This window comes from Achromobacter sp. 1014246743 (genome assembly GCF_059760725.1).
In genome coordinates this window covers 1-56,507 of the sequence record NZ_JCBANA010000020.1, presented here as the reverse complement: position 1 = coordinate 56,507, position 56,507 = coordinate 1, and the positions used below count along the sequence as shown (strand labels likewise).

General features: G+C 66.4%; 55 protein-coding genes and 1 tRNA gene (1 of these 56 running past the window's edge). 27 read left to right on the top strand and 29 right to left on the bottom strand.

Annotated features, from left to right (window positions below):
* On the top strand, positions 1-229 hold the 3' portion of the coding sequence (locus tag AC6LJ2_RS10795) for a hypothetical protein (RefSeq protein ID WP_445656796.1). Its footprint begins 287 nt before the window's first position; only the last 229 of its 516 coding nucleotides appear in the window; its start codon lies beyond the left edge, outside the window; the stop codon is at positions 227-229.
* Between the two features lie 99 nt (positions 230-328).
* Entirely contained in the window at positions 329-634 is a 306-nt protein-coding gene (locus tag AC6LJ2_RS10790; protein WP_263910882.1) for a hypothetical protein, read from the top strand.
* A 33-nt stretch (positions 635-667) separates the two neighbouring features.
* Here AC6LJ2_RS10790 and AC6LJ2_RS10785 read toward each other — a convergent pair whose 3' ends face one another.
* The 4 genes from AC6LJ2_RS10785 to kdsA all read right to left on the bottom strand — a co-directional run bounded on the left by AC6LJ2_RS10785 (position 668) and on the right by kdsA (position 4,096).
* Positions 668-925 carry a hypothetical protein gene (locus AC6LJ2_RS10785; protein ID WP_263910883.1) on the bottom strand — a complete coding sequence of 86 codons (258 nt, stop codon included), beginning with the start codon at positions 923-925 and terminating at the stop codon, positions 668-670.
* A gap of 212 nt (positions 926-1,137) precedes the next feature.
* The gene (locus tag AC6LJ2_RS10780) at positions 1,138-2,772 is read right to left on the bottom strand and encodes a PqiB family protein (RefSeq protein WP_263910884.1); all 1,635 of its coding nucleotides are present in this window, start codon (positions 2,770-2,772) and stop codon (positions 1,138-1,140) included.
* Between the two features lie 89 nt (positions 2,773-2,861).
* Positions 2,862-3,170: a DUF3892 domain-containing protein gene (locus tag AC6LJ2_RS10775; RefSeq protein ID WP_263910885.1), complete on the bottom strand. Its 309-nt coding sequence runs from the start codon at positions 3,168-3,170 to the stop codon at positions 2,862-2,864.
* Positions 3,171-3,238: 68 nt separating this feature from the next.
* Positions 3,239-4,096: a 3-deoxy-8-phosphooctulonate synthase gene (gene kdsA / locus AC6LJ2_RS10770; protein WP_445656798.1), complete on the bottom strand. Its 858-nt coding sequence runs from the start codon at positions 4,094-4,096 to the stop codon at positions 3,239-3,241.
* A gap of 186 nt (positions 4,097-4,282) precedes the next feature.
* On the opposite strand from kdsA, the gene AC6LJ2_RS10765 reads away from it, so the two are divergent.
* Together AC6LJ2_RS10765 and AC6LJ2_RS10760 are read left to right on the top strand one after the other, a co-directional pair.
* A complete protein-coding gene (locus tag AC6LJ2_RS10765) occupies positions 4,283-4,906 on the top strand; it encodes an HD domain-containing protein (RefSeq protein ID WP_498151355.1) in 624 nt (207 codons plus the stop codon).
* 49 nt (positions 4,907-4,955) lie between these two features.
* On the top strand, positions 4,956-6,173 hold the full coding sequence (locus tag AC6LJ2_RS10760) for a DUF1444 domain-containing protein (RefSeq protein ID WP_498151354.1): 1,218 nt from the start codon (positions 4,956-4,958) through the stop codon (positions 6,171-6,173).
* A gap of 58 nt (positions 6,174-6,231) precedes the next feature.
* Here AC6LJ2_RS10760 and aqpZ read toward each other — a convergent pair whose 3' ends face one another.
* The gene (gene aqpZ / locus AC6LJ2_RS10755; protein WP_263910890.1) at positions 6,232-6,942 is read right to left on the bottom strand and encodes an aquaporin Z; all 711 of its coding nucleotides are present in this window, start codon (positions 6,940-6,942) and stop codon (positions 6,232-6,234) included.
* A 129-nt stretch (positions 6,943-7,071) separates the two neighbouring features.
* On the opposite strand from aqpZ, the gene AC6LJ2_RS10750 reads away from it, so the two are divergent.
* Together AC6LJ2_RS10750 and AC6LJ2_RS10745 are read left to right on the top strand one after the other, a co-directional pair.
* Positions 7,072-7,287, top strand: coding sequence for a hypothetical protein (locus tag AC6LJ2_RS10750; protein WP_263910892.1), 216 nt, complete (start codon positions 7,072-7,074; stop codon positions 7,285-7,287).
* 107 nt (positions 7,288-7,394) lie between these two features.
* Positions 7,395-8,402, top strand: a complete 1,008-nt coding sequence (locus AC6LJ2_RS10745) for a Bug family tripartite tricarboxylate transporter substrate binding protein (protein WP_498151353.1) — start codon at positions 7,395-7,397, stop codon at positions 8,400-8,402.
* A gap of 33 nt (positions 8,403-8,435) precedes the next feature.
* Here AC6LJ2_RS10745 and AC6LJ2_RS10740 read toward each other — a convergent pair whose 3' ends face one another.
* The 5 genes from AC6LJ2_RS10740 to AC6LJ2_RS10720 are packed head-to-tail and all read right to left on the bottom strand — an operon-like array spanning position 8,436 to position 15,258.
* Complete coding sequence (locus AC6LJ2_RS10740) at positions 8,436-9,017, bottom strand: glycerol-3-phosphate responsive antiterminator (protein ID WP_263910895.1); 582 nt, start codon at positions 9,015-9,017, stop codon at positions 8,436-8,438.
* A gap of 1 nt (position 9,018) precedes the next feature.
* Positions 9,019-10,575, bottom strand: coding sequence for an FAD-binding oxidoreductase (locus AC6LJ2_RS10735; protein ID WP_498151352.1), 1,557 nt, complete (start codon positions 10,573-10,575; stop codon positions 9,019-9,021).
* On the bottom strand, positions 10,572-12,251 hold the full coding sequence (locus AC6LJ2_RS10730) for a glycerol-3-phosphate dehydrogenase/oxidase (RefSeq protein WP_498151351.1): 1,680 nt from the start codon (positions 12,249-12,251) through the stop codon (positions 10,572-10,574). Before AC6LJ2_RS10730 ends, AC6LJ2_RS10735 begins: the two co-directional genes overlap by 4 nt.
* Positions 12,248-13,786 carry an FGGY family carbohydrate kinase gene (locus tag AC6LJ2_RS10725; protein WP_445656804.1) on the bottom strand — a complete coding sequence of 513 codons (1,539 nt, stop codon included), beginning with the start codon at positions 13,784-13,786 and terminating at the stop codon, positions 12,248-12,250. The genes AC6LJ2_RS10730 and AC6LJ2_RS10725 overlap by 4 nt, the downstream gene beginning before the upstream one ends.
* 14 nt (positions 13,787-13,800) lie before the next feature.
* Positions 13,801-15,258: an MFS transporter gene (locus AC6LJ2_RS10720; RefSeq protein ID WP_445656805.1), complete on the bottom strand. Its 1,458-nt coding sequence runs from the start codon at positions 15,256-15,258 to the stop codon at positions 13,801-13,803.
* A 212-nt stretch (positions 15,259-15,470) separates the two neighbouring features.
* Between AC6LJ2_RS10720 and AC6LJ2_RS10715 the strand changes: the two genes are divergently transcribed.
* The 4 genes from AC6LJ2_RS10715 (at position 15,471) to AC6LJ2_RS10700 (ending at position 17,526) form a co-directional block, all read left to right on the top strand.
* Entirely contained in the window at positions 15,471-15,878 is a 408-nt protein-coding gene (locus AC6LJ2_RS10715; protein WP_498151350.1) for a lysozyme inhibitor LprI family protein, read from the top strand.
* A 72-nt stretch (positions 15,879-15,950) separates the two neighbouring features.
* Entirely contained in the window at positions 15,951-16,310 is a 360-nt protein-coding gene (locus AC6LJ2_RS10710; protein WP_263910902.1) for a hypothetical protein, read from the top strand.
* 12 nt (positions 16,311-16,322) lie between these two features.
* Complete coding sequence (locus AC6LJ2_RS10705) at positions 16,323-16,853, top strand: hypothetical protein (RefSeq protein ID WP_498151349.1); 531 nt, start codon at positions 16,323-16,325, stop codon at positions 16,851-16,853.
* 82 nt (positions 16,854-16,935) lie between these two features.
* On the top strand, positions 16,936-17,526 hold the full coding sequence (locus tag AC6LJ2_RS10700; protein ID WP_498151348.1) for a hypothetical protein: 591 nt from the start codon (positions 16,936-16,938) through the stop codon (positions 17,524-17,526).
* A 28-nt stretch (positions 17,527-17,554) separates the two neighbouring features.
* On the opposite strand, the gene AC6LJ2_RS10695 is transcribed toward AC6LJ2_RS10700, so the two are convergent.
* From AC6LJ2_RS10695 to AC6LJ2_RS10660, 8 genes are all read right to left on the bottom strand, one after another.
* Positions 17,555-17,833 carry a hypothetical protein gene (locus AC6LJ2_RS10695; protein ID WP_263910905.1) on the bottom strand — a complete coding sequence of 93 codons (279 nt, stop codon included), beginning with the start codon at positions 17,831-17,833 and terminating at the stop codon, positions 17,555-17,557.
* 97 nt (positions 17,834-17,930) lie between these two features.
* The gene (locus AC6LJ2_RS10690; protein ID WP_263911215.1) at positions 17,931-18,554 is read right to left on the bottom strand and encodes a ferritin-like domain-containing protein; all 624 of its coding nucleotides are present in this window, start codon (positions 18,552-18,554) and stop codon (positions 17,931-17,933) included.
* A 234-nt stretch (positions 18,555-18,788) separates the two neighbouring features.
* Positions 18,789-19,154, bottom strand: a complete 366-nt coding sequence (locus AC6LJ2_RS10685) for a hypothetical protein (protein WP_498151347.1) — start codon at positions 19,152-19,154, stop codon at positions 18,789-18,791.
* Between the two features lie 107 nt (positions 19,155-19,261).
* Entirely contained in the window at positions 19,262-20,620 is a 1,359-nt protein-coding gene (locus AC6LJ2_RS10680; RefSeq protein ID WP_498151359.1) for an autotransporter family protein, read from the bottom strand.
* 2 nt (positions 20,621-20,622) lie between these two features.
* A complete protein-coding gene (locus AC6LJ2_RS10675) occupies positions 20,623-21,339 on the bottom strand; it encodes a hypothetical protein (protein WP_498151346.1) in 717 nt (238 codons plus the stop codon).
* A gap of 115 nt (positions 21,340-21,454) precedes the next feature.
* Complete coding sequence (locus tag AC6LJ2_RS10670; protein ID WP_498151345.1) at positions 21,455-21,979, bottom strand: hypothetical protein; 525 nt, start codon at positions 21,977-21,979, stop codon at positions 21,455-21,457.
* A gap of 118 nt (positions 21,980-22,097) precedes the next feature.
* On the bottom strand, positions 22,098-23,252 hold the full coding sequence (locus AC6LJ2_RS10665; RefSeq protein ID WP_498151344.1) for an acyltransferase family protein: 1,155 nt from the start codon (positions 23,250-23,252) through the stop codon (positions 22,098-22,100).
* 255 nt (positions 23,253-23,507) lie between these two features.
* Positions 23,508-23,594 (bottom strand) — tRNA-Leu (locus AC6LJ2_RS10660).
* Positions 23,595-23,639: 45 nt separating this feature from the next.
* On the opposite strand from AC6LJ2_RS10660, the gene dapC reads away from it, so the two are divergent.
* The 9 genes from dapC (at position 23,640) to AC6LJ2_RS10615 (ending at position 35,161) form a co-directional block, all read left to right on the top strand.
* Entirely contained in the window at positions 23,640-24,836 is a 1,197-nt protein-coding gene (dapC, locus tag AC6LJ2_RS10655; RefSeq protein ID WP_263910909.1) for a succinyldiaminopimelate transaminase, read from the top strand.
* Positions 24,837-24,862: 26 nt separating this feature from the next.
* The gene (dapD, locus tag AC6LJ2_RS10650) at positions 24,863-25,684 is read left to right on the top strand and encodes a 2,3,4,5-tetrahydropyridine-2,6-dicarboxylate N-succinyltransferase (RefSeq protein ID WP_263910910.1); all 822 of its coding nucleotides are present in this window, start codon (positions 24,863-24,865) and stop codon (positions 25,682-25,684) included.
* Between the two features lie 5 nt (positions 25,685-25,689).
* Positions 25,690-26,829, top strand: a complete 1,140-nt coding sequence (dapE, locus tag AC6LJ2_RS10645) for a succinyl-diaminopimelate desuccinylase (protein ID WP_263910911.1) — start codon at positions 25,690-25,692, stop codon at positions 26,827-26,829.
* A gap of 10 nt (positions 26,830-26,839) precedes the next feature.
* Positions 26,840-27,736 (top strand): 50S ribosomal protein L3 N(5)-glutamine methyltransferase, encoded by an 897-nt coding sequence (gene prmB / locus AC6LJ2_RS10640; protein WP_263910912.1) that lies wholly within the window; start codon positions 26,840-26,842, stop codon positions 27,734-27,736.
* Positions 27,733-29,667 (top strand): ATP-binding cassette domain-containing protein, encoded by a 1,935-nt coding sequence (locus AC6LJ2_RS10635; RefSeq protein WP_263910913.1) that lies wholly within the window; start codon positions 27,733-27,735, stop codon positions 29,665-29,667. Before prmB ends, AC6LJ2_RS10635 begins: the two co-directional genes overlap by 4 nt.
* Positions 29,668-29,789: 122 nt before the next feature.
* Positions 29,790-30,275, top strand: a complete 486-nt coding sequence (locus AC6LJ2_RS10630; protein ID WP_263910915.1) for an RNA polymerase sigma factor — start codon at positions 29,790-29,792, stop codon at positions 30,273-30,275.
* A gap of 2 nt (positions 30,276-30,277) precedes the next feature.
* Entirely contained in the window at positions 30,278-31,207 is a 930-nt protein-coding gene (locus tag AC6LJ2_RS10625) for a FecR family protein (RefSeq protein WP_498151343.1), read from the top strand.
* Positions 31,208-31,325: 118 nt separating this feature from the next.
* A complete protein-coding gene (locus AC6LJ2_RS10620; RefSeq protein WP_498151342.1) occupies positions 31,326-33,962 on the top strand; it encodes a TonB-dependent receptor plug domain-containing protein in 2,637 nt (878 codons plus the stop codon).
* Complete coding sequence (locus AC6LJ2_RS10615; protein ID WP_498151341.1) at positions 33,935-35,161, top strand: cytochrome-c peroxidase; 1,227 nt, start codon at positions 33,935-33,937, stop codon at positions 35,159-35,161. Before AC6LJ2_RS10620 ends, AC6LJ2_RS10615 begins: the two co-directional genes overlap by 28 nt.
* A gap of 154 nt (positions 35,162-35,315) precedes the next feature.
* Here the strand turns inward: AC6LJ2_RS10615 and AC6LJ2_RS10610 are convergent, their stop codons facing one another.
* The 3 genes from AC6LJ2_RS10610 to AC6LJ2_RS10600 are packed head-to-tail and all read right to left on the bottom strand — an operon-like array spanning position 35,316 to position 39,125.
* Entirely contained in the window at positions 35,316-35,621 is a 306-nt protein-coding gene (locus AC6LJ2_RS10610) for a chorismate mutase (protein ID WP_025135882.1), read from the bottom strand.
* A 7-nt stretch (positions 35,622-35,628) separates the two neighbouring features.
* On the bottom strand, positions 35,629-37,920 hold the full coding sequence (locus AC6LJ2_RS10605; protein ID WP_263910919.1) for a UvrD-helicase domain-containing protein: 2,292 nt from the start codon (positions 37,918-37,920) through the stop codon (positions 35,629-35,631).
* A complete protein-coding gene (locus tag AC6LJ2_RS10600) occupies positions 37,917-39,125 on the bottom strand; it encodes a DesA family fatty acid desaturase (RefSeq protein WP_263910920.1) in 1,209 nt (402 codons plus the stop codon). Before AC6LJ2_RS10600 ends, AC6LJ2_RS10605 begins: the two co-directional genes overlap by 4 nt.
* A gap of 351 nt (positions 39,126-39,476) precedes the next feature.
* On the opposite strand from AC6LJ2_RS10600, the gene AC6LJ2_RS10595 reads away from it, so the two are divergent.
* The gene (locus tag AC6LJ2_RS10595; protein WP_263910921.1) at positions 39,477-39,872 is read left to right on the top strand and encodes a hypothetical protein; all 396 of its coding nucleotides are present in this window, start codon (positions 39,477-39,479) and stop codon (positions 39,870-39,872) included.
* A 21-nt stretch (positions 39,873-39,893) separates the two neighbouring features.
* Here AC6LJ2_RS10595 and AC6LJ2_RS10590 read toward each other — a convergent pair whose 3' ends face one another.
* Positions 39,894-41,381, bottom strand: coding sequence for an RsmB/NOP family class I SAM-dependent RNA methyltransferase (locus AC6LJ2_RS10590; protein ID WP_498151358.1), 1,488 nt, complete (start codon positions 41,379-41,381; stop codon positions 39,894-39,896).
* Positions 41,382-42,505: 1,124 nt separating this feature from the next.
* On the bottom strand, positions 42,506-43,171 hold the full coding sequence (gene purN / locus AC6LJ2_RS10585; protein ID WP_263910924.1) for a phosphoribosylglycinamide formyltransferase: 666 nt from the start codon (positions 43,169-43,171) through the stop codon (positions 42,506-42,508).
* A 63-nt stretch (positions 43,172-43,234) separates the two neighbouring features.
* On the opposite strand from purN, the gene AC6LJ2_RS10580 reads away from it, so the two are divergent.
* The 4 genes from AC6LJ2_RS10580 (at position 43,235) to coaBC (ending at position 48,938) form a co-directional block, all read left to right on the top strand.
* Positions 43,235-44,200, top strand: a complete 966-nt coding sequence (locus AC6LJ2_RS10580; protein WP_263910925.1) for a bifunctional riboflavin kinase/FAD synthetase — start codon at positions 43,235-43,237, stop codon at positions 44,198-44,200.
* The gene (ileS, locus tag AC6LJ2_RS10575) at positions 44,190-47,051 is read left to right on the top strand and encodes an isoleucine--tRNA ligase (RefSeq protein WP_498151340.1); all 2,862 of its coding nucleotides are present in this window, start codon (positions 44,190-44,192) and stop codon (positions 47,049-47,051) included. The genes AC6LJ2_RS10580 and ileS overlap by 11 nt, the downstream gene beginning before the upstream one ends.
* Before the next feature lie 2 nt (positions 47,052-47,053).
* Positions 47,054-47,584: a signal peptidase II gene (gene lspA, locus AC6LJ2_RS10570; RefSeq protein WP_263910927.1), complete on the top strand. Its 531-nt coding sequence runs from the start codon at positions 47,054-47,056 to the stop codon at positions 47,582-47,584.
* 157 nt (positions 47,585-47,741) lie between these two features.
* Positions 47,742-48,938, top strand: a complete 1,197-nt coding sequence (coaBC, locus tag AC6LJ2_RS10565; RefSeq protein ID WP_263910929.1) for a bifunctional phosphopantothenoylcysteine decarboxylase/phosphopantothenate--cysteine ligase CoaBC — start codon at positions 47,742-47,744, stop codon at positions 48,936-48,938.
* Positions 48,939-49,004: 66 nt separating this feature from the next.
* On the opposite strand, the gene AC6LJ2_RS10560 is transcribed toward coaBC, so the two are convergent.
* From AC6LJ2_RS10560 to AC6LJ2_RS10535, 6 genes are all read right to left on the bottom strand, one after another.
* Positions 49,005-49,994, bottom strand: a complete 990-nt coding sequence (locus tag AC6LJ2_RS10560; RefSeq protein WP_498151339.1) for a Bug family tripartite tricarboxylate transporter substrate binding protein — start codon at positions 49,992-49,994, stop codon at positions 49,005-49,007.
* A 14-nt stretch (positions 49,995-50,008) separates the two neighbouring features.
* Positions 50,009-50,698 (bottom strand): AroM family protein, encoded by a 690-nt coding sequence (locus AC6LJ2_RS10555; protein ID WP_498151338.1) that lies wholly within the window; start codon positions 50,696-50,698, stop codon positions 50,009-50,011.
* Positions 50,695-51,624 (bottom strand): DUF1177 domain-containing protein, encoded by a 930-nt coding sequence (locus tag AC6LJ2_RS10550; RefSeq protein ID WP_498151337.1) that lies wholly within the window; start codon positions 51,622-51,624, stop codon positions 50,695-50,697. Before AC6LJ2_RS10550 ends, AC6LJ2_RS10555 begins: the two co-directional genes overlap by 4 nt.
* Positions 51,621-52,325 carry a dipeptidase PepE gene (gene pepE, locus AC6LJ2_RS10545; protein WP_498151336.1) on the bottom strand — a complete coding sequence of 235 codons (705 nt, stop codon included), beginning with the start codon at positions 52,323-52,325 and terminating at the stop codon, positions 51,621-51,623. Before pepE ends, AC6LJ2_RS10550 begins: the two co-directional genes overlap by 4 nt.
* An 88-nt stretch (positions 52,326-52,413) precedes the next feature.
* Complete coding sequence (locus tag AC6LJ2_RS10540) at positions 52,414-53,181, bottom strand: IclR family transcriptional regulator domain-containing protein (protein ID WP_263910936.1); 768 nt, start codon at positions 53,179-53,181, stop codon at positions 52,414-52,416.
* Between the two features lie 129 nt (positions 53,182-53,310).
* Positions 53,311-54,351 carry a metal-dependent hydrolase gene (locus tag AC6LJ2_RS10535; protein ID WP_263910937.1) on the bottom strand — a complete coding sequence of 347 codons (1,041 nt, stop codon included), beginning with the start codon at positions 54,349-54,351 and terminating at the stop codon, positions 53,311-53,313.
* A 105-nt stretch (positions 54,352-54,456) separates the two neighbouring features.
* Here AC6LJ2_RS10535 and AC6LJ2_RS10530 point away from each other — a divergent pair, with 105 nt between their 5' ends.
* From AC6LJ2_RS10530 to AC6LJ2_RS10520, 3 genes are all read left to right on the top strand, one after another.
* Positions 54,457-55,095 (top strand): DedA family protein, encoded by a 639-nt coding sequence (locus AC6LJ2_RS10530; protein ID WP_263910938.1) that lies wholly within the window; start codon positions 54,457-54,459, stop codon positions 55,093-55,095.
* A 39-nt stretch (positions 55,096-55,134) separates the two neighbouring features.
* Positions 55,135-55,674, top strand: a complete 540-nt coding sequence (locus AC6LJ2_RS10525; protein ID WP_498151335.1) for a hypothetical protein — start codon at positions 55,135-55,137, stop codon at positions 55,672-55,674.
* Between the two features lie 67 nt (positions 55,675-55,741).
* Positions 55,742-56,428, top strand: a complete 687-nt coding sequence (locus AC6LJ2_RS10520; protein ID WP_263910940.1) for a dUTP diphosphatase — start codon at positions 55,742-55,744, stop codon at positions 56,426-56,428.
* Positions 56,429-56,507 lie beyond the last annotated feature (79 nt).

Genomic DNA, 56,507 nt, shown 5'->3' with positions numbered 1-56,507 from the left:
CTGGCTGGACGGCAAGCGCATCGAACAGACGCTGGAACAATCCACGAACAAGTACGAGCTGGGCGTCGCGTCGATCCGCTACGTCAAGATACAGGGCGATCACCTGACCCTCACCCGTATCCAGGACCGCAAGGAAATGGACAAGCTCATGCCTGCGCCGGCCCCGAACACCCGGCGCCCGGACGAAATGATCGTCACCAACGTGTTCACCCGGTTGACCGAGGAATAGCGTCGACGCTGCCGCCCAGCCGCCGCCTCGGCCGAACGCGGTATGGAAGGAGGCAACCTTCTTTGCTAGGCTGGGTCACACACCTGGAGGCCACCGTCCATGAAGCAGAAGATCCGCGTGCTTTGCGTCCAGCCGTCGTGCGTCTCGGCACGCTTCGCTTTCCTGGCCATCGCGCTGCGCTGGTCGCTCGGCGCCACGCCCCGGCCTGAGCGATTGCGGATCGGCCCCCACGACCTGGCGCCAGTCGGTTCCGAAGCGGCCTTCTGGATGTTCGCGCTGCGCCACGCGTTCTCGTCGCAGTCGGTCCTGGTCACCCGAGGCGATCACTGGGATGTCGCGGCATCCGTCGATGGCGACGAAATCCGGGCCTTCGGCCGGAAATTCGCCTTGCGTCAATGCCTATAGCGGCACGGCTTGCCGCCTGCGACCCGCAGGCTTTCAACCAGTGACCGGCGGTTTGCGGTGATAGGCGGCCAACTGTTCGGCTGTCCAGCGCTGCCGGGCCTCTTCCTGGCAGCAACTGCGGAACACTCGGGCGCCCACATCCAGAAACCCCCTCACATCTTCGTCCGTCAATTTGCCCTGCACTTTCATCAGGCAATCCGCGTACGCGGACAATATGCCGTCCCAGCCCTCGGGTTTGCCAGGGGCGACGGGCTTGCTGATCATGCGAGCCATCATTTCGTTATGGTCCATGCTGAGTCCCCACTGATGCCGGGCCGCGGCCCCGAGGACCGCAGCGATCAGACAACCGGATCAGCAGCAAGCGCCATGCCTGCCGGGCGCCCGGGTGGGGCCGGCGCAACGCCCGCCGGACAAGGCATCGGCGCATCGGCCCGCCTGGCCATAATGAAAAAACTACCCTTGCCGCCATCGGGCCTGCACGACGGCGGCGGCACGGCCTGGCGCTAAGGGGCGGGCTTGACCGGGTCCGCCCCGCGCCCCCGCAGCAAGGCATCGGGACGCGTTTGCAGGTAGTCCGACAGCTGCCGCAGCGAGCGGGCCGCCCGGCCCAGCTCACGCACGGCCACATCGGTGCCCACCGACAACGACCCATCCGGCTGCAACATGTTGCCCACCGCGGCCAGAGAGCGGCCGGCTTCGCGCAACAAAGCCTGCGCCGCCGGCGCCACCTGGGAGTCGAGCTTGCGCGCCAGGCTCGCGGTGGCCCGCAGCACGCTGCTCAACTCCATGCCTATATGGTCGAAAGGCACTTTGTCCAGGCGGGTCATGATGCGATTGATCTGTTGCTGCAATTGATCCAGGTTGTTGGGCACGGTAGGCAGGAAGGGAACGTCTTCCATCGTGAACGTTACCGGCCGGGCATCCGGGAATACGGCCAGCGACACGTAGAGTTGCCCGGTCAACAGATTGCCGATGCGCAGTTGCGCGCGCAGGCCGCGCTCGATCAGCGCCGTCAGCAGGCGCCCGGTGGGACGGGACAGGTCGGGGCCGGTGTAGTCCCTGACTTCGCCCAGCACCTGGGCACCCAACCGCTGGGGATAGACGGTGGCCGACACCACCGCGTAGAACAGGTTGGTGGACTTGTCGAATTCCAGGCCGATCGCGTCCACCTGGCCAAGCGTCGCGCCGAAGGCGTCGACCGGCGCGCCGACCACCAGCCCACGCACCGACTGGTCAAAGCGCATGCGTATCCGCAAGGGCTCGCCGTCGGGTTGGGCGCGGGCGGCCTCTTCGTTCGGGAACAAAGCGAACGCGGCATCCGCCTGCGCCGGCGGCCGCTCACGCGCGTCGAAGGTCTCGAAAGCCACCCCGCCGATCGCGACCGACAGCAACGATTGCGAACGGACCTTCAGGCCGCGGGCGTCCACGGTGAAATCGATGCCGCCGGCATTCCAGAAACGCGTGCCGGCGTTGATGTAGGCGTCGTAGGGCGTATCGACAAAGACCTCGACGGCGACACCCGAGCCCCCGGGCTCCAGGCGGTAGCCGATGACTTCCCCCACCGCGACCCGGCGGTAATAGACGGGGGACCCGACTTCAAGAGACCCCAGATCGCGGGCATGCAAGGCGTAGCGCTTGCCGCCCCGATCCTGCGACACCTGCGGGGGGACCTCCAGGCCGGTGAACGCGGATTTGGATGCCGCCCGGGCACCCTCCTTGCGTGGCTTGGCGGGATCCACGCCGATGTAAGCGCCGGAAAGGAGCGTGCCAAGGCCGGACACGCCGCTCAAGGTCAGGCGGGGCCGCACAACCCAGAAGGCCGTACCCTCGCGCAGCAGATCCGCGGCGTCCTGGTTCAGGCGGATCGTGGCGACGACGCCGGTCCGGTCATCGTTGAGCGCGACACGCTCGACCACGCCCACCACCACTTCCTTGAAGCGCACCTGCGTCTTGCCGGCCTCCAGGCTTTCGGCGGTGCGAAAGGCGATGGTGGCAGTGGGACCGGCGGCCAGCCAGGCATGCAGAACCAGCAGCAGGCCACCCACGGCGGCCACGACGGGCACGAGCCAGATCCAGGAAATGCGCCGTCTGCGGGCACGCGGGGCCGCGGTGGCGCTGGCAGGTTCCGGCTCGGACATGCAGACCCCCTTCTGGCGGTGACTCCAGCAGGGTCGCGCCGCGGCCGATGCCGCGCAAGCAGGGTATTCCCGATGCCGACAGCCGGGGCCTAGAACTCCGGCAGATCGAACACCGTGTGCAGGGTGGAGCTGGGCACCGGCACCGAGGCCAGGTGCTCACGCCCGTCGTCGTCGACCAGCACCCGCACCGGGCGCGAGGCAACCGACAGACCGTCGACGCTGATCACCGTTTCGACGTCGGCGCCGGCCTTGATGGCCTCGATGACCTCGGACGCCGCCGCCGTCACGGGGTCGCTGACCCAACCGGGCACGCCGCGTTCGGCCAGCCCCCAGCGCACATAGGCGACATGGCCGCTGACGGGTTCTTTACGAACGGCGACGATCGCGTAAAAAGACATCCAGGCCTCCCTAAAGTATTTGGCCCGGATCGTATAACAACTTGGCTGACCTGCGATGACAACCCGGGTCAGGGCTCGATGTCGATGGGCGCAAAGGATTTCACCAGGTCATCCAGCTGCTTGAGCTGGGTCAGGAACGGCTCGAGCTTGTCGAGCGGCAAGGCGCTGGGGCCGTCGCACTTGGCGTTCTTGGGGTCAGGGTGGGCTTCCAGGAACAGGCCGGCCAGCCCCACGCCCATACCCGCCCGCGCCAGGTCGGCCACCTGCTCGCGACGCCCGCCGGACGCGGCGTCCAGGGCCGAGCGCTGTTGCAGCGCGTGGGTGACGTCGAAAATCACCGGGCGGTTGCCCGACACCTTCTTCATCACGCCAAAGCCCAGCATGTCGACCACCAGATTGTCGTAGCCGAAGCTGGTGCCCCGGTCGCACAGGATCAGTTGTTCATTGCCGGCCTCGGTGAATTTTTCGACGATGTTCAGCACCTGCGTGGGGCTGAGGAACTGGGGCTTCTTGATGTTGATGACACGGCCGGTCTTGGCCAGCGCCACCACCAGGTCGGTCTGCCGGGCCAGGAAGGCTGGCAGTTGCAGAATATCGGCCACTTCGGCGACCGGCGCGGCCTGCCACGGCTCGTGCACGTCGGTAATGACCGGCACGCCGAATTCCTTCTTGACCGCCTCGAAGATCTTCATGCCCTCTTCCAGCCCCGGGCCGCGGTAGGAATGGATCGAGGAACGGTTGGCCTTGTCGAACGAGGCCTTGAACACGTACGGGATGCCCAGCTTGGTGGTCACGCGCTGGTACTCCTCGCAGGAACGCAGGGCGAGATCCAGGGATTCCAGCACGTTGATCCCGCCGAACAGCACGAAGGGCTGGTCGTTGGCGCAGGCGATCGAGGGCGAGATGACGACTTCCGGGGCGGTCATGATGAGGCGATCCTGTAAAGGTGAAGCAGGTAATAGTGCGTAATGTACAACCTGCCCACCCCCGATCCGGCGGCCAGAGGGTCGGGATGGCGCAAGCCGTCACAAGATACACTCGTTGGCTATGCGCCTGTCTGGCCAGGCAAGGCCCGCCAGAATAGGAATATCAGACTTACGACGACCTGATTCATGGACACCGACACGCTCCAGGGCCGGCTGGAATTTCTCCGCCAGGCCGAAAAACTGAAAGACGTACTGCGCAGCGCCCGCAGTTCGGGCGGCCGCCAGGAAAGCACCGCGGAGCACACCTGGCGCCTGTGCCTGATGGCGATGATGCTCGAAGATGGCCTGACGGGCCTGGACTTCGTCCGCGTCCTCAAGCTGTGCATCATCCACGACCTGGGCGAGGCCATCCACGGCGACGTGCCCGCGATCGAGCAGGCGCCCGGCGCGAACAAGGGCGCCCAGGAACGCCAGGACCTGCTGACCCTGGCCGGCTCGCTGGACGCCCCTGCCCGCACGCAACTGCTGGCCTTGTGGGACGACTATGAAAACGCCTCATCGCCCGAAGCGCGGGCGGTGAAAGCCATGGACAAGCTGGAAACCCTGCTGCAACATAACCAAGGCGCCAACGGCCCCGATTTCGACTACGCCTTCAACCTGGACTACGGCCGCAAGTACACCGACGCCCTGCCGCTGTTGCGCGAGCTGCGCCGGCTGGTGGACGTCGACACCCTCGCTCGCCTGCGCGAGCAAGCCGCTGCCCGATCCGCCCCCCCACCCCGTCCGCTGCCTGACGGCGACGTAACGTAGTCGAACGCTGCCGCGTCCTGCGACGCCCCCTCAACCACCCGAGAAAAGCATGGGATTCCTAGATTCGCTGTTACGGCGCAAGCCGACACAGGACCAGTTCGCCGCGCTTTTCATCGCCGCCGTGCGTCAGCGTGGTTATGCCGGCGACCTGGCCTACAAGGCCGACGAATTCCGCCTGTTGCAGGGCGAAGGCTCGTACTTCAACCTGCACAACGCTTATCACGCCTACTGCAACGCCCCCGGCGGGCAGCGCCAGGGCGCCCTGCAAGGCTTCGTCTCGACGCTGCTCAGCAGCGGCCAGGCCGTGCCGCAATCGCTGGCCGAGGCCCGCCCGCTGCTTCGGCCCGTGATCCGCAACCTGGGCGCCATCGAAGATGTGCGCATGCATCACGTACGCACCGACGGCAACGACGCCGATTTCCATCCGGCGCTGCGGCCTTTCGGCGACGATTGCGTGGTGCTGCTTGCGCTGGACCACCCCGAATCCATCTCGACCTTGACCAACGGCCCGGAGGCGGCCTGGGGCATTTCGTTCGACCAGGCCCTGGCGATTGCCATCGACAACCTGCGCGATTCGGCCGACGACTTCATGGAAGTGGCGCCCGGCGTCTACAGCGGCGGCTGGGAAGATGGCTACGACACCAGCCGCGCCCTGCTTCCCGACATGCTCGAACGCGTGCCGGTGCGCGGCCGGCCGGTATTCATGATGCCCACCCGCGACCTGCTATTGGTCAGCGGCGACAACGACGCTGCGGGCCTGATGAAAATGGCCGAGCTGTGCCAACAGGTCGTATCACATGGCCGGCCGGTGTCGCCGCACATGTACCACTATGCCGACGCCGGCGTCGAACGCTACCTGCCGCCGCAAGACACGACGCGCCGCCAGCTGAACCACCTGGCGCGCCTGCTGGCCAAGGGTGATTATGACGCCCAGAAGGAAACCCTGGACCGCATCCACGAAGAACAGGGCATCGACCTCTTCGTCGCCAATTACAACCTGTTCACGCAGCACAACGACGCGACCGCCTCGTTCTCGGTGGCCTCCTGGACTCGCGGCGTGGACACCTCGCTGCCCCAGGTCGACCGCCTGGCGCTGGTGCGCCCGGAAGCCGACGACGAGATCGGCGAAGTCCGCGTGGTCGACTGGGAACAGGCGCTGGCGGTGCTCTCGCCGTTGCTGGAACGGGAAGAGGTGTATCCGGTGCGCTACCGCACGCGGGGGTTCCCGAGCGATGCGCAGGTGATGCAGTTGCAGGCACTGGACTGACACCCACGCAGGCGCCCGTCGCCGCGTCCACGCGGGCGATGCCGGCGCAAGCCCGCCCCTAAGCCTGCGTGGCCGGTTCGCTCACCAAGCGGTACGCCAGCGCCCCGATGATCGCCCCGACGATCGGCGCCACCCAGAACAGCCACAGTTGCTCGATCGCCCAGCCGCCCACGAACAGCGCGGGACCGGTGGAACGCGCGGGGTTCACCGAGGTATTGGTGACGGGAATGCTGACCAGGTGGATCAGCGTCAGCGCCAGGCCGATCGGGATGGCGGCAAAGCCGGCCGGGGCGCGCTTGGCGGTGGCGCCCAGGATCACGAATAAAAAGCCCGCCGTCATCACCACTTCGGTCACCAGCGCGGCGCCCATCGCGTACTTGCCCGGCGAATACGCGCCATAGCCGTTCGCGGCGAAATGGCTGCCCTTCAAGTCGAACCCCAGCTTGCCGTCGGCGATAACCGCCAGCACCGCCGCCGCCGCGATCGCCCCCAGCACCTGGGCCGCCACGTAGGGCAGGATTTCCCGCGCGGGGAAACGCCCGCCAGCCACCAGCCCGACCGTGACCGCCGGATTGAAATGCCCCCCGGAAATATGGCCGACGGCAAATGCCATGGTCAGCACCGTCAGGCCGAACGCCAGCGCCACGCCCGCAAAGCCGATGCCCAATTGCGGAAAGCCCGCCGCCAGCACCGCGGCCCCGCAGCCGCCCAGCACCAGCCAGAACGTGCCGAAGCATTCCGCGCCGCAGCGCTTTGATAGTGGGTACATGATTCGCCCTCCAAGCTGAAAATTCGATGGTCGGCCAATGCGGCGCCGGCAACTTCAAAGCAATGTAAATTCCTTTCGATTGTTGACATTGCTATGCTTGGCGCGGTTTTCCTACCCCCACCATGACCGATGGACGCCACCCCTCTATTGCTATACGTCGTCACCGTGAGCGCCGTCATGGTCAGCCCCGGCCCATCCATGCTGCTGGCGCTGAACAACGGCGCTTGCCACGGCATGCGCGTCGCCGGCTTTGGCATTGCCGGCGCTGGGCTTGAGCCTGTATCGGCGCAGCGAATTACGTTGAATTACCGACGTCAAAGGCCATTTGACATGCTGTCAACCTGACCTCGCATTGTCAAAAACACGTCGCAAGACAAGAATCCTGGAACGAGCGCGACAGCGGCGTGGCGACCCGCCTCGCGGCCACAACGCGCCGATCCGGAGACTTGCGCATGACCCAGGGAAACACCGTACGATCCCGCCGCCGCTGGCTGGCGGGCAGCGCACTGGCCGTGCTGGGGCTGGCGCTGGCCGGCCCGCTGCACGCCGAGGCCGCGTGGCCATCAAAACCGATTCGCATCATCGTGCCGTACAACGCGGGCGGCGCCACCGACATCGTGGCGCGCATGGTGGCCGAACGCCTGTCGAACCGTCTTGGGCAGCCGGTGCTGGTGGAGAACCGCGGCGGCGCCTCGGGCATCATGGGCACCGATGCAGCGGCCAAGGCCGCGCCTGACGGCTATACGCTGACGGTATCGCTCAGTTCGTCGCTGATGCAGAACCAGTTCCTGTACCAGCACCTGCCCTACCAGACGCTGCGCGACTTTGTCCTCATTTCGCAAATTGCCATCGCACCCGTGACGCTGGTGGCGCATCCCGGCGTGCCGGCCCAGGATGGCCCGCAACTGCTGGCCTACGTCCGCGCCAATCCGGGCAAGGTCGCCTATGGCTCGTGGGGCGTTGGCTCGTATGGGCACCTGGGCCTGGCCTATCTCGATGCCTCGCAGCACGGCGACATGACCCACGTGGCCTACAAGGGCGAATCGGCCATGCTGCAGGACCTGATCGGCGGCCGCATCCAGCTGGCCTTTGCCAGCGCGCTGGGCACCAAGCCCTATATCGACAACGGTCGGCTCAAGCTCATCGGCGTCACCGGCGACAAGCGCATGGACGTGCTGCCCGACGCCCCCACGCTGGCCGAACAGGGCCTGCGCGAGGACGCCTACCGCCTGGTCGGCTGGGTGGCGCTGGCCGCGCCCAGGGAAACGCCCGCGCCGATCGTCGCGCGTCTGGCCAGCGAAATGCACGACATGGTGCGCACGCCGCAGGTGCAGGCCCGGCTGATCGACATGGGCTTCATCCCCACGGGCAACTCACCGACGCAATTCGCGGCGAACTACCGGCAGGAATTGCCGGTATGGAAGACGTTGGTGGAACAATCCGGCGCGCGGCTGGACTGACGCCCACCGCGGCCGGCCGAAAGCGCCGCGGCGCTACCGCAGCACTTTCGGGTCCACGCTCCAGAGCACCGCATCGCTGGTCGATACCGCCACCGCGCCTTGTTTCAGCGCAGCGGCCACGTCCGCCTGATTGCAGACGAAGCCCGACGCCACGATGGGCGGCAGCGCCTTCAGGTCCTGTGGCGCCATGTGGGCCAGCATCGGCGCCGGCATGATCTGCACCAGGTTGGGGTCGCTCTGCTCCAGCGCCTTGACGCTGCGCGGCCAGGTGGATCGATCGGTCACGAACACCTTCTGCATCGTCACCATGCCGGCGCGATTGGCGCGCTGGATGGTGGCCACGCGAGTGGACACCAGGCTGGCCACGCCGATGTCCGCCAGGTAGTCGACGCCGCCCTTGTCCTGCGACAGGCCTTCGCAGCTGTCGATGTTGACGATGACGTACTTGCCCGCCCGGTTCAGGGCGGCGATCACCGGCGCAAGCTTGCGCAGCTCGACGTTGGCCACGATACCGATCTCGGCCGCGCTGCCGACAAAGGCATTGATCTGTTCCGGCCCATACAACGTGGCAATGACCGGATGCCGCGAAAGGCATGCCCCGAGTGACCTGTCCATGTTATCGCTTGCCTTGATCGTAGAAGAGTTCGTCCGTCAGGCCGAGCTTTCCGGGGTTGAGGATGTTTTTGGGATCCAGCGCCTGCTTCACCGCAAGCAGCACGGCGAAGGCTGGTCCCAGCGATTCGCGCATGTACGGCGCGCGCAGCAGTCCCACGCCGTGATGATGGCTGAGCGCGGCATTGTATTTAATCAACACGGCGTTGGCCGCGTCCCAGGCCTGCCGATACCACGTGGCCCGATCCTCGACCGCGACCTCGCCACGCAGCGAAAAATACAGGCACGCGCCGTCCACATAGGCATGAGACTGGTGCGCCGACCCGGCCAGCGTGCCAGGCACCGCATTGATGGCGGCCACGACCTCGTCGTAGATGGCGGGCAGGTCGCTCCAGCGCCCCGCCATCTCCAGCGTATCGGCCACGAAGCCCGGGCTGCGCTTGAAGCCTTCCGCGCTCTTGCCGGTGAGGTAGCGGGTATCGAGCCAGCGCTCGAACATCGTCTCGCCATCCAGCTTGTCGCCCGTCTCGCGGCACGCGTCTTCGCTGATCTGCATGACCGCATCGACGATCGGCTGCGGACCTTCGTCGGCGATCAGCAGCACATTCAGATCGGGCTGGCTGAACTGCACGCCGCTTTCCAGCGCGTCGTACAGCCGCAATGCGGCGGGGTTGGCGCCGCGTTGCATGATCTGGCGGCAGGCTTGCAGGCCCGCGGTGAACGTCTTGAAGCCGTAGGCGATGGCACGCCCATAGTCGGGCAGCCGATGCAGCTTGAGCCGCACGCGCACCACCACGCCCAGCGTGCCTTCCGAGCCGATGAACATCTGCTGCAGGTCCGGCCCCACCGCCGCACGCGAATAGCCGCCCACGGTGATCAGGCTGCCGTCGGCCAAGACTACGTCCATGCCGAAGACCATGTCTTCGATCTTGCCGTAGCGCGTGGACAGCTGCCCTGCCCCGCGGCACGCCACCCACCCGCCGACCGTGCTGATGCCGAACGACGACGGCCAGTGGCCCATGGTCATGCCGAAGTCACGTTGAATGGTCTGCTCGAACACATCGCCGAACATGCCGGCCTCGACCTCGACGAGCTGGCTGTCGCGATCAAAGCCGACCAGCCGGTTCAGCTGGCACACGTCCAGCACGATGCCGCCGCGCAGCGGCAATGCCGCCCCTGTCACGTTGCTGCGCCCGGCCGACACGGTGACGGGAATGGCGGCGGCGTGGGCGATGCGCATCACGGCCTGGATCTGCGCCACGGTCGACACCTTGACGATCACGGCCCGCGGCGTGGCGGGCCGGCCCGCCGTTTCGGTCATCATCGATCCAGCCCACCAGTCGCGCGTCCAGGCCACGGCGTCGGCAGTGGCGGTCAGCACGTCGTCGGCCGCGGCGCGCAGCGCCTGGAGGTGTTCCGGCGCCACGGCCACCGGGTCGCGCTGCAGCCCGGGTTCGGTGCCGGTTTCTTTCAGGCCGGCCGCATAGCCCGGCGGCGTGTGCGCGCCCACCACGTAGTTGCCACGGTTGTAGCCGCGCTTGATTGCCTCTTTGCTGATCACGAGTCGTCTCCCAGTAGTACGGACTTTTCATGTTGGATCGCGGCGCGGTAGCCGTTCACTTGCCGCGCCACGTCGGTATCGGACAGGCCCAGTTCGGCCTGCAGTATCTGGCCCACGCGCGCCGCGGCCAAGGCCGAGGCATCGCGCGCCATCAGCCGCGCCCGCATGCGGCGTGACAGCACGTCTTCGACCGTGGCCGCCAGTTCGTGGCGCACGGCGTAGAGCGCTTCGGCTTCGGTGTAGGGCAGCCCCGGCACCAGCGGCGTCGCCAGCGCCGGGTCCCGCTGCATCAGGTCGCTGACAAAGCGCGCCTCGGTGCCGTAGCGTTCGCCCAGATGCGCCGCCAGGCCGCCCGAGGCCATGATGGCCTGCGGGTCGTAGCCCGCCGCGCCCAGCAGGAAAGCGCTGGCGGTGACGCAGCGCGCCTTTTTGCCCAGCACTTTCTGCGCGGCGTCGATGGTCTGCTCGGCCATATGGCGCGAGGTGGTCAATTTGCCGCCGACGATGGTCACCAGGCCGTCCGCCGCCACGCGGATTTCGTGGTTGCGCTTGATTTCCAGCGTCTTGCCGCCGGGCGGCGCCACCAGCGGCCGGCAGCCGGCGATGCTGCCCACCACGTCTTCGGCGCACAGATCGGTCTTGAGCGCCGAGCGGGCGCCTTCCAGCAGGAAGTCCAACTCGCGCCGGGTGCAATGCACGTCGTCCAGGTCGCCTTCGTAGTCTTCGTCCGTCGTGCCCAGGTAGGACACGTTGCCCCAGCGCGTGATGGTGGCGCGGCGATTGCGTCCCGGCACGGGAATCGTCACCGTGCAGTCGTTGCGCACCTTCAGCCACGGCAACGCCACGTGCACGCCTTTGGCAGGACGGATGTGCAACGCTTGCGGATCACCCTGGCGGCTGCCGTTCCAGTCGCGCAGCCACACGCCGGTGGCCATGACGACCGCGCCGGCGCGCACCCGGATTTCAGCCTGGCCCGCCTGCACGATGGCGCCGTCGACCCGGCCGTGGGCATTGCGCGTGATCTCGACCGCCTTCGCGTGATTCAGCACGACCGCACCGTGGAACGCCGCGGTGCGTGCGACCGCCAGCGTGAGCCGAGCGTCGTCCACCCGCGCGTCGAAATACAGGAAGCCGCCCAGCAGGCTGTCCTGCTTGAAGGTCGGGCAATGCGACAGCACCTCGGCGGGCGTCAGTTTCTGGTGCAGGATGCCTTCGCGCCAGCCGCCGGCCAGGTCGTAGGTCCACAGCAGGCTTTCGAACGCCTTGGCCAGCCGCTTGTCGAACACCCCGTCGCGCTCCAGGATGGGAAACAGGAACGGCAGGCGCTGCACCAGGTGCCGCGCATTGCGGCGCAGGCGCTGACGCTCGTGCAGCGAATGGCGCACCAGGCCCAGGTTGCCCTGTTCGATGTAGCGCAGCCCGCCGTGCACCATCTTCGAAGACTTCGATGACGTGCCGGAGGCGAAATCGTCTTTTTCCACCAGCGCCACGCGATAGCCGCGCAGGCTGGCATCCAGCGCGGCATACGCGCCCGTGATGCCGCCGCCGATGATCAACATGTCGAACTGCTCGCTGCCCAACCGGTCCGACTGCTCCTTTCGGACCAGCCGCAACGGTTCGCTGCGGGTCATGCCGGCCCGGTCCTTCCTGGGCTGTCTTGATGGCCACCCGATCATGTGCGCAATGCCTCCTGCTTGTCGTGGGGGTACAGGCCCGCGTGGGCCAATTCGGATTCCACGCGCGAATGCCACAGCGCGCGGCGCCGGGCGCGCGCGTCGGCGGCCAGGGACGGAAGGAACACCGCATCGGTCGCGGCGGTATCGCGCGCCGCCTGCAGCGATGGCCAGAGCAGGCCGGACGCGCCCGCCAGGAACGCCACGCCGCGCAGGCTGGCGCGGTCCGCTTCCTGCATGCGGCGTATCGGAATGCCCAGCAGGTCCGCCTGGATGCGCAGCAGCGGATCGCTGCACGACAGGCCGCCGCCCACCACCAGTTCGGACACCTGCACGCCCGACACCTCCTCGTCCGCCTCGATGCAGCTGGCGACCGAATGGGCGATGCCTTCCAGAATGGCGTAGGCCACCTCGGCCTGCGTGGTGGCCATGGAGATGCCGGTCAGCGAGGCCCTTGCCCCCGCTTCCATGCGCGGCACGCGCAGCCCGGTCAACGCCGGAATGAACGTCACCCCCCCGGCGGACTCGGCCGTGGCGGCCAAGGCGCTGATCTCCTGGGCATTCTGGAACCACTTCAGCTTGTCGCAGACCCAGTTCAACGCCGACCCGGTGGTGGCGACAAACGTCTCGACCGCGAAGTGCGAGACCTGGTCCTGGCGCCGCGCCGTCATCGTCAACGAGCCTTCGTAGCGGCCGCTGTTCACCGGCGGCTGCGGCCCGATGATCAGGTCGACGAAGCTGCCGGTGCCGTGCACGCACATCGCCTGTCCGCGGTCCAGGCACCCCAGGCCGACGGCGCCGGCGTGCTGGTCGCCGGCCGATGCGCGGATCGGCACCGCGATGCCCAGCAGGTCTGCCCGGGTGTGGCCGAAGTCATCGGCTTCCTGGCGCAAGGCAGGCAGCAGTTCGCGCGGGAATTCCAGCGCGTCGATCCAGTCCAGGTAATAGCAGTGGTCCGCCAGCACATAGGCGCCGGCGGACGTGGCGTTGGTGGGCGTCGTGACGCATTCGCGGCGGTCCGACAGATGCCACAGCAGCCAGGTATCGACGGTGCCGAACGCCAGCCGGCGTTCGCGCCAGGCCTGCGCCACGGCGGGCGTATCGCGCAGGTGGCGCGCGGCCCAAAGATACGGCGAGCGCACCCCGGCCGGTCGCCCCACGTGGGCCAGCAGGCGCGCGTTCCACTGGGGCGCCAGGCGATCGAGTGCGTCGACATAACGCGTGTCCTGCCACACCATGGCCGGCACCAGGGCGTGGCCGGTCGTGGTGTCCCACAGCACCGCCGTCGCACGTTGCGTGGCCAGCGCCAACGCCGCGATGTCGCGGCCATCCTGGCGTGCCTGGGCGACGACCTGGCGGCACACCTGCACCGTCCGCGCCAGGATGGCATCGGCGTCCTGCTCGACCACGCCGGGCCGCGGCGCATCGACCTGCAAGGACAGGTACTGCTGTCCCGATACGTGGCCGTCGCCCGACACCAGGGCCGCGCGCGTCCCCGAGGTGCCGGCATCGATAGCCAGGATCACGTCTTTGTGCATGCTATCTCCGTCCGTCATCGCGCCGATTTCCCCAAGGCGGGGCCCAGCGCGGGCAGGGTCTCGTCGCCCTTGAATTGCGGGGCCCCGGCCTCGTTGTCGGGATTGATCCCGCTACGGGTGGGGTCCCACTTGATGGCAAAGCAGATGATGCTGGCAATCAGCGGCACCACCGACAGGATCAGGAAGGTCTTCTCCAGCCCGTAGCTTTCGCGGAACAACGGGAACACCAGCAGCCCGACCGCCGCGCCAATGGAGCCCAGCGCGCCGATGACGCCATTGGCGCCGGCCCGCAGTTCGCCGCGGAACGACAGGGACGACAGGCTCTTGCCGTTGGCGCCCGGCCCGCCGGAATGGAACAGGATGAAGAGCGAGGGCACCACCACCGCCAGCCACAGCGGCATCTTGCCGTGGAAGGTGCCCAGGATGAGCAGCATCAGGAACACGGCGGCAAAGCCGAAAGCCGACGCGCGCCGCAGGCCCAGCTTGCGGCCGATGTACGGCGACATGAAGCCGCCGAAGATGCCGAACACGTTGAACACCAGCGCGCCCACCGTGGCATAGACGAAGTCCTTGCCGAACAGCGCCGCGCTGATCAGCGGCAGGTACCAGCCCACCGCGAAATACTGGATCGACTGCCCGATCTGCACCGTGGCCGCCAGGATGGTGCGCGGCAGATACACGCCGCGAAAGATCAGCAGCACATTGGCCAGCCCGCGCCGGGCCTGGTTGGCCACGGGCACGCGCTCGGCCAACGGCGCGGCCGAGAACGGCTGCGCGTAGATGCGCGTCATCGCCACGGCGGCCTCGTCGACCCGCTCCTTGCGCGCCAGCCAGATCGGGCTTTCGATCATGAAGCGCAACTGCAGCAGCAGGATGGTCACGGCAAACACCGCGGTAGCCGCTACCGAATAGCGCCAGATCGCGTCGCCCACGTCCCACGAATGGAACAGCAGCGCCAGCAACAGGTTGCTGCAGACCGCCGTGTACCACATGCCCTGCCAGGTGTTCAGCCGGCTCTTGAACTTGACCGGCGTGAATTCCGCCAACACGGCCATCGCGATCGCGAAGTCGATGCCATAGGCCGCGCCCACGAAGAACCGGCCCGCCAGGATCACTTCGAACGACGGCGCAAACACCACCAGCAATGCGCCGATCAACGCCAGCAGCTTGGCCGCGATCAACGGCCGCATGCGCCCCCAGCGGTCCGCCATCCAGCCGCCGATGGGATTGAAGGCAATCGCCACCCATGAAGCGAACGAGGTCATCAGCGCCACCTGCCCGGCGGTCAGGCCAAGGTTGCGCGTCATGGGCCCCAGGCCGGCGCTGAGCGCGGAATTGGCGAAAGCGTCCAGGAACAATCCACCCAGGGCGAGCCACCAGATGAGGCCGGCTCGGCCCACGATGCCCGGGCGCGAATCGATATAGGCGATGACATCGTCGATGCCACGCAGCTTGACGGATGTTGATTGCACGACTGTCTCCTCTTTGAATTATTTCTGTAAGAGGTCGACGCAACGTGCACGCGATAAAAGACCACCTTACAGATGGTCTTTTATCTAAATCTGTGCGGTGACTTTATGGACTAACCCGAGGAGTGTCAAGCAGGAGAAACGCTAATCGGCGACTGGCGGTATGCTTGGCCTGCACGTCGATCCGGGCGTGCGTCCATCCTTCTCGAAACACCTTGACCGCACCTCGCGCCGCCATGATCCGACACGCCTTTGCGCTCTCTTTGCTGTTGTCTCCCGCCGCGGCTCTGGCCGCCCCGCCAGACTACATGGACCAATACGACCGCTGCCTGAAAGACGCGGGCGCCGTCAACAACGGCACCGTCGAAGCCTGCTCCAACGCGGTATCGTCCGCCGCCAAGCGCGAGATCAACGCGCAGTACGCCAAGATCCACGCACGCCTGGCGACCGAGTTCCCGGAAGACGCCGTCAAGCTCGAAGAAGCCCAGAAGGCCTGGCTGGTCTACCGCAACGGCCACTGCTCGCTGGCCGGCGCGCACGTCGGGTCGCCGATGTACGGCTACTGCCCGATGCTGCTCAACGCCAACCGCGCCAGCGAACTGCGCGAACTGGCCGGCGACTAGGGCCTGCTTGCCGGAACACCACGACATTGGTACCGTTGCTGCGTCCCCTCTTCCTCACAGGACTGAGCCATCATGACCATCGTCGTCTACGCCGCCAATGCCCGCGCCCTGTGGGACACCATCCAGGCAGACATCGCCGCCATCGGCACCAAAGCCGACGCCAGCGGCAATACCTGGCGCAAGGACGACGGCACCCGCGCGACCAAGATCTACCGCGCCACCCCCACCGGCCAGCACGACGAACGCGCCTACTTCGTCGGCACGGTGCGCACCGGCCAATTGCTGCTGCTGGACCTGCTGCCCGGCAGCGAACCGCTGAACTGGCAATTGTTCGGCACGCTGCATGGCCATATGTCCGGCATGCTGCTGGCCACCTACCCCGACGCCATCCTGTCGCTGAACCTGTTCCCCAACAAGCCGGCGTCTGAATAAGGACACCTCGTTTTGCTGCTGTTTTCCGTTTGCGTGCTGACGGCGCTGTCACTGGCCGCGTTGCTTTGGCGAATCTGGCGGCGCCCCGCCGACAAGACCCCGGGCGACATTCTGCGTCGCGCAGCCGGCGGCGCCGGCCTGTTCGTTGCCTTGGGGCCGCCTGTCGGGGTCGGGGCCTTTGCGCTGCTGGTGACCGTCGCGGCCCTTGATCTGGAAGCCCTCAAGAACCTGCCGATGATGTTCTTCCTGGTGCCCTATTCCTACATTTTTGGCGGGGTGCCCGCCTTGCTGTGCGGCGTCGTGGCCGGCGCCTTTCTGCCGGTTCGCGTGTCGTGGCGCTCGTATTGCTGGCCCGGCCTGCTGGGCGGGTTGTACGCCATGCTGTTCCAGCTGGGATTCGGGTCACGCGACTATTCCTGGTCGGACCTGTCGGCGCTGTCGCTCATGGGAGCCTTGCCAGGCGCGGTCGGCGGCGTGGTGTGCGCCCGCGTGCTGTATGGCAAAGCGCCTGAAACGGCCGCGGAACCTGCCTCACCCCCCTGACGCGGGCACCCCATCGCGCTGATCCCGGCGCCCCCATTCCCGCCGATTGCATCGCACTCGGATCTCTTCTCAGGAAGCCCCCATGAAAACGACCCTGCCCCGCCTGCTGGCTACCCTGGTCACCGGCCTGTACGCCACCGCTGCCTTGGCCGCCTCGGCTTCCGATGGCGCCGTCGCCGCCGCCCAGGCCCAACTCACCCGCATGACGCCCGCCTCTAAGATCGAGTGCCGCGCCGACGGCTACGGCGGCGCGATCTGCACCGCAGATGGCTTTTCCGTGAACTTCGGCAACTGCGGCGAAGGCGCCGCGTTCGGCTCGATCGCGGCCGATGGCGGCCTGGACCTGAACGACCGCATCGACGGCGAAGGCAAGCCGGTGGCCCATGTGCAGGACCGCCAGTTCGTCTGCATCCCCGCCATGGCGCGCAAGGGCGAGACCCAGCGCCATTACGTCATCGTCGTGCCGACCGCCAGCGTGCCGGAATGCCGCGACAACGACCTGTGCAAGGACGCCGACCTGCCGGTGCAATGGAAGTCAGCCAAAAGCGGCCAGGCATGCCACCGAGGCAAGGACGGCGACTATGCCGGCGACTGCGCCTCGGGCTGGGTCGACGTGGGGCAGATCGATCAATATGACACGCTGGCGCGCGTGCGCTCACAGTCGGGCAAATAAACACCGCCGGCCGCGCCAGCGGGTCGGATCAGTTTCCGGCCGCGCGGCGCAGCCGCTCCATTTCAGCGCGGTTCAGGCGCTTGGCTTCCGCTTCGGCGTAGTCACGCTCGCCGGGCTCATATTTGCCGTTGTACAGGCAGCTGGTGACACGGCATTCGAGTGACACGCGAGACGAAGGCGAACCGGAGGTCACCGAGCCCGAATTGGGGGAAGACCAGGGAGAAGGGGTTGATGAAGAAGAGCATCCGGACATCAATGCGGCGCACAGCAGCAGGAAGCCGCCGCGGCATAGCGTTTGAATCGACATGTACCCTCGCTCGAAAAAACAGGCTTGACCCGTCTTTATAGCAAGCCTGGGTGGCGGATCAAAACGCAATCGGCATCGCGCAAACCCGCCCCCCTTTTCACTGCGGGTGCTTGAGCATGTCATCGCGGCTGTGTTCCGCCCTGGACGCCCCAATCGCGGTTTCCACCTTCTTCACCTCTTCAGGCGGGGGCAGCACCGCAGGAAACCCCAGCGCTTCGATCCATAGCTCCCGTGTCCAGCCCTGGGTGTGATACAGATGGTGGTCTTCGTCCTTTTCCACCGCCTCGTACGCCTTTTTCAAGATGGCAGCTTCGGACCCCGAGAGCTTGTCGGCGACCAGGCCGATCAATTCCCAATTCTGGTGGTCCTTGGTTTCGGCCAACACCACGCATTCCCCCGCCACGATTTGGGCTGCGGACGGATCGCCCGCTTTTTTCGCCATCTCGATGGCGGCGACCAGGCTGTCGCCATGGTGCTTGACGATTTTTCTGCTGGGAGCGGGCGTGGCGGGGTCCAGCCCCAGTTCTTCGAATACGGTCAATAGCACCTGCCTGTGCGTCTTGGTTTCGTCCAGATAGCCCTGCCACTCCTTGCGCAGGTCGTCGTTCACTGCACACGAAAGCGCAGCGGTATAGACGCTGATGCCCCCGATTTCCGTCTCCAGCGCCTGGAACAACAGGTCGTGGATTTGCTTGATATTGCCTTTCTTTGATGCAGCCATGATGGACTTCTCCTCGATGAATCGAAACATGCGCCTGACGACGCCATCAGAGAAGCCCAGCAAGCGCCGATCCCGCCAACCCGCCGGATCGCCCACACACCCCCACACGGGTTGTATCTGGTCAGGGTCATCCGGAATCGCATTGACAATCGCGGGCAAAACGCGTCGCCAAAGATGCGCTGCATTGCCACAGATTCCAGATTCCTCTCGCGCTCGGCATCCTGGAGGCGCGATTCATCGTGCGGTACGGGCGCCGCCACGGATTTGCGCGGCCTTTCCGCGCTTCTTTCCGTGGCGACGTGAAAACAGGAACGAGAAGATCCCCGCCACGATCACGGCCGGTAGTATTGCCGAGCAGATTTCCCCGGCAAGCCCGCCTCGGCCGTATGCAAGCTCCAGGTCTTCGCTGGGTTGGAACAGCTCGAAATATCCCAGCAGGCCGACCGGGATCACGACCATGGCAATCAGCAATGTCCAGAATGCGACTAGCGCGCCGTTCATCTGCGGCGCTCGCGCGGCTGAATTGACCGCTTTGCCGATCATCATCAGGGCGGCCAGCGTGAGGAAACTGCACAGGACGAAAACGGATGCGGCGCTCATGCGGTGAAACCTCGATAAAGTGGGGATCAATGTGCCGACGGCGGCGCATCGGTCCGCTGGCCAGCCTCCACCTTATCCGATACTGCAAATAAAGCCAGTTTGGCTATCTAGAACGCGATCCTTAAACCCGCCGTTGCGGTCACGACGTAACTGCCCGAGAAATCGGCGTCGGCGCCCACCTCGCCAAAGAGCGCGTAGCGTTCGTTCCCACCGAAGTTGGCCCCCACCTCCATGCCGCCCCAGGTACGACCCATCCGGCTGCTGACCGGCACGCTCGATACCTGCACCCGGGTTCCGTCCAGGAATTCACGTTTCACGTTGATAACGCCGTAGACATTCGCTTGCCGCGCCTTTCCGCTGGCGTCATGCCAGTTGCGCTGGTAGTCCAGCGCCACGCCCAGGCGACCCTGCAGGCTATCGCCCTTGTCGCTTTCAACCCGTGCATCGAATCTGTCGTTGAAGCGGCTGAAGTGGGTGGACACGTAACTCAGCTGGGCCTGCGGGATGAGCGCGAGCTCTTCCTTCAGTGCGAACGGCTTGCCCGCTTCGACGCTGAGCCCATAGCTACGCGCGTTCTGACCGTCACGCAGCTTGCCCGCCAGACGGGAATTCAGGTCGCTGTTGAACCACGTCGCCTGGGCCTGGGTGTCGACGTACGTGCCGTCGTTGCCGTACCAGGTCAAGGTCGGACCCAGACCGTAGGCCGTGGTGTCGATGCTGCTATCGCCATAGCGCGACGACACGTGGGTCTTGGCCGTGCCATAGTGCACATTGAACCCGCCGACCAACCGCGAACCGCCTTGCTCGCCGGCCAGTATCCGGTCAACGCCGAACTGCGCCTTCCAGCTGTCGGTATTCTGGTGCTGGCCCGTGCTGGACACCGAGGGATTGGCGCGGCTGGTCGTGCTTTCCACCCTGCCCCACACACCATTGCGGCCCGTGTCCGCCACATCGTAGAGGCGGTTTCCGACGCGCTGACGCAGGGTGGGCAACTGGCTCAACGACAGCAATGTGTTGGCGTAGGCTTCGTACACCGGCACACCGGGCTGGTACATGGAGGGACCCGGCGCGCCGGAGGGGCCATTGCCGCCTTCCGGAGCGCCGACGCCCGGCACGCCGGCTTCGGGTGCGCCGACTTGCGTCAATGACGAACGCAGATACCAATTGCCGTTGGCCGGGTCCTTCTGCAACACATAGCCGTAAGCCCCGGCCACCAACGCCGGCTGGCCGGCAATGACGTAGTCGCCATTGGCCAGGTTGAACTGCCCGGCCGACAGGCCATTGACCTGCACCACCTGTATGCCGCGCTGGGTCAGCGCGCCCTCGCCTCCGACGTTGGTTACGGTCACGGGGGTCGTACCGAACGTACCCCCCGTGATGACCAATCGATCCGTCGGCGAGTTGTCATCGCCCAGCTTCGTCCTGATTTCAAGGTTGCCGCCCTGGGCGCCATAGTCGCCGGCAATCGTCAGCGTGCCGAAGCCGCTGCGCGGCCCGGCGCGATCGTGCCACGGTTGCCCGTGGCGCCGACCTGCCCCGTACCGGTAAGCCGAGCGCCAGCCAGAACGTTCATCGAGCCGCCCAGTACGCCGTCGACTTGCAGCGTTCCGGCACGGACCTCGGTGTTGCCCGTCAGCGTCAACGTGCCCGCGCCCAGCTTCGTCAAGCGGGACGAGCCGGAAAAGGCGGTGCCTACGCCGACCTCATGCGTATTCGTATCGAACCAGGCGCCACCGGCGCCCACGGCCTGCGTGGCAAAGCCGCTCAGAAAATCGGATTCGTCGCGATTCGCACGCAGGATGCCGCCGTTCAGATTCAGGGTGACGTTGCCCAACCCTTTGACGACGGCGCCCGTTTCCAGCACGCCGCGGCCGCTGGCATCGCCGTTCAGGTTCAGCGTGCCCGTGGCGGTGGGCGTGCGAGCTATCCAGGTGTCGAAGCTCGTCCGCACCCAGCCGCTCTTCTCAATGTTCAGTGTGCCGTCGCCGCTCAGACCGACATCGATGCCGTCGCTTGCGCTAAGCGTGGACGTATCGGCGGTCGCACTGGATACCGTCACCGTGCCGACGCTGCCGCCGCTCAAGCCGATATAAATGCTTGCGGCAGACGTGGGACCCGTCGGGCCGACGGTGCTGACCGCGGCGCCATCCTGAACCCGCAGTTCACCGGTGCCGCCCAGGCCCACATAGACATTGCCGACCGGTCCCAGACCGTTCGCGCACCAGCAACCGTGACATGCCCTTCGCCGCCGCCCAGGCCGATGCTGGCCTGTCCGCTGTGCACGACGGCCCCATCGTTGATCAGGAGCGTCCCGCGACCCTCGCGGCCGATCTGGAACGCGTAGCGGTGGAAAGCGTCAGTGTCGACCCCGTCCCCGAGAGCGTCACGACGCCCACGCCACCGGTCTCGTCGCCGATGATGGCCGAGTCACCTTTGACCACCCCACCGCCCAGCACATTGAGCGCGCCGTTGCTGCCCGATTCCACCCCGATGCGCATCGTGCCGGCGTTCGTCCAGGTCGAGGCCTGGCCGCTGCCATCGCTGCCCGACACGGTCACCGTGCCCGCGCTACCCGTCTGGTTGCCGATGTAGGTGTCGCTGTTGTCGACCGTAGCGCCTGCGTCAATGGTGAGTGCGCCAGCCGCGGTGTTTCCCACGATCAGGTCCGCGCCGACCGACCAGTTGGGCGTCTGGACCGGGCCTGGCGTGATTTGGCCGGTGCCTGTCACGGATTGGGCTTTCGCCAGAGTCATACTGTCGATAGCACAGGCCAGCACGATGACTGCAATTGAATGACGTGCCAGATCGGAGTGATTGCGTACCATGAGGTGCCCTTGAAGCCAAGCGTGAAATGCAGTGCTTTCTATAAGTACGGCTTGAAGGGCGGATTCTTAAATAGGAGTTCGAGCAAAGAAAAAACCGCCCGAAGGCGGTGTGGCATTACTACGCTGCGCTACTGACGACTTGAGGAGTGCTGGAACCGATGCGCTTATAAAGTCTGATGAATGGAAACTCGACACAAAGCGAGACCAGATAGGACAACATCAATGTCGCGACATATATTGCACCTAGACGAAGTATCTCGCCGCCATATGAATGCAGCAGCTTCAAAACCCCTACTTCGCGGTAGCCCCATACCTGGTCAAGAAACAACAAATGCACGAGATAGAGCGGGTATGAGAGCCGAGCCAAGATAACGACACCCACGCCACCGCTAGCCCGCCAAAACCAGCCAAGCAGAACAGCGCAGAAAGAGGCTCCCAGCACTGTCGGAGCCCAAATAGTGGCTCCCGTCATGAGGTAGGGGCGCAACCAATAAGCATCATTGCTATAGACAAACATCGCAAATGAAGCAAAACCAACACCGCCAAGGACAACAAAAGCCCACGAAAACTTGCGTATCTGCGGCCAGACGCGCACAACGACCGCCGCCAAGACACCCCAGACCAACTCGTCATACCTGGAATGGAACTGGATAAAGCTGGCGAAATACCAGTTGGAATCATCGGGAGCATACGCGCTTGTCATCCACAGGCGCGTAGCAACACCAGAAAAGGCGATAGCCAACAGCCACCAAAACACAGGTACCAATCTATTCCGGTAAATGTTGATCAGGCAGATCAGCAATAGCGGAGCGACCAGATAGAACATCTCTTCTATAACCAGGCTCCACGAACCATCCGGGATAAATCTGGAATCCACCTGGACAAGTCCCGGCGCAAAGAACGTGCCTGTAGTCTGCAAAAACAGCATACCTGCAAGTATGCTTTTCCAGGCGATGGCATCGAGTGGCAACTCTCTGGCCTTGGTCACTACGCACATGAAAATCATGAAGTAGTACACCGGAAGAATTCTTAGCGCTCGATGCCCATAGAAACTGGAGAACGAAAAGCGGTGCGCCATCCCCTTATCCAGAATCGCCCCGCCAATTAAGAATCCACTCAACACGAAGAAAATATCGACACCCACCCAACCAATAGGCATAACGAAGGAGTGATAGAGCACCACAAAACACACAGCAAGGGCGCGCAAAAGGTCCACCCCAGGGTAAGCCCCTGCAGATGTCAAATACTGCCAGTGTTGACGGACCAGACTCACCACATTCCCCATCCAAAAACAGCCGGGATCTTAGCCTATTCTTCACCCCGATAATGCGTTGCAGTCCCTACGTCAGACACCGCTGGAACAGCTCGAAGAAAAGAAGCACCCACCCAAAGCAAAAACCCCCAAGGCATTCCTGCCAAGGGGGGGGGGTTCCGCGCTGCAACCCGGCCTGAAGGCCAGTTGCAACAGTCTTGCAGACACTGCCTGCCCAGGGTGCCACCCGGGCCAAAACAGCATCTAATAGGGGTTTGGTGCGAAGGAGGGGACTCGAACCCCTACACCTGTTACGGCGTCAGGACCTAAACCTGGTGCGTCTACCAATTTCGCCACCTTCGCAAAGCCAAGCCCGCTATTGTAGCTTGCTTGTTAAAATCTTGCGTCATGAATCCGCGCCTCGATGCTTTACACCCCTACCCGTTCGAAAAATTGCGGGCTTTGCTGGCCTCGGCCAGCTCGCAACCGGACGGCCTGACGCCTATCAATCTGTCGATCGGCGAGCCCAAGCACGCCGCGCCGGAGCGCGTCGGGCAGGCCATCCGCGACCACCTGGGCGGGCTGTCGGTGTACCCGTCGACCAAGGGCGACCCGGCCCTGCGGCGGGCGATTTCCGAGTGGCTGGCGCGGCGCTACAGCATCCCGGCGCCCGACGCCGAGACCCAGGTGCTGCCGGCGCTGGGCTCGCGCGAGGCGCTGTTCGCCTTTACGCAGACGGTGATCGATCCGTCGGCCGGGTCGGTGGTGATCTGCCCCAACCCGTTCTACCAGATCTACGAGGGCGCGACGCTGCTGGCCGGCGCCACGCCCTACTACGTCAATGCAGACGCGCTGCGCAATTTCGCCTGCGACTGGAACCAGGTGCCGGACGAGGTCTGGAAAAAGACGCGGCTGGTGTTCGTGTGCTCGCCGGGCAACCCGGCCGGCAATGTGATGACGCTGGACGAATGGGAAGACCTGTTCGCCCTGTCGGACCGCTACGGCTTCGTGATCGCGTCGGACGAGTGCTATTCCGAGATCTACCTGGACGAGGGCAACCCGCCGCTGGGCGGGCTGCAGGCGGCGCGCCGCCTGGGCCGTAACGACTACCGCAACCTGGTGGCGTTCTCCAGCCTGTCCAAGCGGTCCAATGTGCCGGGGTTGCGGTCGGGTTTCGTGGCGGGCGACGCCGCGCTGATCGGCCGCTTCCTGCTGTATCGCACGTATCATGGCAGCGCCATGAGCCCGATCGTGTCGGCGGCCAGTATCGCGGCGTGGACGGACGAGGCCCACGTCAAGGACAACCGGCGCCTGTATCGGGAAAAATTCGAGGCCGTGCTGCCCATCCTGCAGAACGTGCTGGATGTGTCACGGCCGCAGGCGTCTTTTTATCTGTGGGCGGCCACACCGGGGTCTGATACGGCGTTTGCCCGCGACCTTTATGGCCGCACCGGTGTTACCGTGCTGCCGGGCAGCTATCTGGCCCGCGACGCGCACGGCGTGAATCCGGGCCAGGGCCGCATCCGGCTGGCCCTGGTGGCGCCGCTGGCCGATTGCGTGCAGGCGGCCGAACGCATTGCCCATTTTGTACATACTTCTGTTTGATCAACCTTTGAAAAGCTGACCCCGTTATGACTCTCGACCTGCAGACCACCATCGAAAAAGCCTGGGACGACCGGGCCAACCTGTCGTTCGGCGATGCCTGCGCCGAAGTGCGCGAAGCCGTCGAGCACACCATCGACGGTCTGGACCTGGGCCGCCTGCGCGTGGCCGAAAAAATCAACGACGACTGGGTCGTGCACCAGTGGATCAAGAAGGCCGTGCTGCTGTCGTTCCGCCTGTACGACAACGCCATCATGGGCCAGGCCCCGCTGCAGTTCTACGACAAGGTGCCGCTCAAGTTCTCGGAATACGGCGACAACGCGTTCAAGCAAGGCGGCTACCGCGTGGTGCCGCCCGCCGTGGCCCGCCGCGGCGCGTTCCTGGGCCGCAACGTGGTGCTGATGCCGTCCTACGTCAACATCGGCGCCTACGTCGACGAAGGCACGATGGTCGACACCTGGGCCACCGTGGGTTCGTGCGCCCAGATCGGCAAGAACGTCCACCTGTCCGGCGGCGTCGGCATCGGCGGCGTGCTCGAGCCGCTGCAGGCCAACCCCACCATCATCGAAGACAACTGCTTCATCGGCGCCCGCTCGGAAGTCGTGGAAGGCGTGATCGTCGAAGAGAACTCGGTGCTGGCCATGGGCGTGTATCTGTCGCAAAGCACCAAGATCTATGACCGCGCCACGGGCAAGATCACCTACGGCCGCGTGCCGTCGGGTTCGGTGGTGGTGCCGGGTTCGCTGCCGTCGGCCGACGGTTCGCACAGCCTGGCCTGCGCCGTGATCGTCAAGCGGGTCGACGCGCAGACCCGCGCCAAGACCAGCATCAATGATCTGCTGAGGGCTTAAGCCAAATGTCGGGCTCCGTTGTTCTTGATCTGGTCAAGGACCTGATCTCGCGCCCGTCGGTCACGCCGGCGGACGCAGACTGCCAGGCGACGCTGGCTGCGCGCCTGGCGCGCATCGGCTTCACCTGCGAAACCATCGCCCAGGGCGGTGTCACCAATCTGTGGGCGCGCCGCGGCACGGCCGCGCCGCTGGCCGTCTTTGCCGGCCACACTGACGTGGTGCCGCCGGGTCCGCGCGAAAAGTGGGAAAGCGATCCGTTCGTGCCCACCGAGCGCGACGGCTACCTGTACGGCCGCGGCGCGGCCGACATGAAAAGCTCGATTGCTGCCTTCGTGGTGGCGGCCGAGGAATTCGTGGCGGCCAACCCGCAGCACGGCGGCTCGATCGCCCTGCTGATCACGTCCGACGAAGAAGGCCCGTCGATCGATGGCACCGCCATCGTCTGCGATGCACTGAAAGCGCGTGGCGAGCAGATGGACTACTGCATCGTCGGCGAACCCACCTCGGGCGACGTGCTGGGTGATACCTGCAAGAACGGCCGCCGCGGCTCGCTGTCGGGCAAGCTGACGGTCAAGGGCATCCAGGGCCACGTGGCCTACCCGCACCTGGCCCGCAACCCGGTGCACCAGTTGGCGCCGGCGCTGGCCGACATCGTCAAGATCGAATGGGACCAGGGCAACGAGTATTTCCCGCCGACCACGTTCCAGGTGTCGAACCTGAACTCGGGCACGGGCGCCACCAACGTGGTGCCGGGCGATGCCGTGGCGCTCTTCAACTTCCGCTTCTCCACCGCCAGCACGCCCGAAAGCCTGCGGGCGCGGGTGCATGAAGTGCTGGACCGCCACGGCCTGGAATACACGCTGGACTGGGAACTGGGCGGCGAGCCCTTCCTGACCCCGCGCGGTTCGCTGACCGATGCGCTGGTCAAGGCCATCCGCGAAGAAACCGGGGTGACGGCCGAGCTGTCCACCACGGGCGGCACGTCCGACGGCCGCTTCATCGCCAAGATCTGTCCGCAGGTGATCGAGTTCGGCCCGTGCAACGCCACGATCCACAAGGTCAACGAGCGTATCGAGCTGGCCTCGCTGGACCCGCTTAAAAACATCTATCGGCGCACGCTGGAAAACCTCCTGCCCGCCAAGTAAAAAGCCACTCATGTATCAATCCGCCCGCCAAGAACTGCTGACCCTGCGCGACCTGATCCGCTACGGCGTATCGCGCCTGAACGCCGCCGAGGTGGCGCTGGGTCACGGTAGCGACAACGCCTGGGACGAGGCGGTCTACCTGGTCCTGCACGCCCTGCACCTGCCGCTGGACACGCTGGAGCCCTTCCTGGACGCCCGCGTGCTGACCGAAGAGCGCAGCCGCGTGCTGGACCTGATCGACCGCCGCGTGACCGAGCGCGTGCCGGCTGCCTACCTCACCAACGAGGCCTGGCTGCGCGGGCATCGCTTCTACGTGGACAAGCGCGTCATCGTGCCGCGCTCGCCCATCGCGGAGCTGCTGGACGAAGGCCTGTCGCCCTGGGTCCAGGATGCGCAGGCCGTCGACAACGTGCTGGACATGTGCACGGGATCGGGCTGCCTGGCAATTCTGTCGGCCATGGCCTTTCCGTATGCCCACGTCGATGCCGTCGACGTGTCGTCGGATGCCCTCGAAGTCGCCCGCCGCAATGTGGACGACTACGGCCTGGCCGACCGCCTGGAACTGCATCAAAGCAATCTGTTCGACAGCCTGCCCGAGCGCCAGTACGACGTGATCGTGTGCAATCCGCCCTACGTGAACAGCGGCTCGATGGACGTGCTGCCGCAGGAATACCGCCACGAGCCCCACCTGGCGCTGGCCGGCGGCACCGACGGCATGGACCTGGTGCGGCGCATTCTGGAAGCCGCCCCGCGCTTTATGTCGGCGGACGGCGTGCTGGTGCTGGAAATCGGCCATGAGCGCGACTTCTTCGAAGCCGCCTTCCCCGAACTGTCGCCGGTGTGGCTGGATACGGCAGAGGCATCCGACCAGCTTCTGCTCTTGACCCGCGAGCAGTTGACGACGTGATACGTGCTACTGGATTGACCTTGCGCCGCGGCACGAAGGTGCTGCTGGACGACGCTGAATTCGTGGTGCATCCCGGCGAACGCGTCGGCATCGTGGGCAAGAACGGCGCCGGCAAGTCGTCGCTGTTCGCGCTCTTGACCGGCGCGCTGGACCTGGATGCCGGCAGCCTGGCCGTGCCCGCCGGCTGGCGCATTGCCAGCGTCGAACAGGAGCTGCACGCCGACGACCGTCCCGCCCGCGAATTCGTCATCGACGGGGACACGGGGCTGCGCGCGCTGCAAGCGCGCCGCGCCGAACTGACCGACGACCAGGGCACGCAGATCGCCGAGGTCGAGGCAGCCCTGGTCGAGGCCGGCGCCTGGAGCGCCGCCTCTCGCGCCGAACAGCTCCTGGCCGGCCTGGGCTTCAAGCCGGCCGAATGGACCCAGCCGGTGGCGAGCTTTTCCGGCGGCTGGCGCATGCGCCTGGCGCTGGCGCGCGCGCTGATGGCGCCGTCCGAATTGCTGCTGCTGGACGAACCCACCAACCACTTGGATCTGGACGCGATGCTGTGGCTGGAGAAATGGCTGGGTGCCTATCCGGGCACCGTCATGCTGATCTCCCACGACACCGAGTTCCTGGACGCGGTGGCCAAGTCCATCCTGCATTTCGACCATGCCAAGCTGGTGCGCTATCGCGGCGGCTACGGTGATTTCCTGACGCAACGCGCCGAGCGCCTGCGCCAGACCAATATCGCGTACGAACGCCAGACCCGCGAAACCGCCCGCCTGCAAGGCTTCATCGACCGCTTCAAGGCCAAGGCGTCCAAGGCCAAGCAGGCGCAAAGCCGCGTCAAGGCGCTGGCCCGCATGCAGGTGCTGGCGCCGCTGCAGGCCGAAGCGGGCATCGACATCCGCATCCCCTCGCCCGACCAGGTGCCCGACCCGCTCTTGACGCTGGAACACCTGTCCGCCGGCTATACCGATGCGGCGGGCAACGCCGTGCCGATCCTGCGCGACGTCACGCTGATGGTGCGCGCGGGCAGCCGCGTGGGCGTGCTGGGCGCCAACGGCGCCGGCAAGAGCACGCTGATCAAGACGCTGGCCGAAGAACTGCCGGTGCAGGCCGGAGAACGCCGCGCCTCGCGCGGCCTGGCCATCGGCTACTTCCACCAGCACCAGCTCGACATGCTGGACCTGGACAGCACGCCGCTGGCGCACCTGGCGCGCCTGGCGCCGGAAACGCGCGAGCAGGAACTGCGCAATTACCTGGGCGGCTTCGGCTTCTCGGGCGATACGGTGAACAGCAAGGTCGGCCCGATGTCAGGCGGCGAAAAAGCGCGCCTGGCGCTGTCCTTGATCGTCTGGCAAAAGCCCAACCTGCTGCTGCTGGACGAACCCAGCAACCACTTGGACGTCGAAACGCGCGAGGCCCTGGCCGCCGCGCTGGCCGAATTCGGCGGCAGCATGCTGCTGGTCTCGCACGACCGGCACCTGCTGCGCACGACGGTAGACAGCTTCTGGATCGTCGCCGACGGCGCCGTGCGCGAGTTCGACGGCGACCTGGAAGACTATCGGGACTGGCTCGCAGCCCGCAATGCCGGCGAACGCGCCGAAGCGGCCCGCGAAAACGCCGAAAACGGCGAACCCGTGGTCGACCGCAAGGCGCAACGCCGCGCCGAAGCCGAACAGCGCCAACGCCTGTCGGCCCTGCGCAAGCCGCTGGAAGCCAAGCTGGCCAAGGTGGAATCCGAAATGGAAAAACTGCGCGCCAAGCTGCAGGCGCTGGACGGCGTCATTGCCGACCCCGACCTGTATTCCGACGCGCGCCGCAGCGAACGCCAGAAGGTCATGGCCGAGCACGGCGAATACGGCAAGCGCATGGAAACGCTGGAAGAACAGTGGCTTGAACTGCAGGGTTCGCTGGAAGACATCGACCAGAGCGAAGCCTGAGGGCGGCGGGTGGCTCGCCGCTCGCCCCTTCCCGCCACCGCGGGGGCCATCTATTAATAATAATAGTTATCATTTATAATTGGTTGCGAATTTGACTCTATCTGGCGCCGGGCGTCAGCGACATGTCTTCGCTTACCGATGTATTTCTCCGCCACTACCGCGAGGTGCTGGGTTTTCTTTCGCTACGCACCGGATCCCGCGATGTGGCCCAGGACTGCGCCCAGGACACCTGGATCAAGCTGGCCGAGTTCAAGGACAGGACCCGCCCGGACAATGACCGTGCCTATGTCTTCCGGGTCGCTGCCAACATTGCCACCGACTGGCACCGCCGCCGCGGCCGCGAACTGACCGCCGTCGCCGACTACGCCGCCGCACAGCCCCCTGCCTTCGAAGCCGACACGCTGGATGTGGCCGCAGCGAATCAACTGCTGCGCCGGCTGGAAACCGCCCTGCTCGCCCAGCCCCGCCGCAGCCTGGACGTATTCGTGCTGCATCGCCATGATGGCCTGACCTATCGCGCCATCGCCGAACGTTTCGCGATCTCGGTCAGCGCCGTGGAAAAGCACATGATGCGGATCCTGCTGGCCTGCGACCAGGCGTTGGCGTGAGCATGACGCCGTCCGTTCGCGGGCCGCGGGCCGCCAATGACGAGGCCTCGCGCTGGATCGTGCGAGCCAGCGGACAGGCGCTGGACGCCCAGGCACAGGCCGAGTTCGAGGCGTGGTACCACGCCGACCCCAGCCATGCCGCGGCGTACGACCGGCTGGCGCGGGTGTGGCGCCGCATGGGTGAGATCGACCGCGGCAAGCTGGCCGCCGCACGGCCGGCCCGCAAGCGGCGCACGGCCCTGGCACTGGCGCTGCTGGCAGGCACCGGCATCGCCTGGCACACGCTGCGGGATTTTCATCCGGGGGCCGACTACGCCAGCGGCGCCGAGGTGCTGCGTGTCGCCTTGCCCGACGGCTCCGCCGCGGTGCTGGACGCGCATTCCGCCATTGCGGTGGACTTCAGTCCTGGCAAGCGCGAAGTGCGCTTGCTGGCTGGCCGGGCGCTGTTCAATGCCGCCCCGCGCATTGCCGAGGGTCCGGCGTTCACCGTGGCCACGCCCGACGCCTCGGCGACCGCCCTGGGCACCCGCTACACGGTGGCGCGCGAGGCGGACGGCACGCGGGTCACCGTGTACCAGCATCGCGTCGCGGTGCAGTGCCTGGCCTGCGACGGCGGCCCGTCGCTGATCCTGGGCCCCGGCCAGGACGCCGCCGTATCGGCCGCGGGCATCACCCGCGGCGAGGCCCCCAAGGAGACCGCGCCGGGTTGGAGCCAGGGCCTGCTGGCGTTCAACAACGCGCTGCTGCCGGACGCCGCCACGCAATTGGCGCGCTACACCGGCAAGCACATCGTGGTCATGGGGGACGCCGCGCGGCACACCCGCGTGTCCGGCACGGCCAACATCGCCAATCCCAAGCGGGCGCTGGACTTGCTGTTGGCCCACACCCCGGTGCGCATCACGGACCTGCCCGGGCTGCTGATCCTGCGTTGAAGCGCGGGCACCAATCGGTAAATGAGAATCGATATAAATTATTCATCGATCCTGCACTGAGGTAACGGCAGCGTCACCACGTCCTACGGCTGACATCAACACCGCTTGGGACGTATTCATGGCTTTTCCCTTTGACGGCACCGCCCGGCGCCGAGCAGGCGCTTCGGCCGCCATTCTCTGCGCCGCGCTGGCCCTGGCGACACCCGTCGTCGCCCAACCGCCGACTCGTGCGACCACATACGACCTTCCCGCCCAGCCGCTGGGCGACGCGTTGCTGGCGCTGGGTCGCCAGGCCGGGCTGGAGATCTCGTTCCCGCCCGCCGCCGTGGCCGGCAAGATCGCGCCCGCCCTGCAAGGCGAGTATTCGGCGCTGCTGGCGCTGGACAAGCTGCTGGCAGGGTCCGGCCTGGCGCTGCGCGCCGACGGCCCGGGCCGCTACATCGTCTTCGCGGACAAGACCAGCCAGTTCTCGGCGCTGCGGCTGGAGGCCGTGCGGGTCTATGGCGAACAGGTCGGCGAACGCATCTACGGCCGCGAAGAAATCGCCGACACGCCGTCGTCGAACCGCGACCTGAGCACCTTGCTGGCCACCCACCCCGCAGTGCGCACCAATCCCGGCGTGGCCGGCTCGCAGAACCGCGGCTCGCTGAACGTGGAAGACATTTCCTTCCATGGTTCCAGCCCTTATCAGAACCTGTTCCAGATCGACGGCATGGACGCGACCAATCGCGTCGACCCTGCCAGCAAGAACCTGAACCTGCAGGTCGGCAACATCCCCAGCAATCCGCAGTCGTACTTCGTGGACACCAGCCTGCTGGACGAAGTCCGCGTGCACGACAGCTTCGTGCCGGTGGAGTACGGGCGTTTCACTGGCGGTGTGGTCGATGCACGACTGCGGCGTTTTTCCGGCGAGAACCACCTGAACCTGGACTACCGCTGGAACACGTCGAAGATGACGCGGCAACAGGTGTCGGAAGGCGACGAGAACAGCTGGGCGCAAGGCAAGCCCGGCTACTCGCCAGAATGGAAGAAGCGCTTCTATTCGGCGGTGGGCGACATCGCGTTCAACGAGAAAACCGGCGCCGTGCTGGCGATGTCGCGCCGCGAATCGGACATCACCCGCTGGAACATGGGCGTGGACGACAAGGGCCAGCCCCTGCCCGGACAAGACCGATACCGGGATCGCATCGACAATTTCCTGGGCAAGTTCAGCGTGCGGGCCAGCGCCGACACCGTCGCCGACCTGACGCTGAAATACAGCGACCGCCGCGAAACCCTGGCCAGCGACTTGTTTCGCAACACCCGCTGGGACAACAACCACGGTGCGCGCGGCGTCAGCGGCAACGTCGACCACCTGTTCCAGGGAGGTCGCTTCACGCTGCAGGCGGGCTGGGACCGTTCGATGAGCAATCGCCAATCGGTGGGCAGTGAACTGGTCACGTACCAGCCGTACAAGCTGCCGCAATATACCGCCGGCGGTTTCGGACGCGAACAGACGCAGCAGGACACCTGGACGCTCAAGGGCCGCATCGACCTGGATCCGGTGCGTACAGGGGTGTTCACGCACAGCCTGTACGCGGGCGCGGACATCCAGCACGTCGAGGCGGGCTTCAAGCGCTACCAGGAATCGTATTCCTACCGCCGCGCCTACAGCGCCAATGGCAAGTACCAGGATTTCAGCAAGGTCCGCTACCTGCCGGGCACCGTGAACGTGAACTACGACATGGCCGGCCTGTACCTGTCCGACCGCATCGAATGGCAGCGCCTGGCGCTGGACGCCGGCGTGCGCTATGACCGCGAGACCTTCCTGGGCAACACCAACCTCTCGCCGCGCACCCGCCTGGACTGGGACCTGTTCGGCTCGGGCGACACGCTGCTCAGCGCCGGCTGGTCACGCTACTACGGTGCAGAAGTGCTGGAGACCGCGCTGGAAGCCGAGCGCAGCCGCCTGCGCAAACAGGTGCTGGACGCCAAGGGCAAGCCGGTCGCCGACGGCAGCAAGGAATACTTCGTCGAATACCAAGGCCTGCGCCTGCCCTACGATGACGAATGGGCCGTGTCGCTGCGCCAACGCTTGGCGGGGCTGGAAGGCACCTTGAGCTACGTGCACCGAAACGGCCGCGATCAATGGACCAAGACCGGCAACGAACGCGAGGGCTATCGATACACCAACGACGGCCTGTCCACCACCGACGGCGTGAGCCTGACGCTACGCATGCTGGAACCCTGGCGTCTGGGCGAGACGCGCTGGAACATGCAGGCGTCCTGGAGCTGGCAAAAACGCAAGACCAACGCGGACCTGGTCCAAGGCTACACCGCGGATGCCCGCGCACCGGACGATTACGTGATCTACAACGGCTCGCAGATCCGCGCCATCGACCTGCCCCCCAGCAGCTTCTACCAGCCCCAGGTCGCCACGATGACGCTGATCGGCGCGTGGCCCCGCGCCGGGCTCACCTGGAGCAACATGGTCAATTGGCGCAGCAAGCGTGATGCCACGATCTATGTCGGCGTGGGCCCCAAACCCTATTACCTGGACCGCTACGAATCTGGCGAACTGCCTTCGTACTGGACCTGGGACACCAAGCTGGCCTGGCAACCCACGTTCGCCCGCAACCTGGAATTCACGGTCGAAGTGCTGAACGTGCTGAACCGCATGCCCGCCGTGACGGCCAGCAACCCCAACCTGAAGACCAACCGCAGCACCTACCAATCGGGACGCGAGCTATGGCTGCAAGTCGGCTATCGCTTCTGATGGCGGGCGCGGCGCTGGCCGTGGCCAGCGCCGTGCAGGGCGCCGAAGGGCCAGGGGCTGCCCCCTGGGCCGTCTCCCCCGCCTGCCGCAACGCAACAGGCGAAGACGCCGCCTGCCTGCGGTTCCGCTACGCCGGACCCGCCGCTACGTGGCCGGCGCCCACCATCGACCCGGGCGTGCGCTGGACGGAATGGGCGGCGGTACCGGCAGCCGCCGATCCGCCGTTGACCTGGACAGCCGCGAACCCAGGCCAGGCGGAACTGGCGGCCGACGTGGCGCGTGCGCCGGTCGTGATGCTGGGCCAGATGCTGTTCTTCGACACCCGCCTGTCGCGCAAGGGGCAGGTGTCCTGTGCGTCCTGCCACCTGCCGCAGCGCGCCTACACGGACGGCCTGGCGCTGGCGGTGGGCGAAGACAGACTGATGGGCCGGCGTCGTTCCATCCCGCTCCTGGCCGCGCCGTTCGCCCCGCGCCTGTTCTGGGATGGGCGCGCGGCCAGCCTGAAGGAACAGGTCATGGGGCCGCTGCACGATCCGCGTGAAATGAACCACGACGCGGCCGGCGCGGTGGCGCGGCTGCGGCAGACGGACGCCTATCCGCCGCTGTTCCTGGCGGCATTCGGCGCGGCGCCTGAAGCGGCATCTGCTGAGGCGCCTGGCGCCACCCCCACGCCGCCGTCACCCGTGGATGCGGACCGCATGGCGCGCGCGCTGGCGGCGTTCGTTGCGTCGCTACGGCCCGAGCCCACGCGGTTCGACGAATTCCTGGCCGGCAAGCCCGACGCGCTGGACGACACCGAACTGCGCGGCCTGCATCTGTTTCGCACACGGGCCCGCTGCATGAATTGCCATAGCGGCCCGCTGCTGACCGACCACCAGTTCCACAACATCGGCCTGTCGTTCTACGGCCGCCGCAACCAGGACCTGGGCCGCTTCGAAGCCACGCGCGAGCTCGACGACCTGGGCAAGTTCCGCACGCCCAGCCTGCGCAACGTCTCGCGCGCCGGACCCTGGATGCACAACGGCCTGTTTCCGGACCTGAAGGGGCTGCTGCGCATGTACAACGCCGGGATGGGCCGCGATCCGGCGCCGGACAATCCGCCCGATCCGTATGCACCGCGCAAGTCGGCACACATCAAGCCGCTGGACCTGAGCCCGGACGAGATCGATGCGTTGCTGGCGTTCTTGAAGGCGCTGTAAAAAAAGCTGCGTCCGACATGGACGCAGCTTTTTTGAGCAAGCACGCGGATTGCGATACCGCCACCCGGCGTGTGAGGCAGGGACAAAGCGGCAACACGATGCAGCGACCGCCCTTGGGGACGGTCATCTCGCGAACCGTGTCAACCGCCCCGCATCAAGAGTAAGGGCGCTCGCGCAGACGCGTGTGGTGGTCGACGACGGTATCGATCACTTCGCGCAGGATGGTTTCGGCCAGCGCTGGGGGCACGCCGGCCTCTTCGGCCAGACGGCGGATGCGCTGGACCTGCTGGTCTTCGCGCACCGGGTCCACCAGGTCCATGTCGTGGGCTTGCTTGAGCTCGCCGATCATGTCCGTGCAGCGGAACCGCACACCCAGCAGCAGGATGATCTGCTGATCGATTTCGTCGACCTCGGCGCGCAGCGCCGACAGTTCGGCTTTCGGGGAATCGTCTTTGGCCATGTCTTTGTCAACCTTGAACAATATCAAGCTTGGCGATGCCCAGCGCCAGGGTCTTGGCGCCGACATCGCGGAACTGGATTTCGGCCTGCGCGTCCTGCCCCGCCCCGCTCAGGCCGATGATCGTGCCATCGCCGAACCGGGCATGATGGACACCCTGCCCCACACGATACTGCTTGTCGCCGACCGTGACACCCGTGGCCGTGCCGCGCGGTTGACGCGGCGCAATCGTGTTGGTGGGCTTGCGGCCAAAGGCGTCGCCGCGATTGCCGTTCCAACCCGCGCCCGTGCTGCTGACCGGGGCCAGACCAGCCTTGGGCGACAGCCATTTCAGGTGCTGTTCGGGGATTTCGTCCAGGAAGCGCGAGCGCATGGCGTAGCGCGTCTGGCCATGCAGCATGCGGCTTTGCGCCAGGCTGATATACAGACGCTGGCGCGCACGGGTGATCGCCACGTACATCAGGCGGCGTTCTTCTTCCAGGCCGGACTGTTCGAGAATGCTGTTCTCGTGCGGGAACAGCCCTTCTTCGAGGCCGGTGATGAAAACGGCGTCGAATTCCAGGCCCTTGGCCGCGTGCACGGTCATGAGCTGCACGGCATCCTGGCCCTGCTGGGCCTGGTTGTCGCCGGCTTCCAGGGCCGCGTGCGACAGGAATGCCGCCAACGGCGTCATCGTGTCGGCCACGACCGGCGGCGCGTCGACCACACCCGGCATCAAGGTGGACGAGGTGTCTTGCGCAGGCGGCACCCCGGCCGGCAGGCCGTCGTAGTTTTCCTCGGACGCGAACACCGCCGCGGCGGTGATCAGTTCGTTCAAGTTTTCCAGCCGCTCGGCGCCTTCGCGCTCGGCCTTGTAATGGGCATTCAAGCCACTGGCTTCGAGCATGTGCTCGACCATTTCGGGCAACGGCAGATCGCGCGTTTCTTCGATCAGGCGATGAATCAGCTGCGCAAACTGGGCCAGGTTCGACCCGCCCTTGCCCGCCACCATGGCCACCGCCGCGTACAGGCTGGAATCGTGCGCACGGGCCGCGTCGGCCAGTTGCTCGAGCGTGCGCGCGCCGATGCCGCGCGTGGGGAAATTGACCACCCGCATCCAGGACGTATCGTCGTGCGGATTGGCCATCAGGCGCAGGTACGCCAGCGCGTGCTTGATTTCCTGGCGTTCGAAAAAGCGCAGGCCGCCGTACACCTTGTACGGAATGCCGGCGGAAAAGATGGCGTGTTCGATCACGCGCGATTGCGCGTTGCTGCGGTACAGCACGGCGATCTCGCGGCGCAGGCTGCCGTCGTGGATCAGCGAACGGATTTCGTCCACGATCCATTGGGCCTCCATGCCGTCGGAAGGCTGCTCGATGACACGCACCGGCTCGCCTTCGCCCTGGTCGGTCCAGAGGTTCTTGCCCAGGCGGCCGCTGTTGTGGCCGATGAGCGCGTTGGCCGAATCCAGGATGTGGCCGTACGAACGGTAGTTCTGCTCGAGACGGATGACGGTGCCATGCGCATAGTCACGCTCGAAATCGGCCATATTGCCGACATTGGCCCCGCGAAACGCGTAGATGGACTGGTCGTCGTCGCCCACGGCGAAGATCGCCGCGCCGCCGCCGGCCAGCAGCCGCAGCCACTTGTACTGCAGCGTGTTGGTGTCCTGGAACTCGTCCACCAGGATATGGCGGAAACGCCGCTGGTAGTGCTCGCGCACGGGCGCATTGCGCGACAGCAATTCGTAGGCGCGCAAGAGCAGCTCGGCGAAGTCGACCACGCCTTCGCGTTGGCACTGGGCTTCGTAAAGCTGATAGATCTCGATCAGGCGGCGACGGTGGGCATCGTAGGCCTCGACGTCGTTGGGGCGCAGGCCCTCTTCCTTGGCGCCGTTGATGAAACGCTGCACGTCGCGCGGCGGATACTTCTCGTCGTCGACGCCGTTGGCCTTCATCAGGCGCTTGATGGCCGCCAGCTGATCGGTAACGTCAAGAATCTGGAAGGTCTGCGGCAGGCCGGCATCGCGATGATGCGCGCGCAGCATGCGGTTGCACAGGCCGTGGAAGGTGCCGATCCAGAGGCCGCGCGTATCGATCGGCAGGATGGACGACATGCGCGCCAGCATTTCGCGGGCGGCCTTGTTGGTGAACGTGACCGCCAGAAGCCCAAAAGGCGAAGCCTGGCCGGTTTGAATCAGCCAGGCCATGCGGGTGGTGAGCACCCGGGTCTTCCCGCTGCCCGCCCCGGCCAGGACCAGGGCGTGCTGCGGTTCTAACGTTACTGCGGCGCGTTGTTCAGGGTTGAGCTTCTCTAGCATCATGCCGCGTAGCGGCGCAGACGTTGAGCGAATTGCTCGAGCCCGGCGATGCCGCTTTGCTGGGCGCGCTGGCACCAGGCCTGCAGGTCATGAAGGAGCTGTTCGCTGCTGGCGCTGGAGCTTTCCCAGATGCGGCCGAGTTCGCGGCGCATTTGCACCAGGGTCGACAGCGACTGGTTCTGGGCAATGGCCTTGTCCACGGCTTCGAGCTGTTCCGGCTGAAGGATGTCTTCGTTGCGGTGGATCGCACGGCGCACCTTGTGCAGCTTGTTCCAGCCGCAATCGGCGTTGCCGTCCTGGCGCGAGGCCTTCAGCTTGGCGAGTTCTTCGCGGGCAGCGCTCTTGATCACGTCCGCGTAGCGGGCCATGACTTCGTAGCGGTGCGTGATCACGCCTTGCAGGGTGCGCAGGTCGATGCCGGTCTTGGAGTCATCCAGCTTGAGCTTGGGCGCGACCTTCTTGATCTTGGCCAGGCCCAGGAACTTCAGGATGTTGATGTAGCACCAGCCGATGTCGAATTCGTACCACTTGGCCGAGAACTTGGCCGACGTGCCGTGGGCGTGGTGATTGTTGTGCAGCTCTTCGCCGCCAATCACGATGCCCCAGGGGAACACGTTGGTGCTGGTGTCCGGGCTGTTGTAGTTGCGGTAGCCCCAGTAGTGGCCGATACCGTTGACGACGCCAGCCGCCCAGAAGGGAATCCAGGCCATCTGGACAGCCCAGACCGTGACGCCGATGGCGCCGAACAGGGCGATGTCGATGGCGAGCATGCTGAGCACGCCCCACAGGCTGTGCTTGCTGTAGACGTTGCGTTCGAGCCAATCGTCAGGCGTGCCGTGGCCGAACTTGGCCATGGTTTCCTTGTTGTTGGATTCTTCGCGGTACAGCTCGGCGCCGCGGAACAGCACCTTCCAGATACCGAACAGGATGGGCGAATGGGGATCGCCTTCCTTTTCGCACTTGGCGTGGTGCTTGCGGTGGATGGCGACCCATTCCTTGGTGACCATGCCGGTCGTCATCCAGAGCCAGAAACGGAAGAAGTGCATGACAGCCGGATGCAAATCCAGACCGCGGTGCGCTTGGCTGCGATGGAGGAAGACCGTGACCGCGACAATGGTGATGTGCGTCACGACCAGGGTGAAAACGACGATCTGCCACCAAGAGGCTTGAGTCAGACCGCCGGCAATGAAGGAGAGGATGTAATCCATAAAGCTGTTATGAGCCTCGCTTGAAGAGTGCCTGAAGTTTAGCTTACCTTTGCCATCTTATGACAATGGAGTTTCAAAATAGTTTTTGAGCGAAATCAAGGACTAAGCCCCGCTTTTGAGCACAAAACCGCACACTCGCGGCGGCACTCGCAAGCCGCGGACTGACACCGTGCGGGCTTCCGGCGGCGGGGCCGGCGCTTCCCGGGAGGGGGGAAGCCTTCGCAAGGCATGGTGTTTTGGCCACATTTCGCCATTAAAGTTCCTGTCAGGTCCCGCGCCTGTCTTGCGGGCGCCATGCGTCTGGCGCACACTTCGGTCCGCCCGTCCGCCATTTACCCGGTCCGCTCCACGATGTTTCGCCACAAAATCCGTCCCCAGTTCTTTGCACTGCTGGCCCTGTCCGGGCTGACGACATCGACGCCTGCCCTGGCCCAGTCGATGAAAACGGGGGACGTCGCCGTGCTGGCGTCGTATTACGAAATAAGGGGGTCGGATTGCCTGGCCCTGCGCGCGCCGCGCGTGACGGTCACGCTGCAGCCGCGCCTGGGCACCGCCAGCATCGTGCAGACGCGCGGCCAATCCGGCGATTCGGGACGTTGCGCATATAAGACAGTGCCGATTGCCCAACTGGTCTACCAGGCCAACCAGCCCGGTTCGGACTCGCTGGCCTGGGAAGTGAAATACCAGAACAAGACGATCGGCATCCGCCGCTACAGCGCCACGCTGGGCATCGCGCCGGCCAACTGAGCCGGCGCGGCCCGCGTGCCTTCAAGCCGCGGGCTTGGCGTTGGCGGGCTTGACCGGGGCCGGTTCGGCGTCGGCAGGTTCCGCCGCATCGGCCTCGTCAGCCACCTGAGTGGCTTCAGCCTGAACCGACTCCACTTCCGCCAGAACCACTTCGGCTTCGGCCTGGGCAGCCTGCACGACCGCCTCGGCCTCTGCCTCGGCAGCGCCTTCAACCGTACCCACGGCGTCCGCTTCTGCGTCGACCTCGGCCTGGGCCTCGGTTTCCGGGGCGGCGGAGGCTTTCTTGCGGCGTTCGAACACAGCGGCAAAGAAGCCGTCGGTGCCATGAACATCGGGGCGCAGCTGGACGTAGGGGCCGTCCAGCTTCAGGTTTTCGCAGCGCGCCGCGAGGATTTCGGCCGCGTCCAGGCGCTCGAAGTCGGGGTGGCTGGCCAGGAAACGTTCGGCCTGCACTTCGTTTTCTTCGGCCAGCAGGCTGCAGGTGGCGTACACCAGGCGGCCGCCCGGGGCCACGCAACGCGCCGCGCTGTTCAGGATGCGTTCCTGCAACTGGCCCAGTTCGGCCAGCGCCTCGGGGTGCTGGCGCCATTTCAGGTCTGGGTTGCGGCGCAAGGTGCCGATGCCGCTGCACGGAGCGTCGACCAGCACGCGCTGGGCCTTGCCGGCCAGGCGTTTGACGCGGGCATCGTTTTCGCTGTCGATGACCACCGGCACCACGTTGGACAGGCCGCTGCGGGCAAAACGCGGCTTGGCGCGGGCCAGGCGGGCGGCCGACACGTCGAAGGCGTAGAGCCTGCCGGTCGAACGCATCAGCGCGCCCAGCAGCAGGGTCTTGCCGCCGGCGCCGGCGCAGAAGTCGATGATCATTTCGCCGCGGCGCGGGGCTACGAGCAGGGCCAGCAGCTGGCTGCCTTCGTCCTGCACTTCGATGCTGCCGTTTTCGAATTGCGGCCAGCGGTTGATCGCCGGGCGGCCTTCCATGCGGATGCCCCAGGGCGAGAACGGCATGGCGACGGGTTCGTAGCGACCGGCGCTTTGCTGCAGTTCGGTCAGCATGGCATCGCGCTCGACCTTGAGCGGATTCACGCGCAGGTCCAGGCTGGCCTGGCGGTTCAGCGCTTCGATCAAGGTTTCGGGGCTGTCCATGGCACCCAGGCGCTCGTCCAGCCAGTCGGGAATGCTGCCGCGCACGGCGCGTGGCAGCGTCGCCAGGTCGATCTGGTTGACGCGCTTGAGCCACGCGGCTTCGCCGGCATCCATGCCCTCTTCCAATGCGTCCACGCCCAGCGTCGCGGCCAGGCCCAGGATGGCCAGGCGGCGCGAGGCGGGGCCAACGCCGCTTTCACCAAACTGGCGATAGCGGCGCAGGTGGCGCAGCACGTCGTAGACGGCTTCGGCGACTTCCGAGCGGTCACGCGCGCCCAGGCCGGGGTGATGACGCAGCCAGTGCGACAGCGCGGCATCGGCCGGGTAGGTCCATTGCAGTATCTCGCCCAGGACGCGCTGCACCTGGTCGATGCGGCTGGCGGCGTACGACAGGCGCGGTCGGTTGAATTGCGGTTTCTGCGGCGCGGCTTCACGCTGGCCGTGGCCGGCGTCGTCACGCGGGCCGTTGTAGGACGGGCGGGAATCCGGGCGGCCCTGGCCTTCGCGGCGGTCCGAACCGAAGGAACCACGTTCGCCGCCGCGGCTGTCGCCGCGCGGGGCGCCGTAGGACGGGCGGGAATCCGGGCGGCCCTGGCCTTCGCGGCGGTCCGAACCGAACGAACCACGTTCGCCGCCACGGCTATCGCCACGCGGGGCGCCGTAGGACGGGCGCGAATCCGGACGGCCCTGGCCTTCACGGCGGTCCGAACCGAAGGGACCACGCTCGCCGCCACGGCTATCGCCACGCGGGGCGCCGTAGGACGGGCGGGAGTCCGGACGGCCCTGGCCTTCGCGGCGGTCCGAACCGAACGAACCACGTTCGCCGCCACGGCTATCGCCACGCGGGGCGCCGTAGGACGGGCGGGAGTCCGGACGGCCCTGGCCTTCGCGGCGGTCCGAACCGAACGAGCCGCGCTCGCCGCCCCGGCTGTCGCCACGCGGGGCGCCGTAGGGCGGGCGGGAATCCGGACGGCCCTGGCCTTCACGGCGGTCCGAACCGAACGAGCCGCGCTCGCCGCCCCGGTTGTCGCCACGCGGGGCGTCGTAGGAAGGACGGGGGGCCGGGCGGCCCTGCCCTTCGCGGCGCTCGGAGCCGAAGGAACCGCGCTGGCCGCCCCGGTTGTCGCCGCGGGGCGCGTCATAGGACGGACGGGGAGCCGGACGGCCTTGGCCTTCGCGACGCTCGGCGCCGAAATTGCCGCGTTCTTCGCGGCGCTCGGATCCGAACGAGCCGCGTTCTTCGCGGCCGCCAGCGCGTTCGTCACGCGGGGCGCGTTCGCGCGGGGCGGCATCGCGGGCCTCGCCCTTGGGGCGCGAGAAGAAGGACCGACCGTCGCGGCCTTCGGAGGCTGCCCTCGGGGCGCCGGCCGGGCGGGAACGCGGAGATTGGGGTTTGCTCATGGTGTATTCCAGTGGGGCGCAGGGATTGCGCCCGATAAATGCGATGCAGGGCCGTCGGGCGGCCCGCGAGGTGTAAGGGTCGCGGCTCAGGACGCCGCGGACCAGGTGAACAGGCGGTCGGGATCGCCCTGCACGTCCACCCGGTGGTCGCTTGTCAGGGTAACCCGGCCTTCAGCCAGCCAGCGCACGGCGGCGGGAAAAGCCTGATGTTCTACCTCCAGCACGCGGTTGGCCAGCATTTCCGGGGTGTCGCCGGCCAGGACCGGCACGCAGCCCTGAGCGATGATGGGACCGTGGTCCAGCACCGGGGTGACGAAATGCACGGTACAGCCGTGCACCCGCACGCCGGTGGCCAGGGCCTGGGCGTGCGTGTGCAGCCCGGGGAACGCGGGCAGCAGCGACGGATGGATATTGACCAGCCGGCCGGCGTAGCGGTTGACGAACCCGGGCGTCAGGACGCGCATGAAGCCGGCCAGGATGACGAAGTCGGGTTCGTGCAGGTCGATTTCAGCGGCCAACGCGGCGTCGAAGGCTTCACGGCTGGCGTAGTCCTTGTGGTACAGCGCGGCCGTGGCGATGCCCTGGCTGGCCGCCCATTCGAGGCCGCCTGCATCGGGCCGGCTGGCAATGACGGCCGCGACGCGGGCGGGCCAGCCCTGCTCGCGGCAGGCCTGGACCAGCGCCTGCATGTTGCTGCCGCGCCCTGAGATCAGGATGACAATGCGGCGCTGTGTAGTAGAAGTTTCCGGCAAGATGACCAATCCAAATTGGGGATGTCGAACAATCCCGTAATCCAAAATTGTAAACTCTCGCTCGTGAAACCATCGCTGCGTATCTACCGATCCCTTCCTCCGCCCGCTCAGCGCGCCCCTTGCGCGCTGACCATCGGCAATTTCGACGGCGTCCACCGCGGCCACCAGGCCATGCTGGCGCGCGTCTGCCAGGTTGCCCGCGAGCGCGAGCTGACCCCGGCGGTGATGACTTTCGAGCCTCACCCCCGCGAGTATTTCGCCACGCTGAACCACCGTCCGGAACTGGCGCCCACGCGCATTTCCGGCCTGCGTGACAAACTGGCGGCGCTGGCGCGCTACGGCGTCGCCCAGGTCGTGGTCGAGCGATTCAATGCCCGCCTGGCCGAAATGTCGGCCAACGCGTTCATCGAAAACCTGCTGGTGCGGGGGCTGAACGCCAAGTGGCTGCTGGTGGGCGAAGACTTCCGCTTCGGCCACAAGCGCAGCGGCGACATCGACCTGCTGCGCGAAGCCGGCCTGCGCCATGGCTTCGAGGTCCAGACCCTGGCCGACGTGACCGACCGCCACGGCCACCGCATTTCGAGTTCGGAAGTCCGTACCGCGCTGGCGGTCGGCGACCTGGACCGGGCCCGCCACCTGCTGGGCCACCCCTACCATATCAGCGGCCACGTGATCCACGGCCAGAAACTGGGCCGCACCCTGGGCTTTCCCACGATGAACCTGCGGGTGGCCGAGCGCTGCGCGGCCCGTTCGGGCATTTACGTGGTGCAGGTATATGGCCTGGGCGACCGCGCCCTGCCGGCCGTGGCCAGCCTGGGCGTGCGCCCCACGGTCGAAGACCGCGGCCGCGTGCTGCTTGAGTCACACCTGCTCGACGAGACCGTCAACGCATACGGTAAACTCGTGCGTGTCGAGTTCCTGCACAAGCTGCGGGACGAAGAAAAGTTTCCTGACCTCCCTTCCCTGACTGCCGCCATCGCCGAAGACGCGCGAAACGCGCGCGCCTATTTTGCCGTTCATGGACTATAAAAAGACCCTCAACCTGCCCGATACCCCCTTCCCCATGCGGGGCGACCTCGCCAAGCGCGAGCCCGCCTGGATTACGCAGTGGGAGGAAAACCACGTCTACCAGGCGATCCGCGCCGCCAGCAAAGGCCGCCCGCGCTTCGTGCTGCACGACGGCCCGCCCTACGCCAACGGCGACATCCACATCGGTCACGCGGTCAACAAGATCCTGAAGGACATCATCGTCAAGAGCCGCAACATGGCCGGCTACGACGCGCACTACGTGCCGGGCTGGGATTGCCACGGCATGCCGATCGAGATCCAGATCGAAAAGAAGTACGGCAAGCACCTGCCCGTGGCCGAAGTGCAGTCCAAGGCCCGAGCCTACGCGCTCGAGCAGATCGACCGCCAGCGCAAGGATTTCAAGCGCCTGGGCGTGCTGGGCGAATGGGATCGTCCGTACATGACGATGAACTTCAGCAATGAAGCCGACGAAATCCGCGCGCTGGGCAGCATCCTGGACAAGGGTTACGTGTTCCGTGGCCTGAAGCCCGTGAACTGGTGTTTCGACTGTGGTTCGGCGCTGGCCGAAGCCGAAGTCGAATACGCCGACCGCGTCGACCCGGCGGTGGACGTGGCGTTCCCGTTTGCCGAACCGGCCAAGCTGGCCCAGGCCTTCGGCCTGGATGCCGTGGATGACGGCGCCATCGTCATCTGGACCACCACGCCCTGGACCATCCCGTCCAACCAGGCCCTGAACGTGCACCCGGAAATCGAATACGCGCTGGTGCGCGTATCGCCCGTGCCCAAGTTCGGCCCCCTGCTGCTGGTCGCCCGCGAACGCGTCGAAGCCTGCCTGAAATCGTGGGGCCTGGAAGGCGAAGTCATCGCCACCGCCCCGGGCGCCGCCCTGTCGGGCATTGAATTCCGCCACCCGCTGGCCCGATTCGACGCCGCCTACGACCGCAAGTCGCCCGTCTACCTGGGCGACTACGTCACGGCCGATTCGGGCACCGGCGTGGTGCACTCGGCCCCCGCCTACGGTATCGAAGACTTCATCTCGTGCAAGGCGCACGGCATGAAAGACACCGACTTCATCAGCCCGGTCATGGGCGACGGCAAGTACGTCGACAGCCTGGCGCTGTTCGGCGGCCTGTCCATCTGGGATGCCAACCCCAAGATCGTCGAGGCCCTGACCGAAGCCGGCGCGCTGATGCATGTCGAAAAGCACAAGCACAGCTACATGCACTGCTGGCGCCACAAGACGCCGATCATCTACCGCGCCACCAGCCAGTGGTTCGCCGGCATGGACGTGGCCCCGAAAGACGGCGGCCCGACCCTGCGCGAGTCGGCGCTGGCCGGCATCGACGCCACGGCCTTCTACCCGGCCTGGGGCCGTGCCCGCCTGCACGCCATGATCGCCAACCGTCCGGACTGGACCCTGTCGCGCCAGCGCCAATGGGGCGTGCCGATGGCGTTCTTCGTGCACAAGGAAACCGGCGAGCTGCATCCGCGCACGTCCGAGCTGCTTGAACAGGTGGCGCAACGCGTCGAACAAGGCGGCATCGAGGCCTGGCAGGCGCTGGACCCGCGCGAGTTGCTGGGCGACGAGGCCGACCAATACGAAAAGAACCGCGACACGCTGGACGTCTGGTTCGATTCCGGCAGCACCCACGCCACCGTGCTGGGCGGCAAGGACCACGCCTTTGCCGGTTCGCACGGCGCCGAGCTCGCCTGGCCCGCCGACCTGTACCTGGAAGGCTCGGACCAGCATCGCGGCTGGTTCCATTCGTCGCTGCTGACCGGCTGCATGCTGTACGGCCAACCGCCCTACAAGGCCCTGCTGACGCACGGCTTCGTGGTGGACGGCCAGGGCCGCAAGATGAGCAAGTCGGTCGGCAACGTGATCGCCCCGCAAAAGGTGTCCGACTCGCTGGGCGCGGAAATCCTGCGCCTGTGGGTGGCGTCCACCGACTATTCGGGCGAACTGTCGATTTCCGACGAGATCCTCAAGCGCGTGGTCGAAGGCTACCGCCGCATCCGAAACACGCTGCGCTTCCTGTTGGCCAACCTGGCCGACTTCGACGCCGTGTCGCAGTCCGTGCCCTACGGCGACCTGTTCGAGATCGACCGCTACGCGCTGGCCATGACCGCGCAGATGCAGGCCGAAGTCCAGGCCAACTACGAACGCTACGACTTCCACCCGGCCGTGTCGCGCCTGCAGACATTCTGCTCGGAAGACCTGGGCGCGTTCTACCTGGACATCCTGAAAGACCGCCTGTACACGTCGGCCGTGGGCAGCGTGGCCCGCCGTTCGGCCCAGACCGCGCTGCTGGACATCACCCAGACGCTGCTCAAGCTGATGGCGCCGATCCTGTCGTTCACGGCCGAAGAAGCCTGGAAGGAACTGGTGGCATCGGCCCTGAAGCACCAGGCCGACGCGGCCCGCGTGACCATCTTCACCGAGGTCTACCACGCGCTGCCGCCGTTCGCGGACGCCGAGGCCCTGTCGGCCAAGTGGACGCGCCTGCGCGCCATTCGCGCCGAGGTCCAGCGCAAGCTGGAAGAAGTGCGCACGGCCGGCGACATCGGTTCGTCGCTGCAGGCCGAAGTGGACCTGTACGCCAGCGGCGAAGACCAGCAACTGCTGGCCAGCCTGGGCGACGACCTGCGCTTCGTGCTGATCGTCTCGCGCGCCACCGTGCACGCCGGTGAAGGCGAAACCCGCATCCAGGTCACGCCGTCGACGCACAAGAAGTGCGAACGCTGCTGGCACTGGCGCCTGGACGTGGGCCAGGATCCGGACCACCCCGAGATCTGCGGCCGCTGCGTGTCCAACCTGTTCGGCTCGGGCGAAGCCCGCGACAAGGCCTGAGCATGGCCGGCCCCGCCCCGCAAGGCGCCACCGCGTCCGCGGCCGCCAGCGCGCCCCCCGCCAAGGTGGGCCGCTGGCTGGCGATCGCCCTGGCGATCATCGTGCTGGACCAGCTGACCAAGGTGTACTTCAACACCTCGTACCAGTACGGCGAACGCCTGAACCTGCTGCCGTTCTTCGACTTCACGCTGCTGTTCAACCGCGGCGCGGCGTTCAGCTTCCTGGCGTCCGAAGAAGGCTGGCAGCGCTGGTTGTTCACGGCGCTGGGCATCGTGGCCGCCGTGGTCATTACCGTGATCCTGCGCCGCACCCGCGGCCAGCCTCGGTTCTGCCTGGCCCTGACGCTGATCCTGGGCGGCGCCATCGGCAACGTGATCGACCGCGTAGTCTATGGCCACGTGGTGGACTTCCTGCTGTTTTATTGGCGCGACTGGTATTTCCCCGCCTTCAACCTGGCGGACGTGGGCATCAGTTGCGGCGCGGTGCTGCTGGTGCTGGACGAACTGCTGCGGGCGCGCAAGCCGCGGGCCTGATTCCCGTCCCCGCCCGCCCCCGAAAACCCGGCCGATGGCCGGGTTTTGTCTTGTTTGACGCCCCCTATCGGCATGGCGAACGGCGCAATACCGCAATGCAGAATAAAATCACTGTCCGTTCCTTGATTTGACGGCGCTTGCCCGCTGTCCGACCCTCATGCTCGACCTCGCCCGCAAACGCATCGTCCTCGGCCTGACCGGGGGCATCGCCTGCTACAAAATCGCCGAGCTGGTGCGGCGCATGACCGAACAAGGCGCCACGGTCGATGTCGTGATGACCGAAGCCGCCACGCACTTCATCACCCCCGTCACCATGCAGGCCCTGTCGGGCCGCCCGGTGTTCGTCGACGCCTGGGACGCCCGCGTGCCCAACAACATGGCGCACATCGACCTGACGCGCGGCGCCGACGCCGTGCTGATCGCCCCCGCCAGCACGGACTTCATGGCCAAGCTGGCGCATGGCATGGCCGACGACCTGCTGTCCACCCTGTGCGTGGCGCGCGCCTGCCCGCTGCTGGTGGCCCCCGCCATGAACCGCGAGATGTGGGCCAACCCGGCGACCCAGCGCAACGTGGCGCAATTGCGCGCCGACGGCATCAGCATATTGGGGCCGTCGGCGGGCGAACAGGCCTGTGGCGAAACCGGCGACGGGCGCATGCTGGAAGCGCACGAAATCCTGACCGACCTGATCGCCTTCTTCCAGCCCAAGCTGCTGGCCGGACGCCACGTGCTGCTGACGGCAGGCCCCACATCCGAACCCGTGGACCCGGTGCGCGTGCTGAGCAATCGTTCGTCGGGCAAGACCGGCTATGCGCTGGCCCGCGCCGCGCGCGAAGCCGGCGCCCGCGTCACCCTCATCACCGGCGCCACGGCCCTGCCCGTGCCGCGCGGCGTCACCGCGCTGTCGGTCACTACCGCCCGCCAGATGCACGATGCCGTGATGGCCAGCGCTACCGATGCCGACATCTTCATTGCGGTTGCTGCCGTGGCCGATTGGCGCGTGAAGAACGTCAGCACGCAAAAGCTCAAGAAAACCAGCGAAGGCGGCGGCGCGCCGCTGATGGAATTCGAACCCAACCCCGACATCCTGGCCGAAGTGGCCAAGCTGAAAGACGGCCCCTGGTGCGTGGGGTTTGCCGCCGAAACCGAAAAGCTGGCTGAGCACGCCGAGGCCAAGCGCGCACGCAAGGGCATTCCGCTGCTGGTCGGCAACCTGGCGCACAAAGTCATGGACGCCGACACGACCGAACTGGTGCTGTTCGACGCCCAGGGCGCGCATCCGCTGCCGGCCGCCGACAAGCTGGACGCCGCACGCCGCCTGATCGCCGAGATCGCCGCGCGCCTGCCGGCCTGACCCACCCGCGCCGCACGGCACGATGCCGGCCAGGCCTGACCCCGATGCCGGCATTGCCAGCCTGCGCTACTGCTCCAGGCTGATGTTGGCCGCGCGCACGATGTCGGCCCATTGCTTGCGGCCGTTGTCCAGGAACTGGCCGAACTTCTCGGGCGTCATGCCCGTGACCGGTTCCGAGCCCAGGCCCGCCATCTTCTCGATCACCGCCGGTTGCTTGAGCACGTCCTGCAGCGCGGCGTAGTAGGCGGCCAGCACATCGGCCGGCACGCCGGCCGGCGCGAACACACCCTGCCAGGTCGGCATGTCGAAGCCCTTCAGGCCTTGTTCGTCCAGCGTGGGCACGTTGGGCAACTGCGCCGAGCGCTTGAGCGAGGCCACGGCGATGGCCTTGACCTTGCCCTGGCTGGCCAGCGGCGCGGCGGTGGAGATGTTGTCCATCGTCATGGCGATGTGACCGCCCAGCAGGTCAGTGATGACCGGGGCGGCACCGCGGTAAGCCGCGTGCGGCACCTTCACGCCCATCTTGTACAGCATGGTCTCGGCGATCAGGTGGTTCGAAATGCCGACGCCGGCCGTGCCATAGGTGGCGGTGGGCGTCTTCTGGAAGTAGTCCTTCAATTCGGCCAGGTTGTTGGCCGGTACATCCTTGTTGACGATGACGACGTTGGGCTGCACCGCTGCCAAGGTAATCGGCGTGAAGTCGGCCGGCTTGTAGTTGGTGCCCTTGGGGTTGAGCACGTGCGTGATGGCCATGGAGCCGGCAGCGGCGATGCCGATGGTGTAGCCGTCGGGCTGCGACTGCGACAGGCGGTACGCCATGATGTTGCCACCGGCGCCCGCCAGGTTCTCGACCACGACGGTCTGGCCCAGGCGCTGCGACAGCGGTTCGGCCAGCAGGCGAGCCAGCGTATCGGCGGAGCCGCCGGGCGCAAATCCCACCAGCAGGCGGATCGGCTTGGTCGGTTTCCAGGCGTCGGTGGCCAAGGCCGGCGCGGCCGCCAGCGAGCTGGCGATGAACAGTGCGCCCATGGCGCGATGCAAAGTGCTGCGGAACATGAAGTGGTTTCCCCTTAGACCAATAATTGTGCGAGCGTCTGTGCAACCAGGCGGTTGGACAGCAGCACCGGACGCCCCGACGCCGTTGCCACCGCCTGCCGCATGCGCTCGGCGTAACCCATGCAGTGCATGATGATGAAATCGCAGTCGGCCAGGTCACGGCCGGCCTGCGCGAAATGGATTGCGGCGCGGTCCGCGTCGGATTCATAGGGCGAGGCGTGTACCACGCTCGCCTGGCATTCCAGCGGGACGGCCAGATGGAAGGCATCGACCTGGGCGGCCAGCGGCACCACCAGCCCTACCTTGCGGCAGTGCTGCGACAAGCCCGCGACCAGATGGTCCACGACCTGCTGCGGTTCGATCACCAGCGTGCGCATCGGGGCAATCGCCGTGCCGGTACACAAGGGCACCAGCACGTCGTAGCCGGAGGCGTCGGCCTGGCGCATCACCTGCGCCAGGCGGGCTTCGGCGGCGGCCGCGTCCAGTTCGATCTGCGCCCCGTCGCGCAGCCGCGTCGCGAAACGGTATTCGCCCGGACGCGGCGCCAGCGCGGCCAACGCGGCGGTGTCCAGGCCATCCAGGGCCCCGAACTCGTCGATCTGCACGTGCGCGCCCAGCAAGGGCGCCATTTCGGGCACCACATCGCTGCGCGGCGATTGGCCGATGGTGAAGAACGCGACGCGGCGTGGCGCGTGCGCGCTCATTGGGCACCCCCGGGTTCGATACCGGTGGTCTGCAAGTGCGCCAGGGAACCATAGCGGCTTTGCAGCGCGTCCCACTCCGCCGCGTCGACGAAGGTCATGGCGCCCTGGCCGAACAGTTTGGCGATTTCGATGCAGAAGCGCATGGCGACATCGGCATCCACGGCGTTGGTCACGCCCGTGGCGCAACCCGGCACGGCGGTCTGCGCGGTCAGGGCCACGCCCACGACGGGCGCGTCGGTGACGATGGTGGGCTGCATCAGCGAATTGACGTGCGACAGGCCGTTTTCGTAGGGCGTGATGTCCTGCGTGGTGAGCGGCAGCGTCAGCGGCAGTTCGCCGCTGACCCAGCCCATGACGTCCAGCATGGTTTCCGGAATGCGCAGCAGGTAGCCCTGCCTGGCCACGGGCGTGAGCGCCACGCCGCGCTGGTTCACGAGCCGGTTGCCGCGGGTGGTGTCGACCGAGAGAATGGCGTCCATGCGCGGGTCGACTTCGTGCGACATCATTTCGCGCATGGGAAAGGGCGACTTCATCATCGGCACGGGATGGTGCGGACGGGTGCCGGCGCGCGGGCAGATGTGGGTGCGGATGCGCACGGTGCCGGGCAGCACGTCGCCCTGGCGCGCCATGGCCATCAGCTTGAGTGCTGCGGCAATGGCGACCACCGCGCCATCGCTGTCGGACACCAGGCCGGTGACCGCCGGGCGTGCACCGATACCGCCCAGGCGGCCGATGATGCCCAACTGCGGCGCGGCGTCATCCGCGCCCGGGATGACGATGGACAGGAAGTCGGTGGCGGCGCCGTCGCGTTCCAGGTGGGTCACGTCGACCTGGCAATGGCCGGCTGCGCGCAGGTGCTGCGCGACGGCTTCGCCCGTGATGTGGGCCGAGGACAGCAGCTCGATGGTATCGATGACTTGCTTCATGCCGGAATCTCCAGCGGACCGGGGCGGAACACCTGGGGTTCGGCATGCCCGAGGAACAACGGCGCGTCGTGCGGGCCGACCAATGCGACGGCCTGGTCGCGCACGCGCAGCGCCGCGCCTTCCGGCAGGCCCAGCACCGGCATGGTCGGGTTCAAGGTGCAGAATTCGGCCAGGCGCTGCGCGCGAGTCTCGCCGCGATGTCCGGGCGGGTGGGCGTTGGTGTAGTGCGGATTGATCTGGAACGACAGCAGGCCCAGCGCATCGAACCCTTCGGGGTCGGTGATGGGCATGTCGTTGGTGGTGCAGATGCTGGGGCATGCCAGGTTGGAGCCGGCGCTCCAGCCCAGGTAGGCGGCGCCTTCACGCACACGGCGGGCCACCACGTCGAGCAGGCCCTGGCGGCGCAACTGGCCCAGCAGATTGAAGGTGTTGCCGCCACCCACGATGATGACCGCAGCCGCTTCCAGCGCGGCCACGGGATCGGCGGTGCGATGCAGCCCCTGGATGTCCAGGCCCGTATCGGCCAGCGCCGACACGACCAGCGCGGTGTAGTCGTCCCAGTTGCGCGTCACGCCCGCGAACGGCACGAACACGGCCTTGGCCCCGGCCGGCAGCGATTCGATCAGTTCGCGGATGTCGGGCAACGCGTGCACCAGATAGCCGGCGTCGCTGCTGGAATTGCTGAGAAGCAGAAGGTTCATGAGAGAGGTTCCTTGGAATCGGTAAGTCGGATGCCGCGCGGGCGCGGCCGGGATACGGCAATGTCGGTCAAGGGAATCAGGCCCGGCGTCAGCCGAGCCAATAGGGATCGTTCAATTCGCGGCCCAACGCCGCGACCTGCTGGGTCAGGGATTCACGCAGGGTCGCCACGCGGGCGGCGTCGGCCTGGAAGGACACGAACGACAGGCACAGGCCGCGCAGCTCGCCGGTGGCCGGATCGCGCACGGCCGCGGCCACGGCGCCGATACCGGGCATGGCCTGATCGATGGCGACTCCGTAATGATCGGCACGGACCTGCGCCACGCGCTGGGCCAGCTCGCCGACGGTGGCAGGGCAATCCTTGCCCTCCACCTGCAGGGGTGCCGACGGATCGGCGCCATACAGCGCCTCGAATTCGGTCGGCGTCAGCCGCGACAGCAGCGCGCGCCCCATCGCCGTGCCGGACGCGGCGCGGCGCGAACCAGGCGGGGATAGCACCTGCACCGGATGCGAACCGTTCAGGCGTTGCAACACCACGGTTTCGCGCTGGTTCAGGGTGGACAGATAGGCGGTCAGGCCGCTGTCTTCGGACAGACGGACCAGCACCTTGCGGCAGGCCTCGTCCAGCGGCGTGGCGTGCTGGCCGGCGCGCACCGCCTGCGTCAACAACACGCCCGGGCGATAGCGGCGCGTGGCCGCGTCCTGATCCAGCATGCCGTAATGCTGCATCTGGTTCAGCAGGCGCGATGCCGTGCTCTTGGGCATGGCCAGCCGCTGCGCCACGTCGGTGAAGCTCAACTCGGCCACGCCGTCCGCATAGAGCGACAGCACGCGCTGGACGCCGTCTAGAATACTCATAAATGTTCCATAAAAGGGAACTACTGTTCCTTAATAGCGAACAAGAATAATCCAGGGCGGCCAAAAACAAAAGCCCCTCGCGGACGACGCAGAGGGGCTTGCCAGCCAGGCAGTCGGACGCGGCAGGCGCTAGGGCGACGCCTTTTCCGCCCACTGCGCCAACGGCAGCGGCGGCTGGGCGTGCAGGATGCGGGCCAGCACCAACTTCAGTTCGGCCCAACCGCCCCGCTCCCCCGGCCAACGCGACGGGGTGATCGCCCGCCAGGCCCCATCCGGCCCCCGGTCGGCCATCTTGAAGCGGAAGTTGTAATGACCCGCCATGCCCATGCGCAGGTCGGTCACCACCAGCGCATCGCCCATCACGTCATAGCGCAGCCAGTCATCGGTGAACCAGCGCAGCCGCTCGTGCAGCGGGACGCCCGCCAACGCCTGGCCGGCGTCCAGGTTGAGCGGCTGACGCACAAACTCGGGCACCGCGCCATCAAACCAACTGCTGACGGCCTCGTAGTAGTGGCCGTCGGGCGTCTTGGCGATGACGCGCCACAGCAGCGTGTTCAGCGGCATGGGCATGGCCCGCAGCTCGGTGACGGCGATGCCTTGCGCCTGCATGGCGTCGCGCACCCGGTGCTCGGCAGCAATGCGGCCCGCCAGCCCGAAGCCCAGATAGGCCGTGCTGAACACCAGCGCCCCTGCCAGGACGCGGCGAGCGCTGCGCGTCATGCCGACCGCCGTGGCGTACACCGCGGCCAGCAACAAGGGCACGGTGTAGAGGGGATCGATGATGAAGACCGCCGACCAGCTTTCGGGAATGGACGGGATCGGCCAGAACAGCTGGGTGCCATAGACGGTGAACGCGTCCAGGAGTGGATGCGTCACCAACACCAGCCACAAGGTCAGGAACAGGCGCCTGCCGCTGTAGGGCGCCTGCGGCCAGTACTTGCGGATCAGCCAGGTCAGCAGTGCGGCCAGCCCGGTCAGGACGAAGATCGAATGCGAGAACCCGCGGTGATAGGTCATCAACGACACCGGGTCGGGGTAGCGCATCAGCACGTCCAGGTCCGGCAAGGTGGCCAGCGCGGCGCCATAGAACAGCGCCCGGCGCCCCTGCACGCGCCCCAGCAGCGCCCCCTGTATGCCCGCGCCCAGCACGGCTTGTGTAACCGAATCCATAGAACTCCGACGATAGCCTTCCGGTGGCCGCCATTTTCACGTGCCGTCCACGATGCAGGCGTTAAGATACCCGATTGCATTCAGCTAATTTTCAACTTCAGCCTCATGGACCACTATATCGACAAGATCGGCCTGCTGATCGAAACCAACCAGGCCTGGGCCGGGCCCATCACTTTCCTGCTGACGCTGGGCGAATCCATGGTGCTGCTGGGCCTGTTCATTCCGGCCACGGCACTGATGCTGCTGACCGGCGGCCTGATCGGCGCGGGCACGCTGGACCTCTGGAGCATCCTGGCCTGGGGCATCGCCGGCGCCATCGTGGGCGATGCCCTGTCCTATGGCCTGGGCCGCTGGGCCGGCCCGAACGTGCTGCGCCGCTGGCCGCTCAAGCAGCAGCGCACCGCCGTGGCCCGCGCCCGGCTGTTCTTCTACCGCTATGGCTTTGCCTCGGTGCTGATCGGTCGCTTCCTGGGCCCCATCCGCTCGACCATCCCGACGGTGGCCGGCGTGATGGGCATGGCCCACGGCCGCTTCCAGCTGGCCAACGTCGCGTCGGCCATCTTGTGGATGCCGCTGATGCTGGCGCCAGGCTACATCACGGCGCGCAGCCTGGGCGCCGCCGAAAACGCGCAGCAGATCGCCATGATGATCGGCGCGGGCTTCTCAGTGCTGCTAGGATTCGGGCTTCTGGTCGCGATGATGCGCAAACGCCGGCAACCGGCGCGGGCGCGCCGCGGCAACTAGGGCCCGACCCGTCGTCATCAGGCCCGCCCGGAGAAGAGCATGGCAATAGAGATGGAGCCGAAAAACGGCGACTTCGCGCGCTACGTCGAAAACCTGTCGCGCGCCGGCGGCGCCTCGCCCGGCCGGGTACCTGACAAGGCCGAGGCCAAGCGCCGCCAGGCCGGCACGCCGGCCGCCGCGCCGGCATCCCAGCCTGCCCAGGATTCGCTGTACGACCTGACCTGGGGCAAATCCGCGCCCCCGCCGCTGCAATCGCGCCGCGCCGAACCCGCCCCGCTGGCGGGCGTGCCCGGCCAGGAAGACGCCGCCACGGTGTCCATGGCCAAGCGCGCACGCCAGCGCAAGCTGGGTATCGTGTTGACCATTGCCGGGGCCATCGCCGGCTGGGCCGCGGTCAACATCGCATTCAGGGCGCTGCGCGCGCCGCACTTCGACCTGGACGAGCTGATGCCGGCGGTGTTCCTGGCCTTCTTTGCGTTCATGCTGTTCAAGGCCGCCAGCGGGGCGCGCGACCCGCGCAAGCAGCCGCTGGGCAAACTGCCGCCGCTCAAGACCACGTCGTACCGCAAGGACGGCTGAACGCCGACGGCGGCGCCTGGCCCCCCACGCATTGGTGCTAACATTTCCGCCGCCGTCGAAAGACCCCATGAATACCGGAGTGAAAGTGAACAACGTTGTCGGATTGAACCAGGCCCAGGCGGCCACGATGCTGAAGCTGCAAGGCGACTTGAACAGCATGATCAATCCGGACTGGATCAACGGCGGCGCCCGCTTCCTGCGCGCCGCCTTCGTCGAATCGGCCGAGGCACTCGAGCACTACGGCTGGAAGTGGTGGAAAAAGCAGACCATCGACCTGCCCCAGGTGCAGATGGAACTGGTCGACATCCTGCATTTCTACCTGTCGCACACCATCGTGCAGGCCAAGGGCGACGTCAATGCCGCCGCCGCCGCGCTGGTGGCCGACCTGGCCGGCCCGGCCTCGGTGACGCTGGATGGCCAGCGCTACGCGCTGACCAGCCTGGCCGTGCCGGAACTGCTGGAACTGATCGGCGGCCTGGCCGTCTGCGGCCGCGCCAGCTTCAAGCTGCTGGAACAGAGCATGACCGCCTGCGAGATGACCTGGAACGATGCCTACACCCAGTACGTTTCCAAGAACGTGCTGAACATCTTCCGCCAGCAGCACGGCTACAAGGAAGGCACCTACATCAAGATCTGGAACGGCGAAGAAGACAACGTCGTGCTGGCCCGCCTGCTGTCGCAACATGACGCGTCGCAAGCCGGCTTTGCCGACGTGCTGCACCGCGAACTGCAAGCCGCCTACACCAAGCTGTAAGGCTCGCACCACGACGCCGCATGAAAAACGCCGCTTTTGCAAAGCAGCGTTTTTCATGGCGGTTCGGCCTGGATGGGAC

Bases quoted from the DNA above. Each gene is read 5' to 3' on its own strand.
- AC6LJ2_RS10700 (WP_498151348.1), top strand. From the start codon at position 16,936: ATGAAAACGACCCTGCCCCGCCTGCTGGCTACCCTGGTCACCGGCCTG.
- AC6LJ2_RS10710 (WP_263910902.1), top strand. From the start codon at position 15,951: ATGACCATCGTCGTCTACGCCGCCAATGCCCGCGCCCTGTGGGACACC.
- AC6LJ2_RS10780 (WP_263910884.1), bottom strand. From the start codon at position 2,772: ATGTCCGAGCCGGAACCTGCCAGCGCCACCGCGGCCCCGCGTGCCCGC.
- prmB (WP_263910912.1), top strand. From the start codon at position 26,840: ATGTATCAATCCGCCCGCCAAGAACTGCTGACCCTGCGCGACCTGATC.
- AC6LJ2_RS10690 (WP_263911215.1), bottom strand. From the start codon at position 18,554: ATGGCTGCATCAAAGAAAGGCAATATCAAGCAAATCCACGACCTGTTG.
- AC6LJ2_RS10550 (WP_498151337.1), bottom strand. From the start codon at position 51,624: ATGAAGCAAGTCATCGATACCATCGAGCTGCTGTCCTCGGCCCACATC.
- AC6LJ2_RS10625 (WP_498151343.1), top strand. From the start codon at position 30,278: ATGACGCCGTCCGTTCGCGGGCCGCGGGCCGCCAATGACGAGGCCTCG.
- AC6LJ2_RS10765 (WP_498151355.1), top strand. From the start codon at position 4,283: ATGGACACCGACACGCTCCAGGGCCGGCTGGAATTTCTCCGCCAGGCC.
- AC6LJ2_RS10530 (WP_263910938.1), top strand. From the start codon at position 54,457: ATGGACCACTATATCGACAAGATCGGCCTGCTGATCGAAACCAACCAG.
- AC6LJ2_RS10725 (WP_445656804.1), bottom strand. From the start codon at position 13,786: ATGCACAAAGACGTGATCCTGGCTATCGATGCCGGCACCTCGGGGACG.
- AC6LJ2_RS10595 (WP_263910921.1), top strand. From the start codon at position 39,477: ATGTTTCGCCACAAAATCCGTCCCCAGTTCTTTGCACTGCTGGCCCTG.
- AC6LJ2_RS10730 (WP_498151351.1), bottom strand. From the start codon at position 12,251: ATGATCGGGTGGCCATCAAGACAGCCCAGGAAGGACCGGGCCGGCATG.
- kdsA (WP_445656798.1), bottom strand. From the start codon at position 4,096: ATGACCGCCCCGGAAGTCGTCATCTCGCCCTCGATCGCCTGCGCCAAC.
- AC6LJ2_RS10630 (WP_263910915.1), top strand. From the start codon at position 29,790: ATGTCTTCGCTTACCGATGTATTTCTCCGCCACTACCGCGAGGTGCTG.
- AC6LJ2_RS10520 (WP_263910940.1), top strand. From the start codon at position 55,742: ATGAATACCGGAGTGAAAGTGAACAACGTTGTCGGATTGAACCAGGCC.
- AC6LJ2_RS10785 (WP_263910883.1), bottom strand. From the start codon at position 925: ATGGACCATAACGAAATGATGGCTCGCATGATCAGCAAGCCCGTCGCC.
- lspA (WP_263910927.1), top strand. From the start codon at position 47,054: ATGGCCGGCCCCGCCCCGCAAGGCGCCACCGCGTCCGCGGCCGCCAGC.
- AC6LJ2_RS10685 (WP_498151347.1), bottom strand. From the start codon at position 19,154: ATGAGCGCCGCATCCGTTTTCGTCCTGTGCAGTTTCCTCACGCTGGCC.
- AC6LJ2_RS10605 (WP_263910919.1), bottom strand. From the start codon at position 37,920: ATGATGCTAGAGAAGCTCAACCCTGAACAACGCGCCGCAGTAACGTTA.
- AC6LJ2_RS10600 (WP_263910920.1), bottom strand. From the start codon at position 39,125: ATGGATTACATCCTCTCCTTCATTGCCGGCGGTCTGACTCAAGCCTCT.
- AC6LJ2_RS10740 (WP_263910895.1), bottom strand. From the start codon at position 9,017: ATGGACAGGTCACTCGGGGCATGCCTTTCGCGGCATCCGGTCATTGCC.
- AC6LJ2_RS10620 (WP_498151342.1), top strand. From the start codon at position 31,326: ATGGCTTTTCCCTTTGACGGCACCGCCCGGCGCCGAGCAGGCGCTTCG.
- pepE (WP_498151336.1), bottom strand. From the start codon at position 52,325: ATGAACCTTCTGCTTCTCAGCAATTCCAGCAGCGACGCCGGCTATCTG.
- AC6LJ2_RS10535 (WP_263910937.1), bottom strand. From the start codon at position 54,351: ATGGATTCGGTTACACAAGCCGTGCTGGGCGCGGGCATACAGGGGGCG.
- AC6LJ2_RS10555 (WP_498151338.1), bottom strand. From the start codon at position 50,698: ATGAGCGCGCACGCGCCACGCCGCGTCGCGTTCTTCACCATCGGCCAA.
- coaBC (WP_263910929.1), top strand. From the start codon at position 47,742: ATGCTCGACCTCGCCCGCAAACGCATCGTCCTCGGCCTGACCGGGGGC.
- aqpZ (WP_263910890.1), bottom strand. From the start codon at position 6,942: ATGTACCCACTATCAAAGCGCTGCGGCGCGGAATGCTTCGGCACGTTC.
- AC6LJ2_RS10790 (WP_263910882.1), top strand. From the start codon at position 329: ATGAAGCAGAAGATCCGCGTGCTTTGCGTCCAGCCGTCGTGCGTCTCG.
- AC6LJ2_RS10750 (WP_263910892.1), top strand. From the start codon at position 7,072: ATGGACGCCACCCCTCTATTGCTATACGTCGTCACCGTGAGCGCCGTC.
- AC6LJ2_RS10540 (WP_263910936.1), bottom strand. From the start codon at position 53,181: ATGAGTATTCTAGACGGCGTCCAGCGCGTGCTGTCGCTCTATGCGGAC.
- AC6LJ2_RS10615 (WP_498151341.1), top strand. From the start codon at position 33,935: ATGGCTGCAAGTCGGCTATCGCTTCTGATGGCGGGCGCGGCGCTGGCC.
- AC6LJ2_RS10760 (WP_498151354.1), top strand. From the start codon at position 4,956: ATGGGATTCCTAGATTCGCTGTTACGGCGCAAGCCGACACAGGACCAG.
- ileS (WP_498151340.1), top strand. From the start codon at position 44,190: ATGGACTATAAAAAGACCCTCAACCTGCCCGATACCCCCTTCCCCATG.
- dapE (WP_263910911.1), top strand. From the start codon at position 25,690: ATGTCGGGCTCCGTTGTTCTTGATCTGGTCAAGGACCTGATCTCGCGC.
- AC6LJ2_RS10560 (WP_498151339.1), bottom strand. From the start codon at position 49,994: ATGTTCCGCAGCACTTTGCATCGCGCCATGGGCGCACTGTTCATCGCC.
- AC6LJ2_RS10695 (WP_263910905.1), bottom strand. From the start codon at position 17,833: ATGTCGATTCAAACGCTATGCCGCGGCGGCTTCCTGCTGCTGTGCGCC.
- AC6LJ2_RS10610 (WP_025135882.1), bottom strand. From the start codon at position 35,621: ATGGCCAAAGACGATTCCCCGAAAGCCGAACTGTCGGCGCTGCGCGCC.
- dapC (WP_263910909.1), top strand. From the start codon at position 23,640: ATGAATCCGCGCCTCGATGCTTTACACCCCTACCCGTTCGAAAAATTG.
- AC6LJ2_RS10775 (WP_263910885.1), bottom strand. From the start codon at position 3,170: ATGTCTTTTTACGCGATCGTCGCCGTTCGTAAAGAACCCGTCAGCGGC.
- AC6LJ2_RS10670 (WP_498151345.1), bottom strand. From the start codon at position 21,979: ATGGTACGCAATCACTCCGATCTGGCACGTCATTCAATTGCAGTCATC.
- AC6LJ2_RS10525 (WP_498151335.1), top strand. From the start codon at position 55,135: ATGGCAATAGAGATGGAGCCGAAAAACGGCGACTTCGCGCGCTACGTC.
- dapD (WP_263910910.1), top strand. From the start codon at position 24,863: ATGACTCTCGACCTGCAGACCACCATCGAAAAAGCCTGGGACGACCGG.
- AC6LJ2_RS10745 (WP_498151353.1), top strand. From the start codon at position 7,395: ATGACCCAGGGAAACACCGTACGATCCCGCCGCCGCTGGCTGGCGGGC.